Origin of the sequence: Peptoniphilus sp. DNF00840 (assembly GCF_001553125.1) — a bacterium.
Taxonomy (GTDB): domain Bacteria; phylum Bacillota; class Clostridia; order Tissierellales; family Peptoniphilaceae; genus Peptoniphilus_A; species Peptoniphilus_A vaginalis.
Map to the genome: position 1 here is coordinate 9,702 of NZ_KQ960238.1, position 46,861 is coordinate 56,562.

47 protein-coding genes, 2 tRNA genes, 1 riboswitch and 1 other annotated feature are annotated in these 46,861 nt (G+C 34.5%); of the genes, 12 read left to right on the forward strand and 37 right to left on the reverse strand.

The window, feature by feature from the left end:
* Positions 1 to 240: 240 nt before the first annotated feature.
* The 9 genes from HMPREF1864_RS08430 to HMPREF1864_RS06515 form a co-directional block, all read right to left on the reverse strand.
* A complete protein-coding gene (locus HMPREF1864_RS08430) occupies positions 241 to 390 on the reverse strand; it encodes a YvrJ family protein (protein ID WP_082718927.1) in 150 nt (49 codons plus the stop codon).
* Positions 391 to 421: 31 nt separating this feature from the next.
* The gene (locus HMPREF1864_RS06480) at positions 422 to 643 is read right to left on the reverse strand and encodes a DUF2922 domain-containing protein (protein WP_062572002.1); all 222 of its coding nucleotides are present in this window, start codon (positions 641 to 643) and stop codon (positions 422 to 424) included.
* A gap of 74 nt (positions 644 to 717) precedes the next feature.
* Entirely contained in the window at positions 718 to 939 is a 222-nt protein-coding gene (locus tag HMPREF1864_RS06485) for a DUF1659 domain-containing protein (protein WP_062572003.1), read from the reverse strand.
* A gap of 82 nt (positions 940 to 1,021) precedes the next feature.
* Positions 1,022 to 1,498 (reverse strand): peptidoglycan recognition protein family protein, encoded by a 477-nt coding sequence (locus HMPREF1864_RS06490; RefSeq protein WP_062572004.1) that lies wholly within the window; start codon positions 1,496 to 1,498, stop codon positions 1,022 to 1,024.
* A gap of 13 nt (positions 1,499 to 1,511) precedes the next feature.
* Positions 1,512 to 2,252 carry a sigma-70 family RNA polymerase sigma factor gene (locus tag HMPREF1864_RS06495; RefSeq protein ID WP_062572005.1) on the reverse strand — a complete coding sequence of 247 codons (741 nt, stop codon included), beginning with the start codon at positions 2,250 to 2,252 and terminating at the stop codon, positions 1,512 to 1,514.
* A 1,297-nt stretch (positions 2,253 to 3,549) separates the two neighbouring features.
* Positions 3,550 to 4,293: a hypothetical protein gene (locus tag HMPREF1864_RS06500; protein ID WP_156435958.1), complete on the reverse strand. Its 744-nt coding sequence runs from the start codon at positions 4,291 to 4,293 to the stop codon at positions 3,550 to 3,552.
* 293 nt (positions 4,294 to 4,586) lie between these two features.
* Positions 4,587 to 7,061: an S-layer homology domain-containing protein gene (locus HMPREF1864_RS06505; protein ID WP_082718928.1), complete on the reverse strand. Its 2,475-nt coding sequence runs from the start codon at positions 7,059 to 7,061 to the stop codon at positions 4,587 to 4,589.
* 576 nt (positions 7,062 to 7,637) lie between these two features.
* Positions 7,638 to 8,357: a Fic family protein gene (locus HMPREF1864_RS06510; RefSeq protein WP_062572007.1), complete on the reverse strand. Its 720-nt coding sequence runs from the start codon at positions 8,355 to 8,357 to the stop codon at positions 7,638 to 7,640.
* Positions 8,358 to 8,561: 204 nt separating this feature from the next.
* The gene (locus HMPREF1864_RS06515) at positions 8,562 to 8,873 is read right to left on the reverse strand and encodes a type II toxin-antitoxin system Phd/YefM family antitoxin (RefSeq protein ID WP_062572008.1); all 312 of its coding nucleotides are present in this window, start codon (positions 8,871 to 8,873) and stop codon (positions 8,562 to 8,564) included.
* 219 nt (positions 8,874 to 9,092) lie between these two features.
* Here HMPREF1864_RS06515 and HMPREF1864_RS06520 point away from each other — a divergent pair, with 219 nt between their 5' ends.
* Both HMPREF1864_RS06520 and HMPREF1864_RS06525 read left to right on the forward strand, forming a co-directional pair.
* A complete protein-coding gene (locus tag HMPREF1864_RS06520) occupies positions 9,093 to 9,437 on the forward strand; it encodes a type II toxin-antitoxin system RelE/ParE family toxin (protein WP_062572009.1) in 345 nt (114 codons plus the stop codon).
* Positions 9,434 to 9,709: a helix-turn-helix domain-containing protein gene (locus tag HMPREF1864_RS06525; protein ID WP_197415080.1), complete on the forward strand. Its 276-nt coding sequence runs from the start codon at positions 9,434 to 9,436 to the stop codon at positions 9,707 to 9,709. The genes HMPREF1864_RS06520 and HMPREF1864_RS06525 overlap by 4 nt, the downstream gene beginning before the upstream one ends.
* Before the next feature lie 91 nt (positions 9,710 to 9,800).
* On the opposite strand, the gene HMPREF1864_RS06530 is transcribed toward HMPREF1864_RS06525, so the two are convergent.
* The 9 genes from HMPREF1864_RS06530 to HMPREF1864_RS06570 form a co-directional block, all read right to left on the reverse strand.
* Positions 9,801 to 10,631: a KilA-N domain-containing protein gene (locus HMPREF1864_RS06530; protein ID WP_062572011.1), complete on the reverse strand. Its 831-nt coding sequence runs from the start codon at positions 10,629 to 10,631 to the stop codon at positions 9,801 to 9,803.
* A gap of 32 nt (positions 10,632 to 10,663) precedes the next feature.
* Positions 10,664 to 11,788 (reverse strand): pyridoxal-phosphate-dependent aminotransferase family protein, encoded by a 1,125-nt coding sequence (locus tag HMPREF1864_RS06535; protein ID WP_062572012.1) that lies wholly within the window; start codon positions 11,786 to 11,788, stop codon positions 10,664 to 10,666.
* 136 nt (positions 11,789 to 11,924) lie between these two features.
* A complete protein-coding gene (locus tag HMPREF1864_RS06540; RefSeq protein WP_062572013.1) occupies positions 11,925 to 12,530 on the reverse strand; it encodes an ECF transporter S component in 606 nt (201 codons plus the stop codon).
* Positions 12,531 to 12,582: 52 nt separating this feature from the next.
* Positions 12,583 to 12,695: riboswitch (FMN riboswitch) on the reverse strand.
* 114 nt (positions 12,696 to 12,809) lie between these two features.
* Positions 12,810 to 14,252 carry a L,D-transpeptidase family protein gene (locus tag HMPREF1864_RS06545; RefSeq protein ID WP_062572014.1) on the reverse strand — a complete coding sequence of 481 codons (1,443 nt, stop codon included), beginning with the start codon at positions 14,250 to 14,252 and terminating at the stop codon, positions 12,810 to 12,812.
* Between the two features lie 269 nt (positions 14,253 to 14,521).
* A complete protein-coding gene (locus HMPREF1864_RS06550; protein ID WP_062572015.1) occupies positions 14,522 to 14,953 on the reverse strand; it encodes a protein-export chaperone SecB in 432 nt (143 codons plus the stop codon).
* 1 nt (position 14,954) lies between these two features.
* Positions 14,955 to 15,272, reverse strand: coding sequence for a hypothetical protein (locus HMPREF1864_RS06555; protein WP_062572016.1), 318 nt, complete (start codon positions 15,270 to 15,272; stop codon positions 14,955 to 14,957).
* On the reverse strand, positions 15,272 to 15,781 hold the full coding sequence (locus HMPREF1864_RS06560) for a hypothetical protein (protein WP_062572017.1): 510 nt from the start codon (positions 15,779 to 15,781) through the stop codon (positions 15,272 to 15,274). The genes HMPREF1864_RS06555 and HMPREF1864_RS06560 overlap by 1 nt, the downstream gene beginning before the upstream one ends.
* A 153-nt stretch (positions 15,782 to 15,934) precedes the next feature.
* Positions 15,935 to 16,018, reverse strand: a tRNA-Leu gene (locus tag HMPREF1864_RS06565).
* Positions 16,019 to 16,346: 328 nt separating this feature from the next.
* A complete protein-coding gene (locus HMPREF1864_RS06570) occupies positions 16,347 to 17,300 on the reverse strand; it encodes an Abi family protein (protein WP_062572018.1) in 954 nt (317 codons plus the stop codon).
* Between the two features lie 381 nt (positions 17,301 to 17,681).
* Between HMPREF1864_RS06570 and HMPREF1864_RS06575 the strand changes: the two genes are divergently transcribed.
* The gene (locus HMPREF1864_RS06575) at positions 17,682 to 18,611 is read left to right on the forward strand and encodes an L-lactate dehydrogenase (RefSeq protein WP_062572019.1); all 930 of its coding nucleotides are present in this window, start codon (positions 17,682 to 17,684) and stop codon (positions 18,609 to 18,611) included.
* 28 nt (positions 18,612 to 18,639) lie between these two features.
* Positions 18,640 to 19,041 (forward strand): zinc ribbon domain-containing protein, encoded by a 402-nt coding sequence (locus tag HMPREF1864_RS06580; protein WP_062572020.1) that lies wholly within the window; start codon positions 18,640 to 18,642, stop codon positions 19,039 to 19,041.
* Positions 19,042 to 19,116: 75 nt separating this feature from the next.
* On the opposite strand, the gene HMPREF1864_RS06585 is transcribed toward HMPREF1864_RS06580, so the two are convergent.
* Positions 19,117 to 20,280 (reverse strand): M20 family metallopeptidase, encoded by a 1,164-nt coding sequence (locus HMPREF1864_RS06585; protein ID WP_062572021.1) that lies wholly within the window; start codon positions 20,278 to 20,280, stop codon positions 19,117 to 19,119.
* 19 nt (positions 20,281 to 20,299) lie between these two features.
* Positions 20,300 to 21,688 (reverse strand): YfcC family protein, encoded by a 1,389-nt coding sequence (locus HMPREF1864_RS06590; protein ID WP_062572022.1) that lies wholly within the window; start codon positions 21,686 to 21,688, stop codon positions 20,300 to 20,302.
* A gap of 173 nt (positions 21,689 to 21,861) precedes the next feature.
* Between HMPREF1864_RS06590 and HMPREF1864_RS06595 the strand changes: the two genes are divergently transcribed.
* Positions 21,862 to 22,749 (forward strand): LysR family transcriptional regulator, encoded by an 888-nt coding sequence (locus HMPREF1864_RS06595; RefSeq protein ID WP_062572023.1) that lies wholly within the window; start codon positions 21,862 to 21,864, stop codon positions 22,747 to 22,749.
* Positions 22,750 to 22,994: 245 nt separating this feature from the next.
* Positions 22,995 to 24,125 carry a hypothetical protein gene (locus HMPREF1864_RS06600; protein WP_062572024.1) on the forward strand — a complete coding sequence of 377 codons (1,131 nt, stop codon included), beginning with the start codon at positions 22,995 to 22,997 and terminating at the stop codon, positions 24,123 to 24,125.
* A 68-nt stretch (positions 24,126 to 24,193) separates the two neighbouring features.
* Here HMPREF1864_RS06600 and HMPREF1864_RS06605 read toward each other — a convergent pair whose 3' ends face one another.
* The 7 genes from HMPREF1864_RS06605 to HMPREF1864_RS06635 all read right to left on the reverse strand — a co-directional run bounded on the left by HMPREF1864_RS06605 (position 24,194) and on the right by HMPREF1864_RS06635 (position 32,395).
* Positions 24,194 to 25,492 (reverse strand): bifunctional folylpolyglutamate synthase/dihydrofolate synthase, encoded by a 1,299-nt coding sequence (locus HMPREF1864_RS06605; protein ID WP_062572025.1) that lies wholly within the window; start codon positions 25,490 to 25,492, stop codon positions 24,194 to 24,196.
* Positions 25,489 to 28,140 (reverse strand): valine--tRNA ligase, encoded by a 2,652-nt coding sequence (locus HMPREF1864_RS06610; RefSeq protein WP_062572026.1) that lies wholly within the window; start codon positions 28,138 to 28,140, stop codon positions 25,489 to 25,491. The genes HMPREF1864_RS06605 and HMPREF1864_RS06610 overlap by 4 nt, the downstream gene beginning before the upstream one ends.
* A gap of 77 nt (positions 28,141 to 28,217) precedes the next feature.
* Positions 28,218 to 28,419, reverse strand: a binding site (T-box leader).
* A complete protein-coding gene (locus tag HMPREF1864_RS06615) occupies positions 28,414 to 28,980 on the reverse strand; it encodes a hypothetical protein (protein WP_062572027.1) in 567 nt (188 codons plus the stop codon). It overlaps the preceding feature by 6 nt.
* Positions 28,970 to 29,194, reverse strand: a complete 225-nt coding sequence (locus HMPREF1864_RS06620) for a hypothetical protein (RefSeq protein WP_062572028.1) — start codon at positions 29,192 to 29,194, stop codon at positions 28,970 to 28,972. The genes HMPREF1864_RS06615 and HMPREF1864_RS06620 overlap by 11 nt, the downstream gene beginning before the upstream one ends.
* A gap of 63 nt (positions 29,195 to 29,257) precedes the next feature.
* Positions 29,258 to 30,250 (reverse strand): tryptophan--tRNA ligase, encoded by a 993-nt coding sequence (gene trpS / locus HMPREF1864_RS06625; protein ID WP_062572029.1) that lies wholly within the window; start codon positions 30,248 to 30,250, stop codon positions 29,258 to 29,260.
* Complete coding sequence (locus tag HMPREF1864_RS06630) at positions 30,243 to 31,100, reverse strand: CPBP family intramembrane glutamic endopeptidase (RefSeq protein ID WP_062572030.1); 858 nt, start codon at positions 31,098 to 31,100, stop codon at positions 30,243 to 30,245. Before HMPREF1864_RS06630 ends, trpS begins: the two co-directional genes overlap by 8 nt.
* 11 nt (positions 31,101 to 31,111) lie before the next feature.
* Positions 31,112 to 32,395 carry an amidohydrolase gene (locus HMPREF1864_RS06635; protein WP_062572031.1) on the reverse strand — a complete coding sequence of 428 codons (1,284 nt, stop codon included), beginning with the start codon at positions 32,393 to 32,395 and terminating at the stop codon, positions 31,112 to 31,114.
* Positions 32,396 to 32,498: 103 nt separating this feature from the next.
* Between HMPREF1864_RS06635 and HMPREF1864_RS06640 the strand changes: the two genes are divergently transcribed.
* From HMPREF1864_RS06640 to HMPREF1864_RS06660, 5 genes are all read left to right on the forward strand, one after another.
* Entirely contained in the window at positions 32,499 to 33,146 is a 648-nt protein-coding gene (locus HMPREF1864_RS06640; protein WP_062572032.1) for a trimeric intracellular cation channel family protein, read from the forward strand.
* A 10-nt stretch (positions 33,147 to 33,156) separates the two neighbouring features.
* Complete coding sequence (locus HMPREF1864_RS06645; RefSeq protein WP_062572033.1) at positions 33,157 to 33,468, forward strand: MTH1187 family thiamine-binding protein; 312 nt, start codon at positions 33,157 to 33,159, stop codon at positions 33,466 to 33,468.
* A gap of 167 nt (positions 33,469 to 33,635) precedes the next feature.
* The gene (locus tag HMPREF1864_RS06650; protein WP_062572034.1) at positions 33,636 to 34,598 is read left to right on the forward strand and encodes a P1 family peptidase; all 963 of its coding nucleotides are present in this window, start codon (positions 33,636 to 33,638) and stop codon (positions 34,596 to 34,598) included.
* 49 nt (positions 34,599 to 34,647) lie between these two features.
* Complete coding sequence (locus HMPREF1864_RS06655; protein WP_062572035.1) at positions 34,648 to 35,397, forward strand: ECF transporter S component; 750 nt, start codon at positions 34,648 to 34,650, stop codon at positions 35,395 to 35,397.
* A gap of 1 nt (position 35,398) precedes the next feature.
* Positions 35,399 to 36,181, forward strand: coding sequence for a type III pantothenate kinase (locus HMPREF1864_RS06660; protein ID WP_062572036.1), 783 nt, complete (start codon positions 35,399 to 35,401; stop codon positions 36,179 to 36,181).
* A 22-nt stretch (positions 36,182 to 36,203) separates the two neighbouring features.
* On the opposite strand, the gene murI is transcribed toward HMPREF1864_RS06660, so the two are convergent.
* From murI to HMPREF1864_RS06675, 3 genes are all read right to left on the reverse strand, one after another.
* Positions 36,204 to 37,034: a glutamate racemase gene (gene murI / locus HMPREF1864_RS06665; RefSeq protein ID WP_062572037.1), complete on the reverse strand. Its 831-nt coding sequence runs from the start codon at positions 37,032 to 37,034 to the stop codon at positions 36,204 to 36,206.
* Positions 37,035 to 37,206: 172 nt separating this feature from the next.
* Positions 37,207 to 37,282, reverse strand: a tRNA-Lys gene (locus HMPREF1864_RS06670).
* Between the two features lie 83 nt (positions 37,283 to 37,365).
* A complete protein-coding gene (locus tag HMPREF1864_RS06675; protein WP_062572038.1) occupies positions 37,366 to 38,034 on the reverse strand; it encodes a GntR family transcriptional regulator in 669 nt (222 codons plus the stop codon).
* Positions 38,035 to 38,229: 195 nt separating this feature from the next.
* Between HMPREF1864_RS06675 and HMPREF1864_RS06680 the strand changes: the two genes are divergently transcribed.
* Positions 38,230 to 38,853, forward strand: a complete 624-nt coding sequence (locus tag HMPREF1864_RS06680) for a PepSY domain-containing protein (protein WP_062572039.1) — start codon at positions 38,230 to 38,232, stop codon at positions 38,851 to 38,853.
* A 232-nt stretch (positions 38,854 to 39,085) separates the two neighbouring features.
* Here the strand turns inward: HMPREF1864_RS06680 and HMPREF1864_RS06685 are convergent, their stop codons facing one another.
* The 7 genes from HMPREF1864_RS06685 to HMPREF1864_RS06715 all read right to left on the reverse strand — a co-directional run bounded on the left by HMPREF1864_RS06685 (position 39,086) and on the right by HMPREF1864_RS06715 (position 46,809).
* Positions 39,086 to 39,388, reverse strand: coding sequence for a DUF3870 domain-containing protein (locus HMPREF1864_RS06685; protein WP_062572040.1), 303 nt, complete (start codon positions 39,386 to 39,388; stop codon positions 39,086 to 39,088).
* 1 nt (position 39,389) lies between these two features.
* Entirely contained in the window at positions 39,390 to 40,178 is a 789-nt protein-coding gene (locus HMPREF1864_RS06690; RefSeq protein ID WP_062572041.1) for a serine hydrolase, read from the reverse strand.
* 25 nt (positions 40,179 to 40,203) lie between these two features.
* Positions 40,204 to 41,385: a DUF819 family protein gene (locus tag HMPREF1864_RS06695; RefSeq protein ID WP_062572042.1), complete on the reverse strand. Its 1,182-nt coding sequence runs from the start codon at positions 41,383 to 41,385 to the stop codon at positions 40,204 to 40,206.
* A 50-nt stretch (positions 41,386 to 41,435) separates the two neighbouring features.
* Positions 41,436 to 42,530, reverse strand: a complete 1,095-nt coding sequence (locus HMPREF1864_RS06700; protein ID WP_062572043.1) for a dipeptide epimerase — start codon at positions 42,528 to 42,530, stop codon at positions 41,436 to 41,438.
* A 331-nt stretch (positions 42,531 to 42,861) separates the two neighbouring features.
* Positions 42,862 to 44,571, reverse strand: coding sequence for a gamma-glutamyltransferase (gene ggt / locus HMPREF1864_RS06705; protein ID WP_062572044.1), 1,710 nt, complete (start codon positions 44,569 to 44,571; stop codon positions 42,862 to 42,864).
* Positions 44,564 to 45,949: a sodium:solute symporter family protein gene (locus HMPREF1864_RS06710; RefSeq protein ID WP_062572045.1), complete on the reverse strand. Its 1,386-nt coding sequence runs from the start codon at positions 45,947 to 45,949 to the stop codon at positions 44,564 to 44,566. The genes ggt and HMPREF1864_RS06710 overlap by 8 nt, the downstream gene beginning before the upstream one ends.
* A gap of 140 nt (positions 45,950 to 46,089) precedes the next feature.
* Positions 46,090 to 46,809 (reverse strand): GntR family transcriptional regulator, encoded by a 720-nt coding sequence (locus tag HMPREF1864_RS06715; RefSeq protein ID WP_197415081.1) that lies wholly within the window; start codon positions 46,807 to 46,809, stop codon positions 46,090 to 46,092.
* Positions 46,810 to 46,861: the final 52 nt, after the last annotated feature.

Below are 46,861 nucleotides of genomic sequence, written 5' to 3' on the forward strand. Positions count from 1 at the left end.
CAATCGAAAGGTCCTAACCCCCTCCGGAAAGAAATTTAAAACCTTTGGTTTTACGCAACAGATTCAAAGACAAAGTCTTTATGTAATTAAAAAAATACTGCATATCGATGAAACTATTGTAATTAGTAAGTAAGTCAATATATATAAATAATAAACTTAAAATCAAAGCTTTTACCCTATTTTTGGGCAAAAAAATAAAGAACCCATAAAGATTCTTTCCAGAGTTTTAACAATAAAACTCTACCTCTCCCCCATATTCTCCAGAGCCTTAGAAAGCTCAACAATAACTTCCTTTAACTCCTCCATCTTCTTCTCCAACCTCACCAAGAGGTAACAAGAGATGGCAATGGGAAAACCAATATTTGAAATGTTAGCCAATAAATCTTCCATAATACACGACCTTACTCGTTCTTACTCAAGCTTACTCAATAGGTTTTTCTTCCCTAGTCACGATAACAGCTCCATTGAAAGTCTTGACAAAGCCAACCTTGCCTTCCACAAGCTGGTTATTAATAATATTGTCAGAAACATTCTTGACCTCGTTAATAGCAACATTGTCCTTAGGGTTAGAGATAGTAAGAGTCCAAGGCTTACCACCCTCATCAAAAAAATTCATCCTTAATGTTTTAGTATTCTTATCCATAAAAATCTCCTTTCATAACAAGTGAAATCTCAAAATTTCACGCCAACAACTTACAAAGCAAAAGATTAAAAACCTTAAGCATTCTTAGACAAAACTTCCTCAGTAATTAAAGAAGAAGAAGCGAACTCGCCAACAATTAAAGGGCTAAGACCATTAGAAAGATCATATAAATTGTCCTTAGAAGCCTTAGAATTAATGCCCTTAATAGTAACTGTTCTTCTCTTCATCACGCCAGAAGAATTATCAGCAAAAACTGACTTAAGCATTAGCTTAGTTTCTTTAACTTGAACTGCCATTATTTTCACCTCCTACTATATACATAGAATAAAATGACAAAAGTTACTAGGCTTAAATAAAAAAATTTTAAAAAATTAGAAACTACAGAGAAGCCCTAAAGGCCCACCACTTTTTCCAATTATTCTCAGACATAGAGCGAGGGCAAATCTTGTGCGAAGCATCAAAATGCCTAACCACCCTCTCACGAGGAATATTATAAAGACCCATAAGATACCTAATAATCATCCTAGCATTCTCAAGAGCAGCCTCATAATTGCCATCCCTGTTGACACAAATCTCAACCCCAATAGAATTAGAATTAGTGATCCCATACCTGCCATGACCATCGCCACAATGCCAAGAAGCATTAGCAGTCTCAACAGTTTCCACAATCCTCTTATCATCCACAAAATAATGAGCAGAAGCCTGCCTGTTGCCACCATTAAAATACCTAAAGTGAGCAAGGGCATCAGCACCAGGACTTTGATTGCCAGTATCATGAACCACAATAAACCTAGGAGTCACATTTCCCGCCCTCTTCATAAAGTTATAACGAATAAGTTGCTTATCAATTACCATAAAATCACCTCCCTTAAAAATTATTATTAAGAATAAACTTACGCAAGTTCACAATGGCATTGACCTTTAAATTGACCACAGTCCTCTTAGAGATACCGAGAAAATCAGCAATCTCACTAAGACCAAGACGCTCATAATAAAAGAGCCTAACCACCATCCCCTGCCTTGGCGTGAGAGAATCAATCGCCTCCTTCAAGATACCCAGCCTCTCAGCCTCCACAAAGTCCGACTCAATATCCACCCCAGCATCAATAGAGTCAAAAATAGACATCCCATCCTCATCAAGATCCTCATCCCTAAGATCCTTCTCCACCTTAGTGAGGTACTTATAATTATCAAGATAAGTGAACTTCAAATAATCCTTCACATACTTCAAAAAAGACCTCTTCCCATCAAAATTCTCCAGACAAAAAAGCACCATATAACGACCATCAGAATAAAGATCATCAAACTCAGAATAAACAGGACAATACCTCTTAATAGAAGACCTAATAAGAGGATCCAACATAGAAAGGATCTTAGCCCTTGCCCTCTCCTCACCTACAAGAGCAGACCTCAGGACCCTGTCAAAATCTTCATAAGAATACTTCTTAAAGTCCCTAGGACCCTTAGAAGACAAAGAAGCACAAGACCCAGTCCCCAGCTCACCCTCCCTAGGATCAATCACATCAAAAAAGTCACTATGACTTGCGTCATTACACATATCATTACCTCCATTCATAACATCCTCCGACCTCTCATCAAAATTTTCCATTAAGCTTACCTCCTTTTGTAAATTATTCTTAAAGATATTATAGAACTTCTGTTTTAATATGTCAATCATTTGTTTAAACTTATTTTCTTTTTAAGAAAGTAAGGGAAAGAAGGCTTTCAAAATTGTTGGAAAAGCCTAAGGGTTTTTTAGAATTAAAAATGTTGGATAAAGATTTTGTCTTTAAAAAGTTTACTAAAAGCTGACGCTTTTATAATTCTTTCTAAGGAGGGGGTGCAAGGGGCGGGCGAAAGTTTAGTAGAAAGACTTTGTCTTTAATAAATTTTTTTCTAAAACCTAAGGTTTTAATTATCTTTCCGGAGGGGGTTTAGGACCTTTCGATTGGTCCTGCCCCCTCCGGACCTCCCCCAACACCTTCAACGACCTGGCAGGGGCCTTTGCTTACAACCCCGAGCGGCAGCCAGCCTAAAATTCAAAACTCGTTAAGCTCAAGCTTTTAAAATTTAAAAACTTATCAATCAATAAAGATTGGATCTTGATTAATCATGAAGTCAATCGCTTAACTCAAACAGTTGAATTTTTTAACGGCTGTCTTGCCTTACGGGGTTTCTCAACCTTTAGTTCACGGTTTTACCTCTACACATTTTCAAACTTATGTAGAGTCACTTAAGCAAGCCTGACAAAAAGATTAAATCTTTGCATTAAAAAAAGCTTAACCAGTAACGATTAAGCTTTAGCTTGTTATGAGTTTCTATTTAATTATGAGCTTGTAAATTTTCATGACTATATAAGGAAGGATAACTTCCTACTCTGTTACGAGGTCATAAGATGTCATGACTTTATAAAAAACTATAACTTCGTACTTAACAGTGAGCTAATCGAGTGCCCCAGCTTGTTGAAGTGTGATGAAGTTGTAAGGTATGCCAATAAATCGCAAGCTAATAAAGCAGTAAGCAAAAAGTTCGAAGACGTTAAAAAAATTTCACTGTTCGAGCGAGCGAAGTGAAACGTAGCGAGTGAGTTGACATGACCTAACCCAATTTGCGAAAGCAAATTGATGGTAGGTCAGTTCGCAAATTGGAGCTTGCGACAATTTGTGTTCCTCTATTTAATAGTCGGAGAGCTTTTTGCGTATTAATGGGGCGGGCCCCTGCCAGGGCGATGGGGTCAGGGGGGAGGTTTAAGGAGGGGGTCAGGGGCCTCGCCCGCCCCTGGCTCCCCCTCCTTATAAAAATTTAAAGCCTCTGGCTTTAGAAAAAGATTTTAAAGACAAAGTCTTTACACTAGATTTAAAAAACTTCTTTTTAACCTTTCTTTAAAGAAAAAAAAACGCAGACCCTCAATCTGCTTCTCTCTTTATATCCCCCCAAGTTTCGTTAAATATTTTTGTAAATTCTTCTGAAAGATCTTTCTTTAACAAGGCAAGTTCTTTTTCAAACTCTTTTCCTTCATCAAAATTTTCATTTTCTTTGCCTATTTTTATTTTTTCTAATTTGCCTGATGAAATTAGATCTTTTAACTTATCTAACTCACTCTTATCCTTTATTTTAAGTAAGAGTTCATCTTCCTCGCCCTTATCTAGGACTAATTCTAGTTTGACTTCTTCCTTTAAGGCTAAGTTGACTTTAATCTTGTCTGCCTTACCATTTCTAGCAAAATGATAATTGTTAAGAGCCTTTAGAGCATCTGCATCCTTATTATGATTAATATTAAAACTAAGTTCATAATAAAGTCTATTAACAGTCACATTATCTTCAACTGAAGCTTTTGCTTTTTCATTTGGATCTGATGTTGCTCCATCTGAATTTGATTTTGCTATAGTTGCTGAAGTCGGCTCTAAATAGTTAGCAAGTCTCTCTTGCATCTTGTGTAGCCACTCTATCCTCTCCCTAGTCACAATCTCCTTGTAAGTTTGCTTCTTATTAAAATAAAAACCAGCAAATACACCAGAAACTGTTATAAGTGTTGAGAATATTACATCATAGGATTCTACAATCTTATCTCTAATCACATCAATTTTATCATAAAGAACAATACAGTTGAAAAACCAAAATAATGTAAGAGTTAATACAATATAAAACAAAATATTACTCTTTTCTTCGATATAACTTATAAATTTTTCCTTTAATTTCAATTCGCTATGGATCTTTCCTATCTTTATATAATATTTTAAAAAAGATAGTAATAATAAAAATGTAAAAAAAATAAATGTTGGCAAAGCATAGGATATCTTCGAAAGATAAATAAATAATTTACACATCTACAACTCAACTCCTTCTGCCCTAATTCTACCAGAAAAAAGATATATGTACAAAAAGAAAAACCCGAGAGTTTCCTCTCAGGTTTTATCTTTAAAGTTAATTAGATAACCAATTATTATTTAAGTTTAATAGTAATTTCTTTATCTAATTTAGCATCTTTCATGCCAGCTTTTTTAGATGTTAAAGTAACTTTTACCTTAAGTTCATCATTAGCTTTAAAGTCTTTATCTTTTTTAGGTTCAAGAATTTCTACTTCTACATCAGTGTGTGTAGCTTTAGTTTTTACTTGAGCTACGATATTACCTTTAACTGTTGCTACAAGTCCATCGGCAGCTTGAACATTTAGTTCTTCGCCTTTAACAGCATCAAGATCAGTTTTTACAGTAGTTTCTCTTTCCTTGTGGTTTGCTAATAGTAGACCGCTCTTTTCATTTTTGATGTCAGTAGCCATTAATCTACCTTCTTCTTTTTGACCAGTTACTTTGTAAGCAATTGCTTCACCAGAAGCTTTGTATTCATTTAATAGATTATACATGTCACCATCTTTTTCACCATAAGTTACATAGTGAGCAAAGTGGTACATCTTGTTTCCATTAGTTAAAGAATTTTCTTCTTTTACTGAGAATGCTAGATATTGTCCAAGCATTCCAACTTCTGTTACAACACCCTTTTGTTGTCCTAATTGGATAACTGGGCAAACACCTACTAGAGAACCTTCTAATCTAACATCTTTTGTTCCTAGAAGTGAAACAAGGTCAGCTACGTTAGAATCTTTGTTTTCAACTCTGAATTGGATAAAGTTATCTTTTTCAAGTTTTCCATATCTTTGAGCAGAGAAAACATCAGCATCTCTAATATCAAGAACTGTTCTTACACCAGCTTCATCAATAACTTCAATAGTTTTTCCATTGTTAGTTACATCAGTAATTCTAACAACTGGGAAATCTTTCTTATTGCTATGATCAAGTTCTGTCGTAATATTTTGTCCAATTACGCTTACAATGTCAAGTTTATCGCCATAAGATAGTGGGAATCTTGTGATGTTAGCTAATTGGTTTACATCCATTAATTTACCATCAGTGTTTTCAAGAGTTAGGTCACCCTTTGAAGAAGTAGATTCAACAACTCTGAATTTATCGCCTTCAAAAGCTTTGTTTACAAAGTTAAATACAACTACTTTTGCAGTGTGTCTATCATTAGTATCAAATTTAATAGCACCGTAGTTAGTTTTAGCTGCGTCAGTATCAAATCCTGCATATACTCCTGCTAGTTTGTATTCTTTGTAGTTTTGGTAACCAATTAGAGAAAGTGCTTCATTGATGTTAGCAACTTTCTTCATAATGTTGTTAGCTGGGTTAGCTACATAGAATTCAGTCTTGTCAGTAAGTTTTAGTGGAAGTTCTTCTTTCTTATTATCTTTACCTTCTACATTGTGGAATACAATGCTATTAGCTTTAATCTTGTTATCGTTAAAGTTAATTGTTGCATAGCAATCGTCTTTTCCAATTTCTTTTTGAGCTTGGTCAGCAGTTCTTTTTGTGTTAGGATTTACTGTTTCAACAGTTTTATCTGCAACGTCTCTCCAAACTGTGTTTACTACAGCTTTTCCTGCTTTAGCATACTCTGGATTAGCTAGGAATTCTGGGTTACCAAGTTCGATAATGTGAGTTACTTCGTTCTTATCGTTAGTAAGGATTCTTACTAATGAACCTAGGTAGTATGATTTAGCTGTAAGGTTAAGTTCACCAATTTTTCTTACTTGTTGGTAAGCATTGTTTGTACCTGTTACAAATACTGTATCAGCGTTAACCTTGTATTCCATTTTAGAATCTTGGTTAAGTTGTAGTGTATTTTTAGAGAAGCTTGAGATAATACCTCTAGTTTCGTTAGCTGGTACTCTCTTGAATTCTTTCATTGTGTAAAGTGCATTGTAAATCATTGTGAATGCATCTGCTCTGTTAGCTGCCTTGTCAGAATCGTTAACAGTTACATCGTTAAGAATTCCTAATTGAGCTGCCCAAGTCATCCAATCAGATGCCCATTTAGCGTTTTTAACCATGTCTGCTGTAAGGTCTTTTTTAGCAAGAACTACTAGCATTTTAGATAATTCAGCGTAAGTTACATCTTTTTCTGGCTTGAATGATCCATCAGGATATCCTGCTAGCATAGCGATTCCGTTAGCATCAGATGGAACTGTAGTTCCTACTGTGATAACTCCGTTTGCCCAGTGCTTAGCATCAACATCAGAGTAGATCTTCATTGATCCTTGTAGTTGTTTTGATAATTCTTCATTACCATTAGCAAGTACAAGAAGTCTTGTGATTTCGGATCTCTTGATGTTTTTGTCAAGTCCGTAAGTTCCATCTTCGTAGCCTTCAACAAGTTTTTTGTCGATTACGTATTGGATTTTATTATCTTTTCCAACTACTTTTTCAACTTTTTCTCCAGCTTCAGCTTTTTTAGTTTCAGTCTTTTTAACTTCTTCTTTTTTAGCTTCTGCTTTCTTTGTTGGTTCAGCCGCGAAGACACTTGTGAATGTTCCTAGTACCATAACTAGTGCTAGTACTAGAGAAATAATTTTCTTGTTCATTTGTCTTTCGACCTCCTTAAAAATTTTGTAGATTCTACAAAAGTCTCAAACTTTTGTCGCCGAGACTGAACTATCTCGGCTAAGAGGTCGACAAATAAATATCGCCTTTTGGTTTTATTTAATTGTCATGTTCCTCTTGTGTTTCTATTATACACTAGAATTTTGCTTTGTAAAATTACAATTACATTACATAAAGGAATTATGCGAAATTCTTTTGCAACATTGCCTCCACATAGGTCCTTGTATTTTATTTGGCACTTTCTCGTGTTAATAGGACCGGTCTTTTAAGACCGTGTTTAAAATTATAACAAAAGGGTTAAAGGATTGCAATTTTTTATTTTTTCTTTTCTAATTAGATAAAGAAAGAAATTGGAAAGAAAAGAAGAGATGGTTTCGTTCTTCTATAAGATATAAAAGGAATAAGAAGTTGTTTGTAAAGCATGGTATTAATTCTTATTTATATTATGAAGATTTCTTCTTTAAAACTATTTTAAAAGCTTACACTTTTAATAAATTTTTAAAGCCAAAGTCTTTACTCAAGAAATTTTTAAAGAAAATTTCTTTAACCCCTCTCCCTTACTTTAAATAATCCTTTATTGTTTTAAGCTCCAACTCCCTCACCATGTCTAGGAAGAGTCCTATGTCTCCTTTTCTCCCATAATTATCCAAGGCTTGGTAGTAGGCTGGTCTATTTTTTGCTTCTATTACTATTGGAAGATATCCCCTCTTCATAAGTATAAAATTTAGAAGGAGCCTTGCACTTCTTCCGTTGCCATCTTGGAAGGGGTGGATTCTTATAAATTCTGCGTGGACCCAGGCTGCTAGTTCTACTGGGTGAGTCTTTTCTTTTTTCGCCTTGTAGTCCTCTATAAAGTTTTTCATATCTTGCCTTACCGCTTCCCAGGATGGTGGTGAGAATGATGCTCCTGTTATTCTCACGTTACCACTTCGATAGATGCCACCAGGGAAGATGTTATCCATTAGGATTTGGTGAAGGTCTTTTATTATTTCTTCGTCTAGGTCCTCCTTAAGATGACTTTTTATATAGTCAAAGGCTTTTTTGTGGTTAACAACTTCGTAGATTTCTCTCAGGTCCTTGCCGCCTATTGATGTCTTGTCTACTAGTAGGGTCTTGACCTCGTAGATGGTAAGAGTGTTGCCTTCAATCTTTGTGGACTCGTGAGAAAATCTTAGGTCTATGTCTTCTTCAATCTTCTCAAGGATAGATGGAGAGATTTTTTTTATATCTATTTTTAATTTATCAAGAGCAAGATCAATATCCTTAAAACTTTCCAAGCTTGTCACCTTCCTTCACTTTTTTTTATTTTTTTATTTATTATATTCTATTTGTTGGGAACTTGGCAATCAAACTCAAGTTACAATTTACAGCAAAATTATTTTAAAACCGTATCGATTTGCACACGGTTGAAATTTGAATTATTAAAACCTTGGGTTTTACAAAATTTTTTTATTTAATAGAATAACCTGAACCCATTCAATCTAATCTTCACTTAGTGGTTCAATGTCATCAAAATCAATTTTGAATCTTGCTTCGAATTCTTCTTTTGATATAGTTTCGTCTTTAGTAGACTCTATTCTTGACCTGGCAAGCATTAAGTCTCTTGCATCTTCAAGTTCATCCATTAGTCTTGAATACTCATCTGGTGATAGAAGAACGCATTCAGGAGAATTATTCTTTAGCACAACTTTAGATCCAGTGGACTTTACATCATCAAAAATTCTACCTGCAAGACCTCTATTAAAGTCAGAGATAGAAACTGTTCTATTAGAAATTTGTTTTATAAAATTCATACAATCACCTCAATTTCATTATAGCACAAGGACTTTTAAGTCAATATATTTATCGATAAAATTGTTGTTAATAATTCTAACATTCATAAAAAATAAAGCCTAATCGAATTTGATTAAGCCTTATCTTTTTATAACTGTGTATTTAATTGTAAAGTTATAATTTTCTCTTGACAATATGTTGTATACACCATATTATACTTGCATAAGAGGTATACCGGTATGTATGAAATTATATTTTATGATAAGGAAGATGGCAAAGTTCCTGTTGAAGAATTTTTAGATTCTTTAAGCCCTAAATTATTGGCGAAAACTTTAAAAGATATCGATCTATTGGAAAAGTTTGGGAATAATCTTAGAGAACCTTTTTCAAAGAAGTTAAATGATGGTATTTTTGAATTAAGAACAAAACAATCTAGTGACATAACTAGGATCTTTTATTTTTTTATATTTGATAAAAGAATAGTTTTAACCAATGGTTTTGTTAAAAAGAGTAATAAAACTCCAAGATCTGAAATTGAACTTGCTATTAAATATAAAAAAGATTTTGAAAGGAGATTTTTATGAGAACTTACAATGATTACAAAAAGGAAATTTTAAAAAATGATGAAATTAAGTCTGAATATGATGCACTTGCTCCGGAATACGACATTATAGAAGCCATGATTATAGCTCGTAATAATCTTAATCTAACACAAAAGGACTTGTCCGAAAAAACTGGGATTAATCAAGCAGACATCAGTAGAATTGAAAATGGTACAAGAAATCCAAGTCTAAAAATGTTAAAAAAACTAGCAAGTGGACTTGGAATGCAATTGAAACTTGAATTTAAAGGTTAATTTTTATTTTAAATTTTTATATTATATCAAAAAAGCTACGCTTTTGTTTTCATTTGCGAAAACAGCGTAGCTTTTTTTATTTACTAAAAATCTACTCTTCTATTTCTAGCTTATTTAAGTTCTCCAATGATATTAATTGGTTTATCGCTAATTTTCTCAATTCAATCATTCTATCTTTTTGTTCCATTCCCTGTTCGATTAGTATGGCGTTGTATGATTCCATGTTAGCAAGAACTAGCAATTCATTTAAGCTTGCATAATCTCTCATATTTCCTTTTAGCTTAGGGTTTTCTTCCCTCCACTGTTTTGCTCTCTTGCCAAATAAGGCAACATTTAAGATATCAGCTTCACTTGCATACTTATAATACAATTGTTCTTCTGTTAGGTCTTTTAATAGATGTTCTTTTATTGCGTCTGTATGGATTTTGTAGTTGATTTTTGATATTTCTCTATGCAGATTCCAAGTTAAAGATAGTTTTGAATTTTCATCTTCTTTTAGTCTTTTATAGTCTTGAATAATATATAACTTAAATTCTGGGGAAATCCAAGATGCAAACTCCATTGCTATATCATAATGAGCATAAGTTCCACCACCTCGCCCTGATTTGGATATAATTCCAATTGCATTTGTAGAGCTTATCCATCTTTGTGGAGATAAAGTAAAAGCATTTAAACCAGCTTCTTTTTTAAAGGAGTCGAATTCGACCCCTTTAAAATTTGGGTTATGAATTGTTTCCCATAAGCCTAGAAATTCTATAGTATCTCTTACTCTCATCCAGTTTTTTACCACATCTTTTGGCTCATTTTTGTTTTTATACCTTGCTATATCTGTAAGACTTATATAATCATTTTTAAAATCTTCAGTATAAACTTGGATTGATATTCCTTTTGCAGAAATGTTATCTTTTTTTATTTTTGACATTTTCTATCTCCTATATAGAAAAAATAAAAATTCTATTTTTGCATTAATTTTTGAAACTCTTCTTTTAAAGACACCTTTGTCTCGATCCCTAGTTCCCCAAAGACCTCATCTAACTTTTCATAGAGTTCTAAGAAATTTTCATAGGATATGTTGTTGCCCATGTGTCCTATTCTAAATACTTTTTCGAAGATGTCTCCTGCTCCTTTGGAGATTAGGATTCCTTTTTTTCTCAAGGCTCCGATGATGTCTTCTGCTATGAAGCCTTCTGGCACTATGACTGCTGTTAGGGTGTTGGACCTGGAGTCTTTTGCGTAGAGTTCGAAGCCTGCTCTTTCAAATATTTCTCTTGTGACTTCTGCGTATTTTTTGTGTAGGGCTAGGGAGTCTTTTTCAAATAATAAGTCTAGGGCTAAGTCTAGGGCGTAGGTTAGGTTTTCGTTCATTGTGTAGGGGAAGGCGAAGCCGTCGGAGTAGGCGTAGTAGTTTTCGAAGTTCATATAATATGATGGTACTGGTTTTTTCCTTTCTCTTATTGCCTTCTTGGCTCTCTCTGATATGGTCACTAGGGTTAGGCCTGTTGGTGCTGAGATACATTTTTGGCTTCCTCCTAGGGCGATGTCTACTTTGTAGTTGTCGAAGTCAAATTCTTCTCCCCCCATGCCTGATACTGTGTCGACTACTGTTAGGATTCCGTAGGAGTTTAGGAGCTTGCAGATGGTCTTGACGTCGTTGGTGATGCCTGATGGTGTTTCGCAGTGGACCATGGTTGCTACTTTGAAGTTGTGATTTTTTTCTAGGAAGTTTTTAAGTTTTTCTATGTCGAATCCTCTTCTGAAATCGTCCTCGTATATGTAGGGCTCTCCTCCGTAGTATTTTACAAAGTCGGCAAAGCCTGCTCCAAAGACTCCGTTGTTAAGGACTAGGACTTTGTCGCCTTCTTCTACTAAGTTTATGATGGCGCCTTCTAGTCCTATCATTCCTTCGCCTAGCATGATGAAGGATGTTGCTTCTGTCTTTAGGAGTTTGGAAATTTTCTTTTCTACTTGTCTGTGTTTCTTTTCGTATTCTGGATCTATGTCTGGGTTAGTTAGGGACTTGCCCATTACTTCCATTACTCTTGGGTCGATTGATGTTGGACCTGCGCATAGTATTTTCATTTTTTACCTCTCTTTGTGATTTTGTGATTTTGTAATTTTAAAATTTTTCTTTGCGACTTTTATTATATCAAATAAAAAAGCAAGCTGCCCTAGGACAACTTGCTTTTGTTTTATTTTATCTTTGATCTTTTCTTTTTTAGTTTTTAAAGAGTGGTGAGACTCTTTTGTAGACTAACATCATCACTGCTGATGTTGTGAAGCCTTTTATTAGGTTAAAGGGTAGGACTGAGTAGATCATCATTGTGAATAGGCCTGTGATCTTTGGTGTGATTGCTGTTCCCATTCCTATGATTGCATCCATTGGCATTACTTTGCCGTATAGTGGGAATACTACGAAGTAGTTGGAGATCATTGCGAGTGTTGTCATGGCAAGGACTCCTAGTGTCATTGATACTATTGCTCCCTTGTATGTCTTGTGTCTTCTATAGAAGTAGGCTGACACGAAGGCAAAGGTTGATGAAATGATGAAGTTGGATAGTTCGCCAACTCCTGCTGTCATTGTGCCCTTAAAGATTATGTGCATTATGTTTTTTAGGGCTGCTATTATGATGCCATAGGCTGGTCCCATTGTGAAGGCCCCCATAAGGACTGGTAGGTCTGAGATGTCTAGCTTCATAAAGGGTGGTGCTACAAAGGTAAGTGGTAGTTGAAAATACATTAGTATAAAACCAATTACTGATAGCATTCCAATTTTCGTCATGTCTTTTGTTCTTATCATAGAACTTGAATTTACTTTATTCATTTTTCCTCCTGTTGGGGCATAAAAAAACCCCGAACCTTCGGGGCATGAAAGTTTAAATCATTCTCTCATCCAGACTTTACTGTCGGTATTGGAATTGCACCAATTCGGCTTGCGCTCGCGGACTTTACCGCCGGTTGGGATTTGCACCCTTCCCTGAAGATTTAAAATATTATTTATTTGATGTTTTTATTATATCACTTGTTAAATTTTTTTCAAGCTTTATGTGGAGTTAATTTATATTATTTTATCAATTTGTTTTTGTAATTAATTTTATTGTCCTTAGTTAGTTTGTGCTTGTTGAGTTTGTGCTTGTGGTTGACCAACTATTACTTGTCCGCCAGCATTATTTACCCTTTGGGTTGCTGAGTTGTAAACTATAACCGGCATACCCGTAAAGGTTTGTGGATATAGGTTTTTCATTACTGGGACTGGAATGTTTATGCAACCATGAGAGCCACCTGACTTATAAATATTTCCTCCAAAGGTTGATCTCCATGATGCATCGTGAAGGCCCACTCCCGACCAGTTTATTGGTGCCCAGTAGGAAACTTTTGAACGGTAGGTTTCTCCTGTTAGGTACCTATCTCTTTCACGGGACCAAATCCTGTCGGTGCCTGTTGGTGTTCCGTTACCCTTGGTTGGGTTTCCTGTTACAACATTGGTTTCAAGTTGTAAGACTCCGTCTTTGTAGTACCAAAGTTTTTGCCTTGCAAGGTCTACTTCGATGTAGGTCTTGCCAACATCGTCAAGCTTTCTTGATACTGCGTCTTGTCTGTAGGATGGTTTAATTGTAACTGGTTCATCTTTCGCAAGGGCTTCTTTTATTTTTTCTCTTGTAGCCTTCCTATCTGTTAGCCAACCATAGATGCCTCCGTCAACTTTCATTAGGCCAAGTCCTGTTGAGTTAAAAATCCTGCTTGTCCTGTAGGTGTCATACTTGGCTGCAAGTCTTTCCACAAAGTGTCTTAGTTTGTCCTCGTCAAGGGCAAGGGTCCCGTCATTGGACTTGGAATACATGGCAATTATCCCTTGACCTGTCACCTCTTCCTTCCTATCGTCAAAGTCAAAAATTATTTTTTTCTTGTAGATGTCTTTATAGGATGCAAGTTGATTTTTTAGATATTCTGAGTCCTTAGTTACCTTTGGCTCTTGGTAGAGATTTTCATCTGCAAGGTTAAGTTTTTCCTTCTTATCTCCAAAGTAACCTAAGATGGTATTTCTAAATTCGTCCATCTTTATGAAGTTGCCGTGAACTTCATCTTGGATTTTAAATTCTCCATTTTTGAAGATGACTTTTGCATCTTCTGAGTGGTCCTTTTGACCCAAGACTGGCTTAAGTTTATTTATTTTTTTGTCTAGGGCTTCTCCATCGTAGGTAAGGTCAGTGTCTACTTGGTAGTGTTTTGGCACAAGAGATGCTACTGGCCAATAGAAGGCTGTCTGGTCTATGGAGTCACTTCCAAGAGAGTCAATGTAACCAAAGTCCTTGGCAGAAATCTTGTCGTTTAATTTTTTGTCCTTGGCGATGATTTCAAGCTCAAAGTTTCTCGAAAGGTCCTCGTAGGTCTTTTGCAGTTCAGATTTTTTTACAAGTCCAAAGTCCTTTCCATTTATGTAGGTCCTTGGCATGTACCTATTAGTGAAGAAGAAAAGTCCTCCTATATATATTGAAATTATTAAAATTAGTATTAGTCCGAAAATTATTTTAAATGTTTTTTTCATAAGTCCTCCCTCACATATTATACTAGATAAAAAATTTTTTTATGTAGGATTTTGTAAATGTAAAATATTTGTAAATATTTTTTGCTTTGTCTTTAATCTTCTATATATTTTTAGTGAAGTCTTTAATTTATTATTTAAATTTTTATCAAATATCTAAAGGAATTTAAGGGAATAAAAAAACCACAACAAAAAGTTGTGGAATAAAAATCTTTTATAATTTTATCAAAAATAAATATATTGGATATATCTATTAATTCAAGCAATTTTTATTATTTATTAGTTTTATTACTTTCAGCGTCTATTAAATACTGTTGAATATTAATTGTTGGAAGTGTAAAAGGTGGAATGTTTGCCAATGAAGTATAAGATGAAACAATAGCTCTAATATAAGGAAATAAAATCGATAAGGCATTGGCTAAAAATTTTTCGCCATCAACCTCTCCTTCAAAAGAAAAAATTCCTTCAACATCTACCTTCATTTCAAAGGGGTAACCATTGCTCTCTGAATTTTCAAATATATTTACTCCCATTTGAACATTCATTCCCTTTTCATAAATTTGATAATCGTGACCTATTTCAAAGGACATTATTATAGGTTCGTCAGAATCAAACTCTCTATTAAGTTTATAATTTATTTCTAAGACTCTATATTCTTCAAAAGATATTTTGCCTTTTATTTCATTTGTTTTTTTATTGTTCATTTTATGCCGCCTCTGTTAATAAAACGTCAATTTTTAAATTCTTGTTATTAATATACGACCTAGATTTATTGATATAAAGAGTCTTAGGATCACTATTATAATAAATAGTATCAGATTCACTTATTTTATAACTCGAATCATTATATTTATTGCAATTAATTTTATTACTTACTTCTTCATAAAAAATACTATCGTCATATTTTATAGAATTTTCCGCAAAAAAATCTTGAACTTCATAAGTCGGTTGTATATTCATATCCTTACAAACTTCATCCAATATTTCTTCACTATATATACTGTCACCTTTTTTATAAAACATCACACAACCTCCTCCACATTCTTTATTATAGAATCTTTAAATTTCTCACTTACACAATATTGTTTTCGATTTACATCGAAAATTTTATTGTGCCCTCCTGCTGAAAAAGTTCTAGTAATTAGTGCTACATCGTATAATCTTTTATAATAATTCAAATAGAAACACCATAGTTTTTTTCTGTTTCTAACTGGAATATATTTTTTCCTTTTTATTAGTTCTCCCTTTAAAATATCACAAAATTCTTCAAAATTTTTATGTTGATCTTCTTCATCTAGATTTAAGATATATGCTTTATCTACTTCTAAATAAGCCTTTAGCACCATAATATCTTTTTTATTAATTTTTCTTGCCTTTGGCCAAAAATCATTGGCAGTATATAGATTGTCCCAGAAGTATACTCCCTTTCCCAACCATTCACTTTCTCCATCACTACATTTAAAACTTTTAGTTCTCAGAATGTTTTTCCCAAATGTCTTATAAGTAGTGTGATAAACCTCATATTTTTGCACTTAAATCACTTTTCTCTCATACTTTTTTCTCTTATTCTTAGGTATAAGTAATATTATATTATCACACAAAAAATCATTTATCCATAAAATTTATACTTTGCATCTTAAAAATGGACACAAAAAAACACACGACTTAAATCGTGTGCTTGATGTTGGTGCGGGAAAGAGGACTTGAACCCCCACTCCATTGGAACTAGATCCTAAGTCTAGCGCGTCTGCCAATTCCGCCATTCCCGCATGAAGTTTTAACAACAAAACTTATTATACGCACCTTTTAATATCTTGTCAAGACTTTTTAAAAAGTTTTTAAAATATTTTTGAGAAATTTTTCTCCCTCTCTAAAGTGCTTCTTTATTATAACAGTTGGTTTTGAAAAAAGCTACAAGATTTTATGATTTTCTACTTTTATTTTTCTTCTAAAGACCTAGTAATTTTACTTTTTTATATGTTCTTTATATATTAGACTATTATTTTATTTGTGAATTTTCGTATAAATAACAAATAAGACGGTGTTCCCACCATCTCTTGCTCAAATTATTTTAAATTATTTCTGAATTGCCCCATCTCATAACAATTTCTGTAAATCAGGCATTTCAATTCCCATTAGTTTTAAAACATCATAGAATGACACTGTATTAAATTCATTTTTATATCTTTCAAAAATTTTATTCAATTCTAAGTAAAGTTTTTGAAAGTATCTTTTATCTAACAAAATCTTTAGATAAAGAATTGCAACTATCATTCTTCTATTATCATAGCAAATACAATCGAAATATTTAGCAATATTTACCACTCTGACATTTCCAAAATTAGAATTATATAACCTTTCATCATGAGCACACTTATTTCTAACTAAATTTATAATTTTTAAAGCGGAACTCAAATCTTCACTTGTGAATTTAAGCCCTGTTTCTGTCTTATACTGCTTATTGAATTTATCAGAATAATATTTTGCTATTATATTTTTATCAGGTTTTTTTAAAATGGTATATAAATAAGCTAAATTGCCAACTGTTAGATAATTAACTAGTACCCATAAGGGAACTGAACCATGATCTTCTATGTAATGCTTTATCGCACCATTCTTATCTACTTTGTCATGAATTGTCTTGGTTAAAATAGAAATCTGTTGTAATACTTTCTTAGGATTATCATTAACATAATTTTTTATATCCAAGTATGAATTTGCCTTGGGGTATTTTCTTGAAAATTCATGTGACAATACTGTTTTAAAAGAGTTTTCGAAAATCAAGATATACTTCAAAAATAATATTCTTAGCTCTCTATCAAATAAAAACAATGCTTTTAATTCATTAAAGTGAGTACCTTGCAGATACTTTTCAGGTTCTAAAGGATTGTCATTAATGTCTTTTTGTAAAAACAAGTCTTTATATCCATTTATTACATTGTAATAATTTTCTTGTTCTAAAAATCTTTTTGGTCTCCCATCCTTTGGAACTATAAGCCCTCTTTTCCTTAGTATTCCTAATTGTTGGTTAAAAGTCTTGTATTCTTTCATAAATATCTCCATAAAAAAATGGCCAGGGCACCGTATGCTTCCTGACCTAATCTTATAATCAAATTATATATTTCAAATAACCAATTGTCAAGCAAGGTAGGTCATTTTTTTATTGCTAATATATTTTTCTTTGATTAAATTATATCATACATTGGATCTTTATTACACAAAGAAAAATTCAATTATATTTATTAAGTTATATTTTATTTCTCTCTTATAAAAAATTAATTTTAAATTCTTTTATACATATTTTTATAATAAAAGCTTATGTCTAAATTTTTATTTTCTTTTAATTTTTACTGTACTATAATATGGTATTAATAAGAAGATTTTTGACTTCTTATTAAATTTGTCCCTTGAGGACGTTAAGGAGGAATAAGGATGAAATTAGGTATTATTGGCGCAGGAGCTGTTGGCGAAATCGTTGCATACACTTCTGCTATGAGAGGTATTGCAAGTGATGTTATTATTAATGATGTAGTTAAGGAGAAAGCTATCTCTCAAGCTATCGACTTAAATGACGGTAGACTTTTCTATCCTAAGGATGTTAAGTTCAGAGCTGGCGAGTACGAAGACATGGGCGACCGTGATGTTATTGTAATTTGCTCTGGCAAGATCCCTGAAGAGGATAGACTTAATGAGCTTGAACTAAACAAGAAAGAAGTTGCAAGCTACGTAAGAAAAATTGTTGACGCTGGCTTCAAGGGAATTTTTGTCGTTGTTACAAACCCTGTAGACATTATTACTTATGAAGTTTATAAAGTTTCTGGTTTTGATGACTCAAGAGTTATTGGCTCAGGAACATTCTTGGACTCTGCAAGACTCCAAGTTGTAATTGCAAATAAGCTTGGCATCTCTCCAAAGTCTGTTAACGCTACTGTACTTGGTGAACATGGTGAAAGTCAATTTGTGCCTTGGTCACAAGTTATGATTGGCTCTATGACTCTTGAAAAATATAAGGAAACTCACCCAGAACTATTCAAGGACTTTGACAAGGACCAAGTTGAAGATGACACTCGTCGTCGTGGCTGGGACATCTTCAAGGGCAAGGGCTCAACTCAATATGGTATTGGCAACACTGTTAACAATATCATCCAAGCCATCGCTAATGACGAAAAAATTATTCTAAAGGCTTCTTGTTTAATGGAAGGACATTATGGTCTTAATGACTTATACATCTCAACTCCAATAAGAGTTGGTAAAGATGGTATAGAAGAAAAGTTTGAGCTTGACTTAACTGATGAAGAATTAGTTAGACTTAAAAAGACTGCTGGTGTAATCAAAGATCACATTGCAATGCTAGACCTATAAGATTATAAAATAAGAAAGAGTTGATTCTTTGAATATCAAAGAAAAATTTAGACAGTTTATGGTTGGCAGGTATGGACAAGATCAATTGGGGAGGTTTATCACCTTCCTTGCTCTTGTCATCTTGCTAGTAAACCTCTTCTTCAAGAGGGCAAGCCTACCAAGTCTTGCCTTGGTGCTTATAATTTATTCCTATTACAGGATCTTCTCTCGTGACATCAATGCAAGGTACAGAGAAAATCAAAAATTCTTAGACGCTGTTGGGCCACTGAGAAGGACGATCTTCACTTCCAAGACCAGGTACAATAATAGGAAGACCTATAAGTACATCAAGTGCCCTACATGTAAGTTGAAGATGAAGGTCCCAAGAGGAAAAGGCAAGATAAGAGTCACTTGCAAGTCATGTGGCAACAAGTTCATAATTAATTCTTAAAAGTTCCCTTAGGGGGACTTTTTTACATTAAAAATTCCCTCCCTACTGGCTCGTCCAGTAAAGAGGGAAATTTTTTTACATCTTTGATTTGTATTCCTTAAAATCTTCTATAGATTTTTCAATTAAGCTAGGATCTTTTATTAAATCATAAACTGTTGTGGCAATTATTTTTGCACCGTACTCTACGCAGTCGTGTGCTTCTTTTTTCTTACCTAAGTCTAAAAATTCTTGAGAGTGGGATGCTGTTCCTTCTGGAACAAAGGCTATCCTTGCACAGGCTCCTGGCATTATATAAGTTACATTTCCAAAATCTGTTGAACCTGTCTTTTCTCTTGCTCCTTTTATTCTTGGAGCTCCAAGTTCTTCAGCATTTTTCATTATTAAATCATTTAAGATATAGGCAGGTATTTTTGATTCAAGTCTTCTGTCTTCTCTTATTTCATAAGTCGTTCCTGTCATTAGGGCTGCACCCTTTACAATATTATCAAATCTTTCTACAACTTCATCTAAATACTTTGAGTTGTAGGACCTAAGTGAGAAGTGACCTTCCGCTTCACTTGGCACAACATTTGCTGGTCCTGGAAGAGTTGAAACTGTGTAGTGCATCCTCGTATCTTCTTTAACGTGCTCTCTTAAAAATTCTACGCCTTGGAAGGTTAGAAGAAGGGCATCAAAAGCTGATCTACCTGCTTCTGGTTTAAGAGCTGCGTGAGATGACTTGCCAAAAAATTTTACAAATCTTGATGACAGTGCCATAGACTTAACATCAACTTGAGTTGCTGGTCCGCCATGCATCATAAGGGCTATGTCAATATCTTTTAAGTAACCCTCTTTAAGCATAATCATCTTTCCCCCACCGCCTTCTTCAGCAGGTGTTCCATAAATAATTAGGTTAAAGGGAAGGTCTTTCACTGCATTTTTTACTGCTATGGCGGCTCCTATTATTGATGGGCCTTGCATTTGATGACCACAACCATGTCCCATAGGAAGTGCATCGTATTCGCACAAGAGTCCTATGTTGTACTTGGCATTTCCATTAGAATACTTAGCTCTAAAGGCAGTGTCTAAGCTCCCTAAACCTCTTTCAACTTCAAAGCCATTTTCTTCAAGATAGTCTTCTAAGACTTTGCTTGCAAAGTGTTCTTTAAAGCAAGTTTCTGGGTGGTCAAAGATGTCGTCTGACATTTCAAATAATTTATTTTTTATTTTATCAATTTCCTTTATAATTAGGTCTTTCATTTTTCTCCTTTACTATTTTTTAAAAGTTAATAACTTGTGCCCCAATCATCATAATTGAACCAACTATGATCCAAATTCCAAATAGTTTACCCATAAATATCATCCATTTGTCATAAGGTATGTCTGTTGCTCCCAAGATTCCCATTAGGGCTGTTGAAGTTGGTAGGATATAGTTACAGAATCCATCTCCAAAGTTAAAAGCTAAAACTGCAGTTTGTCTTGTAAGTCCAATAGTATCTGCTAGAGGAGCAAATATTGGCATAATTGCAGCTGCTTGTCCACTACCAGAAGTTATAAACATATTAACTATTATGTTTACAATAAACATTACAGGTCCCTTTAAAATTTGAGGGAAGAAGTTAAGCCAACTTGACATAGCGTGGATACTTGTGTCCATTATCTTTCCAGCATCTAGTACTCCGGAAACAGTTCTTGCAAGTCCAATGATTAGGGCTGCCCCTATCATTTTTTTTGCACCTTCAACAAAGTATTTTGCAATTTGTGATGGTGTAAATCCAGCGGCAAATCCTGCCACTATTGACAACCAAATAAATACGACTGCTGTTTCTTCCAATTTCCATTTTAATTTTACTCCACCATAAACTATAATTCCTAGTGCAGCAAATAATGAAATTATAACTGCCCATTTTCTTGCATCCATTGGAGCGTTAAACTCATCGTGAGAGTCTACGTCCTTAACTCTAAGTTTATCAAGTTCATACATAGGACTTAGCTCAGGCTTCTTTTTAATCTTTAGGGCATATTTAACTAAGTACAAGTTTGTAACAATATAGAATACTATAAAGCAAACAACTCTGTATGAAAGTCCAGAGTAGGGTGCTAGTCCTGCAATTTCTTGAGCAACTATTGTTGTATTTACATTTAGAGTTCCTGTTGAGAATCCTACCGCTCCACCAAGCAATATAATTGAAGCACCTATTATTGAGTCGAATCCCATTGCTAAGGCAATCATAACCATAATTGGAGCAAATCCGATGAAGGTATTTACACCTTGAGTTGTACATATAAGTCCAAATATAAGAGTTAGTATTGGAATAAAAAGATATTCCTTGCTCTTTGTCTTTTTAGAGACAGCTCCTATTAGTGATTGCAAAGCTCCACTCATCGTAATTACATTGAAGGAAGCTCCTGAAAATAAAATTACAAATATTAAAGTTGCTGTATCCTTAAAGCCTTCTAAACTAATGTTAAATATTTTCAAAGGATTTACTGGACTCTTTTCAATATATTGAAAACTTTCTGGATCAATTACCTTTACACCCTTTGCGTTTTCAATTCTTTCATAAGCTCCAGCTGGTATAATCCAAGTTAGAACAACTGCACATAAAATAATAATCATAAGAATTACTAAAGTATGTGGAACCTTTTTCTTTTTTACTTTTTCCATAAAGCACCTCTCTTTTTTTAATTACACAATCTTCTATTATTGTTGATTGAAAAGCTTATAAGTAAACATTTTCATATCACGCTTAAATATTAACACCCTGAACTTTACTACAGCAAATACTTAAATTACTATATATCCTATATGATTTGTGATATAATGCTTCTGGTGATATAGTGCTAGATTATAAAAATGTTAAAATTTTAAAAACAATAAAAGAGTGTGAAAGTATAAGCAGGGCTTCAAAAAAACTTTTTACTGCTCAACCAAACCTAAGTAGATCTTTAAAAAGAATTGAAGATAATATTGGCTTTGTAATTTTTGACAGATCAAAATCTCCCCTAGCTTTGACACAAGAAGGTCGAATACTTTTTGATTACATAGATAAGTTTCAAGACTTAGAGAAGGAAATGTTCAAAAAAATTAATGAGTCCAAAAGTTCAAATAATTCATACGTTAGGATAGGTTCCTTGACTTTTATGTCCCAATACATTATTCCAAACATTGTACCTAGGTTAATAGAAGTTTATCCAAACTTGGAGCTGAGTCTTACTAAGTATGATTCCTCTTCCTTTGAAGATGCCTTATTAAGAGATGAAATTGATTTATTTATAACTAACAGAAAAATAACTAACAAGGCCCTACAATCTGTCCACGTTTTAAACGACAAAATTTATTTAATGGTTCCCAAGTCTATTTATAAAGATGATAAAAATTCTTTAGAGGACTACTCAAAGGAAACCTTCTTCTTGTTAAACCGTGAAAAAAATTTAAGAAAGTCTGTTGAAGATATATTTAAGGCAAAGAACTTCTATCCTGAGAATATTAAAATTATATGCACTATAATGAATTCTGTCAGCTTAGTTAGGGCTAATAAGGGAGTGACTTTTATTTATGAGTCAGCTCTTAAGATGATCAACTCAACCTCTTATTGTGACTTTATAGAAATTGATGGAGACTACTCTGCAATTACTGTTGTTTACAAAAATCCTAAGATGGAAGAATTTGCCCAAAAGCTTTCACCAATTATCAAGGAGTATGTGTCAAAAAAATTTATTTTTTAATTGCACAAGAAAAATTCATAATTAATTCTTAAAAGTTCCCTTAGGGGGACTTTTTTCTTTTCTATAATTCACAATCTGATCTTGATGTAAATGCAAGTGGTGGTTTCGTTTACGCTTATTCCAACAATTAATGTTACAGAATTATTAAAATTTTTAAATTGATTCTCTATTTTACTCACTTTAATTGATTTATCAATTAATTTATGTATAATAAGGTTAACTTATATTTTAGGAGGAAAATTATAATGAACAAGAAATTAACATCACTATCACTAGCAGGAGTAATGCTATTATCTAGTGCTAGCCCAGTATTTGCTGCAACTAAAGAAGCTATTAAAGAAACTAAAGCACCATCTAAGATGGAACAATTAGTTAAAGAAGGCGAAAAGAAACTTGAAGAAGTTAAAAAAGACGGCAAAGAAGTAAAAGAAAAAGCTGAAGAAAAAATAACTGAAGCTAAAGAAAAAGTTGAAGAAAAAGCTAAAAAAGTAGAAGAAAAGGCTGAAGAAAAATCTAAAGAAGTTAAGAAAGAAGTAAAAGAAGTTAAAACTGTTGACGTTAAGGCTACTACTCAAAAGGTTAAACTTGACGGTAAAGACGTTGTTATCTATGGATACAACATTGATGGTTACAACTACTTCAAACTAAGAGACCTAGCTGCAGTTCTTAAAGACTCTAAGGCTAAATTCGGTGTTGAATACAAGGATGCTCTTGTTACTTTAACTAAGGGTGCTAACTACAAAGTAGCTGAATCTGACCAAAAAGAAGTTAAGGCTATGTCTAAGGGTATGCTTACTAACGATAAGGTAATGGTTGGCGACAAGGCTCTTACAGCTACTGCTTACAAGGTTGACAACAGCAATTACTACAAGCTTAGAGATCTTGGAAAAGAACTTGGCTTTGGTGTTGGATATGACGAAGCTACTAAGTCTGTTCTTTTAACTTCTGGAAAAGAAGTTAAGGAAGAAAAAGTTGCTCCTAAACTTGAAGAACTTAAAGAAGCTGTTAAAAAAGAACTTGTTAACGAAAAAGAAGTTCGTGAATCTGAAGCTTACAAGAAGGCTGACGACAAAGTAAAATCTAACTTTGAAAATGCTATTGCAGCTGCAAAATCTCTACTAGCTGATGAAAAAGCTACTGCTGAACAATTCACAAATGAACTTAAGGCACTTGTTGAAGCTAAAGAAAAACTTGGTTTCAAGGCTGACGCTAAGGTAGAAGAAAAGAAAGATGCTAAGGCAGAAGAAAAGAAAGATGCTAAAGTAGTAGAAAAGAAAGACGCTAAGACAGAAGAAAAGAAAGAAACTAAAGAAGTTAAAGAAGAAAAGAAAGACGATAAAAAAGAAGTTAAAGAAACTGCTAAAGAAGCAAAATAATTTAACTTAAATTAAAAGACCATGGAAACAAAAATCCATGGTCTTATTTTTTTTGATTTTTTATTTTATTAAATGCTGTAATCGTAGTTTAAAATTTTTGATCTTGCTTCGCTTACAAAGTAAAGTGAGCCTGTGATTAAAATCAAGTCTCCCTCTTCATAAGACTTTTTGTAGTAAGCTAGGGCCTCTTCAAAGGTCATTACTTGACCCCTTAGTCCATACTCACTTGCCTCACGGCTAAGTTCTTCTGGACTTGTTCCCCTCTTGTAGTCAAGATTTACGAAGACAACTTCGTCAGTGTAAGGTGCAATTTCTTCTAACATCTTCTTGTGTTCCTTGTCTGCAAGGATTGACATAATGAGATGGAGTTTTTTGAATTTAAAATTGTCTAAGGACTCGACTAGTCTCTTGATCCCATCAAAGTTGTGGGCTCCGTCAAGAATTATGAGTGGATCTCTTGAAACAATCTCCATCCTTCCCTTCCAAGTTGAAGTTTTTATTCTCTCCTTGATGTCTTCAAGAGAAATTTTTAAAATTCCCCTCTTGTTTAAGAGGTAGAGGGCGTAAATTGCTCCAAGAGCATTTTCAACTTGGTAGTCGCCAATTTGTGATAGATGAAATTCTTCTTCAACACCATCTAATTTCACTTTGAAGTCTATTCCCTTGAGGTCAGATTTTTCTATCTCACTTGTAAGGTCTTTGGTGTAGAAGACTTCTGCAGATTTTTCTTTGGCTTCTCTTTCTATTACTCCAAGAATTTTTGGGTCCCTATTTGTTGTTACCACAAGTCCATCCTCTTGGATGATGCCAGCCTTAGCATCTGCAATTTCTTCTATGGTGTCGCCAAGGTATTCCATGTGGTCCATAGAAATTGATGTTATAAGGGAAATTAATTTTTCACGACTTGTGAAGATGTTTGTGGAGTCTGCTCGTCCACCCATACCAACTTCAAGTATAGCAAGGTCTACACCTTCTCTTTCAAAGTAGATTATCGCCATAATTGTCAAAAACTCAAAGAGGTTGAGGTCGCCATATTCTTCTAGGATGTCCTTTTCTCTTTCAATTATAAGCTCACCGATTTCTGCAAAGTCAGCTTGAGAAATTTCTTCGTCGCCAATTTTTATCCTGTCGCAGTAAGTTATGAGGTGGGGAGAAACAAAGGACCCCACCTTGTAGTCTTCCTTTAAGATATCTTTTATAAAGTTAACTGTGGATCCCTTGCCGTTAGTCCCAGCAATGTGGATGACCTTCAAGTTCTTGTGGGGTGACCCAAGCTTTTCTAAAAACTTTTTGATCCTAATATTGCCCTTGGACTTGAACTTGCCAATCCTGGTTTCAATATTTTTTACAACTTCTTGGTATGTCATAGGTTTTTTTCTACCTTTGCAATTTGTACTTCAATTGTCTTTAGGATTTCTTCGTACTTAGTAACTTTTTCTTTTTCTTCTTCAATAAGTTTTTCTGGTGCCTTAGAAACAAAGCCTTCATTAGCAAGTTTGCCCTTGGCTCTCTTTAGTTCTCCTTCAGCTTCCTTCTTATCCTTTTGAAGTCTCTTTAGTTCCTTTTCAAAGTCCACAAGTTCCTTTAGTGGAAGTTGGATCTCTGCCTTGTCGAGAACTATAGAAATATTTTCTGAATTCTTTTTAGCTTCGTCATCTGTAACTTCTACAGAGTTTGAGTAACCAAGATTTAGAAGAAGTCCCTTCATTTCTTCAAAGATTTCCTTAGCTTCTTCGTCCTTTGTGTAAACAAGAGTGTTGGACTTCTTTGAGTTTTCTATATTCATTTCGCTTCTTGCATTTCTGATTTCACGAATGGCATTTTCAATATATTCTGTTGCCCTTTCTTCCTTTTCAAATACAAGGTCTTCCCTGTATTCTGGCCAAGCTGCAACAATAAGTGCTTCCTTCCTATTAGGTAGGGCTTGCCAAATTTCTTCTGTGATGTATGGCATAAATGGATGAAGAAGTTTTAAAATATTTTCTAATACATAAAGTAGAACCTTTACTGTGTTAGTTTTTTCTTCAGCGTCATCAGAATATAAAACTGGTTTTACAATTTCAATGTACCAGTCGCAGAAGTCGGACCAGATGAAGTAGTAGATGTCATCTGCTGCAAGACCGATGTCGTACTTGTCAATTTTTTCTGTAATTGATTTCATAACTTTTTGTAGTTTTGAGATTATCCACTTGTCTTGGTAGTGAAGCTTATTTTCATCAAAGTTGGAGTCTTCGATTTCGTCAGACATATTCATCATTAAAAATCTTGTTGCATTCCAAAGTTTGTTGGCGAAGTTTCTATTTGCTTCAACCCTCTTAATGTAAAATCTCATGTCGTTGCCTGGAGTGTTACCTGTTACAAGGGTAAATCTAAGGGCATCAGCACCGTAGTCTCTTATGATGTCAAGTGGGTCAATACCATTGCCAAGTGACTTGGACATCTTTCTTCCTTGGTCATCTCTTACAAGTCCATTTAGGAATACATCTTTAAATGGAAGCTTGCCAGTTTGTTCTAGGGCAGAGAATACCATTCTAATTACCCAGAAGAAGATGATGTCATAGCCTGTTACAAGTACGTTTGTTGGATAGAAGTAGTCATACTCTGGAGTTTTTTCTGGCCAACCAAGAGTTGAGAAAGGCCAAAGAGCTGATGAGAACCAAGTGTCAAGTGTGTCTTGGTCTTGTGTGTAAGTCTTGCCTTCGTGTCCTTCTGTGTTTGATGGGTCCTCTCTTGAAATTACAATTTCATCATCAGAGTCTGAGTACCAAACTGGAAGTCTGTGACCCCACCACAATTGTCTTGAGATGTTCCAGTCACGAATATTTTCTAGCCAGTTTTCATAAATCTTTCCAAATCTTTCTGGAATAATGTTTAAGTTGCCCTTCCTGTATTCTTCAAGAGCTGGCTTAGCAAGTGGTGCCATCTTAACGAACCATTGCTTAGAGATTAGTGGTTCAATAACTGTGTGACATCTTTCGCAATGACCAACAGCGTTGTGGTGGTCCTTCTTGCCAATGTAGAAACCAAGTTTTTCAAAGTCTTCAATGATTTTCTTTCTAGCTTCATATCTTTCCATGCCTGCGTAGGCACCAGCATTTTCATTTAAGTAGCCCTTGCCGTCCATAATTATATTTTGACCAAGGTCGTGACGAGCTCCAACTTCAAAGTCGTTAGGGTCGTGGGATGGAGTAATCTTTACTGCACCAGAACCGAAGTCCATTTCAACATATTCGTCAGCAATAATTGGAATTTTTTTGTTGCCCATTACTGGAATCATTACATATTCGCCAACAAGGTCCTTGTATCTTTCATCATCAGGGTTTACTGCAATGGCAAGGTCTCCTGGGATTGTTTCAGGTCTTGTTGTTGCAATTTCAATTCCACCTTCCCTGTCTGCAAAAGGATACTTGAAGTACCAAATGTTGCCATCACTTTCTTCGTGTTCAACTTCTGCATCAGAGATTGAAGTTTGGCAAGATGGACACCAGTTGATGATCCTGTTGCCACGATAGATTAGTCCCTTTTCATAAAGTTCTATAAAAACTTCTTCAACTGCGTGGGAAAGATTGTCGTCAAGGGTGAAGCTTTGTCTTGACCAGTCGCAAGAAATTCCCAGCTTCTTAAGTTGGTTTACAATGTTGCCACCGTATTCGCGAGTCCATTCCCAAGCGTGTTCTAAGAATTTTTCTCTTCCAATGTCTTCCTTGTTTATTCCTTCATACCTAAGCTTTTCTACAACTTTTGCCTCTGTGGAAATTGATGCGTGGTCAGTTCCTGGTAGCCAAAGTGCAGAGTAGCCTTGCATCCTCTTTGTCCTAATGAGAACATCTTGGATAGTGTTGTTAAGGGCATGACCCATATGAAGGTTGCCTGTTACGTTTGGAGGTGGCATTACAATTGAGTAAGGTTTTTTGTTTTCATCAACCTCTGCCCTAAAGTAATTATTTTCCATCCAATAGTCATAGATTTTCTCTTCAAAATCCTTTGGATCATAAGTTTTGTTTAACTCTTTCATTTTTCCTCCTCATAATTTATAATTTTTGAATTTTTGCAATTTTATAAAATTAAAAAAATAAAAAAGCGTCCTCCATCCCTAAGGACGAAAGACGCGGTACCACCTTAATTTTTATTTTTCAATAAACACTCTATAATCTTTAACGAGATAAGTCGTCTCTGGCTACTTGATTCACCAAAGAAGCAAAAAAGCTACAATTGTAAAGTTTATAAAGACCTCTCACCATCTAGTCTCTCTCTAAATATAAATTTTTACAATCCTCTTTTTTATTGCTCATTTTTCTATTTTTAAATAACCTGTAGACACTAGACCTACTTCATAGCCATCTATTAGACGAATGAAATTTTCTTCAATAGAAATTATAAGTTCATCATAATTAGAAAATCCAAATACCTTTTCTGTTTTCTTAAAATGATCTGTAGCTTCATCTGATGAATTAATTATTTCTAGCCTTTTAATAACTTCTTTGTCTTTTGTAGCAATTAAAATTGTATAGTCAGATTTTAACATTATTTTTGAGCTTACATAAGTATCTATTTTAATTTCTAAGCTAGAATTCTCCCAATTTATTAAAGTTACAAGTGTTTTTGCAATACTCGGATTATAAATTGGTGTCTTTTTTATAAAATAATCCTCATCATCACATATAGCGTAAGCTGTTGCTGCATTGTCAGATTCTTTATTAATTTCAGCTTTTATGTTTTCATCTTCAAAATACAAGTATCCAGAATCAACTAATTTTTGAAAATCATTTCTATCATCGCCAATTGCATTATTTTTCGTCGAATCTACACCAATTAATCCAATGGGCATTGATTGATATAAGTTTCTATTTTCCATTAGATTTCACGTAGATTTGTGTTGGACCGTCTGCCCCACCAATTATTTCTACACCTTCATCTTTGTCAGTCTTTTTATTTTTTGTAGTAAAAGTAGCTGTTGGTCCGTCTGCTCCGCGAATTATTCCAATAGATGCAGCTTCTTTAGAATTATGTCTATATAATACTCCTGCCCCTATTAAGACAATGGCTATTACAATTATTATTTTCTTCATAATCCACCTCCAACTTAATATAAAAGATACCACAAAAAATATTCGAAATCAATAAATTGTTGATTACCTAGGGATAAAACCAACTTTTTTATAAACCTTCCTTAGAGTTTTATTTGCAAGATAGGATGCCTTTTCTGCTCCTTCCTTGTAAACTGATTCAAGATAAGCCTTGTCATCTCTAATTTCTTTAAATCTTTCACGAAGTGGTCTTAGTCCTTCAACTACAACTTCGCCCAAGTCTTCTTTGAATTCGCCGTAGCCAAGGTTTTCGTACTTCTTGACAATTTCTTCTGGGCTCATGCCAGAGAAGGAAGCGTGAATGTTGATTAAGTTCTTTAGTCCAGCTTGGTCATCTGAATATCTAAACTCGCCTGATGAATCCGTTACAGCTCTTTTTATTTTCTTTCTTGTGTCATCTTCTGAGTCAAGAATTAAAATAAAAGAGTCTTTGTTTGAGTCGGACTTAGACATCTTTGATGATGGGTCTTTCAAAGACATAATTCTTGCTCCGACCTTTGGTGTCAAAATTTCTGGGATTGTAAATGTTTCAGAATATCTTGAGTTAAATCTTTGTGCTAAGTCTCTTGTGATTTCTATGTGTTGCTTTTGGTCTTCCCCAACTGGAACGTAGGATGTGTTGTAAAGCAAAATATCTGCTGCCATTAAGACTGGATAGTTAAGTAGTCCTGCTTGCACGTCAGTGTACTTCTTTGCCTTGTCCTTAAATTGCGTCATCCTTTGAAGTTGTCCAAGACCTGTCATTGTGTTTAGGACCCAACCAAGTTCAGCGTGGGCCGGCACATGAGATTGGATGTAAATGATTGACTTCTTTGGGTCAAGACCTGCTGCAAGGTAAAGGGCAAGGACATCAAGTGTATTCTTCCTAAGGTCCTTTGGCTCTTGTGCAACAGTAATTGCGTGCATATCAACTATGCAGTAGAGGCAGTTGTATTCGTCTTGAAGACCAATAAAGTTCTTTAGGGCTCCAATATAATTTCCAATAGTGAGGGAACCGGAAGGTTGGATCCCTGAGTAAACTATTTTTTTATCATCCATTTTTTACTTCCTTTCTTTTTTCCAAATAAAATATAATAAAAATACTAATTATTTCAATGAAGGTCACGAGGATACTTCCCTCTGGCCCATAAGTTTTGTCGTACAAGTTGTAATTTAAAATTTTAAAATTAAGTAGGCTGTCAAAGCCACTAAAGCCACTAACATTTAATCCATAGATCATTGCCATAGAAAAGTTCCAGCCTGCGTGGACCCCTGAGGTCAACATTATGTTGTCTGAGTAGAATAATAATTTTGCAAAAAATATTCCCACTAATATTGTGTTGAGGGTGGATAAAATTGTCGCTCCCTCGTTGCCCAGGTGCAAAAGTCCAAAGAAAATTGATGGTAGTAAGATTGCGACCTTCCTTCCATATTTATCAAATAGGGCTCTTGTTAGGATTCCTCTTACTAGGACTTCTTCAGATGTTGATTGGATAAAAAATCCTATAAAGTAGGCAAGGAAAATTAAATTTAGATTGCCTAGGTTAATCTTCTCGTATCCAAGGACTCCCCTTCCCATGTCTAACAAGACATAAAGAGAAATTTGCAAAAAGCCAAGGAAGAGTCCTATGCCAATGTTCTTGGCAAGGCCTTCTCTCTTGAAGAAGATGTAGTCAAACTTCTTCTTTAAAATAAATTTTACAAAAAAGATGGCTGCCAATAGTTGTCCCGTAGTTCCCGCTAGCATCACTAGGTTTGCATTTTTATAGTCGCTCTTAAAGTAGGTCTGCCCGTAAAAAATTAGGGACAGGGCAAGCATGATGCCACCACTGAAGATGGTAATAGTAATTAATAAAATAGCTACCTTTAGAATAACTTTAAAAAAATTATTTGTCTTTTTCTCTTCCATAGTCTTATGTCTTATCTCCTCTTAATGCCTTCCCATCTTTCATTAACTACTTGTCTAACTCTTTTCTCATCTAGCTTTACTATCTCCCTATTCTTCATGATGAAGTCGCCGTCGCAAATAACTGCTTCAACATCAGATGAGTTGGCTGAGTAAACTAGGGCTGAGATCAAATTATTTCTCGGTGTGAAAGAATTTGAATCTAAATCAAAAATTGTAAGGTCTGCAAGGTAGCCTTCTTTAATAAGACCAAGATTTTCAAAGCCAAGGGCCCTTGCTCCATTTACAGTTGCCATTTTTAAAATTTCTATAGCTGGCACAGCCTTTTCATTCATTGTAACAGCCTTGTTGACTATGCCACCAATGTGCATCTCCTCAACAAAGTCTTGGTTGTTGTTTGATGAGTCGCCATCAGTTCCAAGTGCCATAGTAATATTATTTTTCAAAAGTTTATCAACTGGTGTGAAGCCACTGGCAAGCTTTAGGTTTGATGATGGGTTATAAACTGGGAAGAATTTTTTATCCTTCACAAGTTCAATTTCTTCATCAGTAATGTGCACGCAGTGGGCTGCAATTATTTGGCTATCAAGAAGTCCCAGTGAGTTCACGTATTCAATTGGTGTCATCCCATATTCTTTTTTAGAATTTTCCACTTCTGTTAAAGTTTCTGACAAGTGAATGTGAATTAGGCTGTCGTACCTTTCCAGGGACCTCTTAGAAATTTCTCTTAAGAAGTCAGTGGAACAAGTGTAAATTGCATGAGGTGCAGGTACAACTTTAATCCTTCCATTAGCTTTGTTTTGATAGTTTTTGTAAAGGTCATCAAACTCCTTAAGCTTTGCTTCCCCTTTACCATCCACATCTGTCATGCCACGAGTTAGGACTCCACGAATTCCAGCTTCAATTGCAGCATCCCCAACCTTGTCCATCTCGTAATACATATCGCAGAAGGATGTAACCCCCGACTTTATGTTTTCAATAATAGAAAGCAAAGAAGACCAATAGATGTCCTCGGCATTTAGCTTTGCTTCAATGGGCCAGATTTCATTTTCAAGCCAGTCCATCAGTGCCAAGTCGTCGGCATAGTTCCTAAAGTAGGACATACCAAGATGAGTGTGGGCATTTACAAAGCCTGGTGCAAGTAGTTTGTTCTCTCCGTCAAAAATTTCATCTGCTTGGACAGCTAAGTCCCTTCCAATTTTTTTTATTTTATTCTCTTCGATAAAGACGTCTGCCTTATCAATTATTTTTTCCTGCTCTATATCTAAATAAGAAATATTTTTTATAAGTAAGCTCATAGTCCCTCCAATACTATTAACATTATAGCAAAATTTAAAAAAATTTTTTCGATTTATTGAAATTTCCGCCTCCCACAAATTTAAACTTTGGTATAATGCCCTTATGATTGGAAATTATTTAGAGTTCAATGTATTTTTTGACATAATCGGTACAATTGCCTTTGCAATTTCCGGTGCCATACTTGGTTGCAAGAAGAAGATGGACATACTTGGTGTTACCGTCTTGGGTCTTGTCACAGCTCTTGGGGGAGGCTTCGTTCGTGACTTGGTCCTTGGTATCAATCCACCAAAGATGTTTCAAAATTCTACTAACGCAAGCATATCCGCTGCCTTTTCAATTTTAGTTTTTATGTTTTTCTATTTCAGAAAAAATATTCAATCAAGACAGATCATAAATTTTATGAACGAGCTTATGATTATTAGTGACACAATCGGTCTTGCTTCCTTTACTATTACCGGAATGGCAACTGCTCTTTCACTAGGACTTGACAAGAGCTTTTTGCTTATCTTTGTCGGTTCCATAACAGGAGTTGGCGGTGGAATGATTCGTGACGTCTTGGCAGGCACTATCCCCTTCATCTTTAAGGAACAAATTTATGCCGGCGCCTGCATCTTGGGCTCTATAGTTTTTCTTATCACAAGAAATTTTTTAGGCGACCAGGTTTCCATGATAATTTGTTTTTTTACAGTTTTAGTATTTAGACTCTTGGCAGTGAAAAGGAATTGGAATCTGCCAAGGATTAGTGACTAGGAGGAATATAATGGCAGTAGCAGAATTAACACTTATACCTATAGGAACAAAGACAACATCTGTTAGCAAATATATTGCAGGTGCCCTTGACTCTATTGGCGAAGTTGACGGACTAACTTATGAACTTAATGCCATGGGCACAACAATTGCCCATAAGGATTTAAAAGTTTTATACGATGTAATAAGAAGGATGCAAGAATCTGTTTTTGAATCTGGAGCAGACAGGGTCTACTCTGTTGTTAAGGTTGACGACAGACGTGACAAGAATTACACTTTTAAGGACAAAGTCACATCTGTTAATGAAAAGAGAAAAAATAAATAAATTTTTTAACCTCATCGACTTTGATGGGGTTTTTTGTTATTTTGTAAGTGATTAAGTTTTATGACTTTGTAAATTTTTACGACTTAATAAATTTTTGTGACTTGATAAATTTTTGTTAGTTAGAATTTTTTTATGACTTGAAAACTTTTTATAAATTAGGAGGAAATATGTACGAGGGATTTTTGACAGATGTTAAGGGAATAAGGCTTGGCCACGCAGAAGATGAAGTTGCCCTAACTGGGACAAGTGCCATTCTTTGCCGAGAAGGCTTTACTGCAGGAGTTGACGTTCGTGGTGCAGGACCTGGCACTCGTGAAACTGACCTCTTGCGTGCAGAGAACTTGGTTCAAAAGGTTCACGGAGTTTTTTTAACTGGTGGCTCTGCCTATGGACTTGATGCTGGTGGTGGACTTATGAAGTTCTTGGAAGAAGAGGGGGCTGGCTTCGACGTGGGCGTTGGCCTAGTCCCTATAGTTCCCGGTGCAGTTCTCTTTGACTTAGCAGTAGGCGATGCAAAAGTCAGACCAGATTTTAAGATGGGTTATGAGGCTGCAAAGAAGGCAAGAGAAGATGACAAGACTCAGGGCAATTATGGAGCAGGTTGTGGTGCCAGCGTTGGAAAAATCTTAGGCAATGACTTTGCCATGAAGTCAGGCATAGGTCAATCATCAATAAAGCTTGGTGACTTAGTAGTTTCTTCTATTGTTGCCTTAAATGCCTTGGGAGATATTTTCGATTACGAAGAAGGAAAAAGAATTGCAGGAGTTTACGACAGAAAAAATAAAATATTTTTAGACACTTGTGCCCTTTACGAAAAGCAACTTAAAGATTATAATCAATTTAGCCCTGCCAACACTACAATTTCTCTTGTGGCAACAAATGCAAGGCTCACTAAGGCAAACTGTAATAAGATCTCACAAATGGCTCATGATGGATATGCAAGGTCAATTAATCCAGTCCATACCATGAACGATGGAGATACAATTTTTACACTTGCATCTTGCCAAGTAGAAGCAGATATTAATTTAGTTGGAATTCTTGCTGCGAAGACCATCTCAAGGTCTATTGCCAATGCAATTTATTCAGCAGAGGATTCTGGAGGGCTTGTAAGTTATAAAAGCATCAAATGAATTGATGCAAATAAGAAGGGTATCCTTGTGAACCCTATCGGAGGTAAAAATGAATAGAAACACTAAACGTAACAGAAGGCTAGTGATAGCTGCCATGCTTGGTGCCATCACAGTTGTTCTTAGTCTCACTCCCCTTGGACTAATTCCACTAGGAGTCATCAATGCAACTACTATGCACATACCAGTAATTATTGGTGCCATAGCAGAGGGACCTTTTGTAGGAGCTATGGTTGGACTTATCTTTGGAGTGTCATCACTCTTAAATGCAATTTTAAGAAACGCAAGTCCCGTTGCCTTTGTCTTTTACAATCCACTAATCTCTGTCTTGCCAAGAGTTTTAATTGGGATAACTTCCTACTACTCTTTCGCAGCCATGAAGAAGTTAGAGGACAAGAACTTGAGAAACTTAACTAAGGGACTTTGGGGACTAATTTCAATTTTCTTAGCTTACTTACTCTACAAGAATATAACAAGCGGTGGTTCAACACTAAATATTACTTTTGTAGTAATACTACTTGTCCTTTGCCTAGGCTTCTTAGTTTATTCTTTCAAGTCAAGCGAGAAGGACTTCCCTATTGCCATTGGTGCCTTTGTGGGATCAATGACTAACACAATCCTAGTCCTTGGTGGAATTTATGTAATCTATGCCAAGAGATATGTTGAGGCTCTTAACATACCACTAGAAAATGCAAAATCAGCAATCCTTGGTGTGTCAGTTACATCAGGAATACCTGAAGCTATCCTATCTGTTATTATTACTACAGCAGTTATAAAAGCTTTGAAATCAAGAAGGGGTTAATATGTTACTTGCAATTGATATAGATAATAGGACAACAGACTTTGGAGTCTTTGACCAAGAGGAGTTAGTTGATAAGTTTTCCATTACAACTGACAAGAACAGGTCTGTTGTAGAAATTAAATTAATGATTAAACTCATCTTAATGGATAAGAATATAAAACTTTCTGACATCCAAGAAATTATAATTTCAAATGTTGTGCCAGAGCTATCATCTTCCTATGAGATGATTGGAAGAGAACTCATTGGCAAGAAACCAATTTTTATTTCTGCTGGAGTTAAGACTGGTTTAAATATAAAGTGCGAGAGCCCAAGAGAAGTTGGATCAGACAGAATTATAAGGGCAGTTGCCGCCACAAGAAAATACAAAGGCAACATAATAATAGTTTCTGCATCATCAATTACAACAGTTGACTATATCAATGCAAAAAAAGAATTCCTGGGAGGACTAATCCTGCCAGGAATCAACTTGCTTCAAGATTCACTTGTAAGAGGTAGCGCCAAGCTCCCCCATGTAGAATTAAAAAGGCCTGATGACATAGTTGGAAAAAATACTGAAAAGGCAATTCAGGCTGGACTCTTCTTCGCCTACAAGAAGGCTGTCCTTGGAATAATTGATGAGATAGTAGAAGGCTATTCACTTAATAAAGAAGACACAAATATTTTAATCACCGGACCCTATGCCCATCTCTTAGACCTATCTAAGTACGACTTAATAAGAGATGACGACCTGGGCATCTATGGACTTAAAATTATTTACGACTTAAATACAAAAAAGGCTTCATGATTTGTTGTGAAGCCTTTTTTCGTTATCTATATTTTTCTAAATCTTTAATGTCTACTTGATGGAAGCTTACCTCATAGTCAGAAAGGTCTACTATCTTTTCCATGGTAGAACGAAACATATCTATGTCACCAGTTATATAAAAATCAATAATCCTCTTAGGAAGCTCTTGGTTTTCCTTTTCTATTTTTAAAATATTCATAGCATCGAGGACAGTCTTGTAAGCGGGATCCACCATCAAGACCTTCTTACCTTGCTTCTTCAAGATCCTTTTAAAAGAATCTTCAGCAAGAGGATAGTGGGTGCAGCCGAGAATCATTGTGTCAAAATCGTAGTCCTCAAAGTAGTCTAAGTATTTTTTTACAATTCCGTCCATGTGTTCTTCATCAAACTCTCCTCTTTCAATAGCAAGAGTTAAGTCAGGACAATAAACTGATTTCAATTCAATAGATGGGTCCATAGACTTTAAGACCTTGTCATAGAATTTACTTTCAACGCAGGACTTAGTAGCAACGAGGGCAAGCCTCTTAGTCTTAGTTCTCTCAAGGGCATTTTCACTGCCTGGTTCAACAACCCCAATTATTGGGTACTTGTATTTTTCACGAGATGCCTTTAGACCATGACTTGTTGCAGTGTTGCAAGCAATAATTGAAAGGTCAACATCAAGGTCCTTGAAGAAACCCATGACTTCCATTGTATAATTTTTTATTTCTTCGTTAGTCCTAGCACCATAGGGCATCCTAAGAGTGTCCCCAAAGAAAAGGAAGTTTTTATTTTTTATTTTATTTAAAGCGACTTTTAAAACAGAAAGTCCTCCGACTCCGCTATCATAAAAGCCAATTAAATTATTTCCCATTAAATCACCAACTCTTTAATAGAATACTATAAATTGTTAAAAACAAAAAGAAGAATATAAATTCATTGTAATTATTGTATTGATAAAAATTTCTTCTTTCATAATAGATATTGTATGTAAAATCAAAATATTATTGTAAAAAAAACCTGCCAACATAGTCAGCAGGATTAAATGGTGCACCTTTACGGACTCGAACCGTAGGCCCACTGATTAAGAGTCAGTTGCTCTACCAACTGAGCTAAAGGTGCATAAATATTAATTTGTTTGTACCATCAGTACAACAAAAATAATTATAATTAAAAAAAACACTCCTGTCAAGTGTTTTTTTTAATTATTTTCTAAACATTCTATAATCAGCTTGCTCCTCAAACATCTCGTAAATTATCTCTATTGTTCTCTCGCTAGCCTTCCTAGCTTCCTTAGGTTTTTTCTCTTCGATTAATTTATAAATTTTTTGCAAGTTATCATAGTGTCTCTTGTAATTTTTCTTGTCTCTGAATATAAAGTTACCAAACCTATAAAGTCTCTTGTTGACCATAGTCATTATTTCAATGAGAATTTCATTGTTAAGTGACTTTACAAGAGCCATATTCCATTCAATAATTAAATTTTGGGAAAGTTCTTCTTCGCCATTTTCAATTGCAATCCTAAGATCTTCGTTGACCTCCTCGAAGTATTGGGTCTTATCTGTTAAACCCTTCTCTGCCAAAAGTTCAACACAAAGAGGTTCTAAGGATTTTCTAACGATATAAAGATTCTTGGCTTCTTTGACAGAAATCTTTGAAACAATAAAAGACTTTCTTGGAAAGCTAGTAACAAGACCATCCTTCTCCAGCTTTTTAAGGGCTTCTCTCACTGGTGTCCTAGAAACATCGAGTTTAGAAGCGATTTCCATCTCAATAAGCTTGTCTCCTGGAAGTAATATGTTCTTCAAGATTTTTTCTTTTAAATCCCAATATACCATATTGCTAAGAGACTTTTTATTAGCTTTTACACCCAAAAATCTCACCTCCTAATTGGTAAAAATGTTTTCCCTTAGTCTAGGAAATTTTCTTTTTTTTCATTATACCATAAAGTTGTTAGTTTGCTATACGTTTATTTACAATATTTCATGCTTTTACAATTGCTTATAAGACCCCTTTTCGGGTAGAATAAGTGTAGGCAAAATTAAATACACTTTAATCGGAGGAATATAATGAACAAAAAAATTTTAATGGCAACACTTGGACTAGGACTTGCACTAACACTTACTGCCTGTGGTCCAAAGAATGAAAAGGCAGATGCTCCTAATGCAAAAAATAATGCAGCAGTTGAAGCAAGTGCAAATAAAAATGCAAGCAAGAACAAGGCTGATGCACAAACTAAGGAAGAGACTGCTATAAATAAGGGTGCTGTTGCAAACTTAGATAGGGGAATAGCCTTTGACGGCTTTAAAAAAATTCACCCTGACGCTAAGGTTGAATCCTTCCAACTTGAAGTTGAAGATGGTAAGGCCTACTACAAGGTTGAAGGTTATGATGCAAAAAATGAATACGAAATTACAGTAGACGCAGTGACAGGTGAAATTGTTAAAAACGAATCCAAGGCAGAAAAGACATCAGACAAGACAGCCGACATTCAACTTGCAATGCTTGAATCAATTGACAAGTTCATGGAAGAAGCTTTAAAGGACGCAGGTCAAGGCTATGAAGCTGGCGAATACGAAGTTGAACTTGATAACGGCAAGTATGTGGTTAATGTTGAAGTTGTAAAGGGAAAGAAAGATATAACTTATAAGTACGACTTGGAGTCAGGCAAGCTTATAGAAAAAGATAAGTAAGATAAAATTTAATTTTTAAAGAGGGCTAGTCCCTCTTTTTTTTATGAAGTTTTTAAACTAATTATTAGTAAGTGGACTTGTATAAGTTTTTAAAATTTATTTTTTAAGTTTAATGAGTTTGTCTTTTGAGAGTTAATTTATAATTCCTTTGTGAGTTAAAATTTTTTATTATTCCATAGATCAAAAAAGTAAGCATAAAAACTACCCTCTCTAGCGAAAGGGTAGTTAGGTCTTATTTTAAATTTTTATATCTCTGCAAGGCATCCTTGTAGGCAGTGATTATTGCCTTGGTAGAAGAAGCCTTGTATCTTCTTTGTATTTCACTTGTGATTGCTTCCTGGTCTTTTATGTTTTTGTCAGCAAAAATATCCTTTATAAACTTGCGAGTTAGTTCAAGGGTTGCATTGCTATCTGAATCAATAATTTTTCCATCTTCATCCACTTCAAAGGCCAAGTAAAATACTCCATAAATTTTTGTGATGGCATTGTCTGAACCTGTCCTAGCTTCTCCTGTGAGATATAAAGTATTCTTCATCTTATTCTCCAATTTCCTTATAGATTTTTAGAGAAATCTCGCCTATGATTTCTTTGGCAAGGACATTGGACTCTGCTTGATTTACTAAAACAACGAGGATGTAATTTTTATTTTTTGTAAAAAATATTCCACCGTCATTTTCCAAATTATCCAAGTCGCCACTTTTGTTTGCAATTTTTAAATCTTCAGGAAGGTATCTTTGAAGCCTATCTCTTTCCTGCTGTCTCAATAGAATATCAAGAGCAAGCTGAGAGTAGTCTTCATTAATAAAGTCCTTCTCATAAATCATTTTTAAAATTTTTAAAATCTCATCAGAAGAAGTAAAATTATCAAGGCCCTTTTCCTTTGCAAGAGAGTCCATCATCTTCCTCTGAAGAATTGTCTTCTCAAGTCCAAGTTCATGACCAATTTTATTTATTTCATCTCTTCCAAGAAGGTCTATTAAAATATTTGTGGCTGTGTTGTCACTTACAATTATCATAAGAGTCAAGAGCTCTCTTATAGAAAATTTGTGGTCCCTATAAAGTTCCTTTAATATCCCTGATCCCTCAACTCTTTCATAGTCATCAAGACTTATGGTGTCTTCAAGATTGAGTTTTCCCTTATCGCTTTCGTAGAAGGCCTTTAACAAAATCAAAAGCTTTATCATACTTGCTGAGGGGACTTGTTTATCTCCATCTATGGAAAATCCTTCTCCAAAGTCCAAGTCGTAAAAAGACACAGAAATATTTGCAGAACTTTCTTCAACTATATTTTCTATTTTATTTTGTAATAAGCTATAGTTTATCATACGAATACTTTCTTTTCTATAAGTTCTAGCTCAATAGCTTTAGGATTTGCCCCATTCCAATACCAAAGAAATTACCAACTGCTGCTCCTAATACTCCCATTAATACTCCTATACCTGCATAGGATGCGTCATAGGCACTGGCTACTATTGGAGCTGATGCTGATCCACCTATGTTTGCAAGGGATGCTGTCGATACCATACAAAGGTCCCAGTGGAAGATTTTTGATAATAGGTACATTAATACTACGTGAACTACTAGGATAAATACTCCATATACAACCCACATTGGCGCAGAGATTAAATCTACTACTGATGCAGTTGATGCTAGTAGGGACACTACTGCGTATAGGTATACGTTGGATAGTTCTTCTACTGCTGGAAGTTTGCCAATTTTTGTTAAGGCACAGATTAGTCCAAGCACTGTAACGAATAGGGTTGTTATTGTTCCCTTATCAAATACTGCTAAGCCTGCGTTTGTTAAAGTTTCTGATAGTTTTGCTCCGACAAATTGTGATAGTGCTGATACTATTAGTGATAAACCAATTAAGAAAATCCAATCTGATGAGTCTGCACTCCTTTTTTCCTTTGCAACTTCTGCTGCTGCCGCATCTGCTACTGCTTGAAGCTTTGATGTGTCAGCTTTTGTTGCCTTGTTCCACTTTGGTGCGTACCTAACTGCTAATAATAGTAATGCTATCCATAGAGAGTAACAAACTGTATCAAGTGCTAGGGCACATGAGTAGGCTCCTGCATCTACTGGTAGAGCTGCTTGCATCGCTGCCATATTTGCTGATCCTCCAACCCATGATGCGAATAGAGCTGCTACTGCTGCCCATGTATCAGCTCCTAGGGCATGTTTGAATAATGGATAACCAACTACAAATCCTATGAATAGTGTTAATGAACATCCTAGGAAGATTGCTACCATTCTTCCTCCTAGTTTTGCAAGTTTTTTAAAGTCACAACGTAATAACATTACAAAGATCATTGCGTATAGTAGGTTATTCTTTAGTGCTGAATATGTGTCTGAGCAAGCATCTGATGCGTATAAACCCATAGTACAGAAGACCATATTTAATACATATATGAATACTAGTGGTGGTACAAGGTTAAAAACTTTCCATTTTGTATATTTTTCTAGGGCAAGTAGTGCTCCTGCTATAAACATTAAGAATGCTATATAAGTAAATCCATTTGTGATAACCATAATTTACTCCTTTATTTTATTTTTAATTATTATTTTTTATAATTTCTATTTTATAAGTCTAGGTATTTTATTCCTCTAACTGATTTAATTCCTAGCCCATAGTCGTCTGTTACTGTTACTTCCTTTTCATTGAATACTGCTCCACCTTCTATTGGGTCTTCGGAACATAGGACTGGCCCATCTAGGTCTATTTTTGTGATGACTTGTTTTGCACAAGCTAGGTGGACTGCTGCGTTTACTGATATTTTTGCTTCAAGCATACAGCCAATCATACATTCAACTCCACAAAGCTCTGCCATGCTTGTAATCTTTAAAGCATTGTAAAGACCACCGCATTTCATTAATTTTATATTGATTAGGTCTGCTGCCTTCATATTTAAAATTGTCATAGCATCTTCTGCAGAGAATACACTTTCGTCTGCAAGGACTGGTACTACTGAGTGGTCTGTTACATATTTTAGACCTTCATAGTCATGAGCTTTTACAGGTTGTTCCACTAATTCTATATCCAGTAGTTTTTCTTGCATAGAGTCAAGTATCCTTACTGCTTCCTTTGGCCTCCAAGCTTGGTTGGCATCAATCCTAATCCTAACATCTGGTCCAACTGCCTTTCTTATAGCATCTAGTCTTGCTACGTCAAGGCTTGGATCAATTCCAACTTTTACTTTTAAGGTGTCATACTTTCTCTTTACAGCATCAATGGCATCTCTTGCCATTTCTTCTGGATCATTAACAGATATTGTTATGTCTGTAGTTATGTTCTTTCTTGATCCTCCCATTAATTTGTAGACAGGAATTTTATGAAGTTGTCCATAAAGGTCCCATAGGGCCATGTCACAAGCAGCCTTTGCACTTGTGTTTTTAACTATGCATGAGTTTAGCGCCATCATTAGGTTTTCAAAATCGTCCACATCTCTACCAACAATTGTTTTTATTATGTGGTCTTTGAAGGCTCCTATGATGGAGTATTGTGTCTCCCCTGTCACTGCTCCAGTTGGTGGTGCTTCACCATAACCAATATGACCTGTGTCGGTGTGGATTTCCACTATTATGTCTCCTACGCTGTCAACGGACCTCAAGGCTGTCTTGAAGGGCACCCTCAAGGGAACAGATAAAACTCCTAATTTTACATCTGTAATTTTCATTTTTTACCTCCTTCTCCTAACTTCAAATAACAAAACTAAAAAACAATATAAAAAAACCCAGCAAAATAAAACTTGTTTATTTACTGGGTCTCATAAAGCTTTTTGATCTACTGTAATAGCTCATGCAAAATGAAGCAGTTGATATATATTTGTGAAAATATTTTATTATTTTTCTTAAATTTTGTCAATATATTAAAGTGTTGAAGTTTAAAAAATTCAGTCAAAAACAAAATGGATGCAACCTACAAAATATAGGTTAGCATCCACTAATAATTAATTGAATATTGTGTCCAGTTTTATGGGTACACATCACTCTACCAGAGTTTTCTAACTAATTATGACTTATTCCTTCATAGATAATTGATCCATTTTCACATAGACATCCACCGCAACCGTCAACTCTCTTAGTGGATGCACTATAATAGACATCATCTTTAACCATTACACTATTTAACATTGAGCTCATCAAATTTTTAACCGAAACAGATTTTATTTCATGACCTTTTTCTACTAGCCTATTAATTGTGTCTCTTGAAATTCCATACTCAAGTTCTAGTCCTTGTTCCTCACTTAGGCAAGTTATGAAAGGAAAACTTACAAGTTGCTCTGGGTTCATATCGTACTCTATAGCATTTACTATACCCTGAACTATCCCTGTTATTATTCTAGGCCCACCAGCGGCACCTATAACCAAAAATGGATTTTCATTTTTAAAAACAATTACTGGTGACATACTAGATATTGGAGTCTTAAATGGTTCAACAGCATTAGCTTCACCATATTCTAGCCCTTGGCTTGTTTTTTCTCCAACACTTGCAGAAAAATCACTCATATTATTATTTAAAGTAAATCCATAATCTTTAACAATAATTCCACTCCCATACCAATCTCTTATTGTTTGAGTTTGTGAAACACAATTCCCACATTTGTCAATTATGGAGAAATGAGATGTATTTCCATTATGATCTTCTGTATAATTATCCGCTAAATTCTTTGTAAAATTCTGTGAATGTTCTTTTATTGATTTAGCCAACATCTTTGCATATTCAGGATCTATCAATTTTTTTACATCTGTCTTGAAGAAATCAGGATCTGCCATAAGAGTGGATCTATCAGAAAATCCAAGCTTCATAGCTTCTGCTATATGGTGGATGCTTTCACTTGAATTATGACCCATAGATTTTAAATCAAAATTGTCTAAAATATTTAGAATTTCAACTACAGTACTACCACTCGAAGGTAACCCAAACGATTTAACTTCGTATCCTTTATAATTAGTAGCTACAACATCTCTTATCTTTACATCATAATTGGATAAATCTTCTTTTATAAAACAGCCTTCTCTTGAATTTATTGCCTCAACAATTTTATCTGCAATGTCTCCCTTATAAAATTCTTCGAATCCTTTTTCAGAAAGTATTTTTAAAAGCGTTGCAATTTTTTTGTTATATTGAACTTCACCAAACTCATATCCCTTATCTGCATCTTTCAGAAATAAATCTCTAAAATCTTTAGATAGTTCTATTTTTCTCTTAACTGATTCATCTTTAATTGTTATTGATTCAGTGAAGCTAGTTTTAAAACCATATTCTGCGTAATCATAAGCTGGTTTTATAAGATCTTTAATATCTAGGCTAGCAAAATTTTTATATACGTATGCAATAGATTTTATTAAACCTGGAACAGTAACAGATTTTCCACTATTATCTTTCCACTCATTCCAAACTTCTCCATTTTTAATAAATAGATCTTTTGTTGCTTTTTCTGGAGCTATTCCTCTAGCGTCTATAGCAAATAATTCATCATGTCCTTTTGAATAAAGTAAACTAAATGCTCCTCCACCGATTCCTGAATGATGTGGTTCTACTACCGCTAAAACTAAACTAACAGCAATTGAAGCATCAAAAGCATTTCCACCTTTTTTTAATATTTCAAGACCTGTCTTCGTAGCGTAATAACTGTTTGAACTTACTGCCCCATTATCACCCTTTGCATAAGGTCTCTCCCAATAAGTAGGCCATAAATAACTCTTTCTATTCATTTATATATTCAATCTCCTCTTTATATGTCAATTTAGAAACAATGAAACCAACTAAATATGTTGTTAGGAAAACTGGATAAATAGCTTCGACCTTATCAGTAAGTCCAAGAAGCATCCATGAAATTCCTACAATAATTCCTAGTAACATACTCCAAAATGCAGCTTGCTTTGTTGCCTTGTGCCATGTTAAACCAACTATAATTGAAAAACTTACAGGTGCCGCTGCGACGTGTTGTAAAGTCAAAAATAAATTTGTTAGTGAATCACTAGGTATTAAAAAAGCTGGTATTAAAGTTAGATAAGCGAATATAAAAGTTACTATCTTAGATGTTTTTAAAATTTTATCATCACTAGCATTTGGATTTATATCTGTTTTATATATATTCGTTATGATTGTGCCCGTTGCAAGCATCATTGTTGCCATAGTTGCCGAAATAATTAATGTTGTAAATGCAAATATAATACCTGCAAATAACGGTGAACTAAATAAATCAATAGAATATGCAAAAGCAGTGGATCCATCGCCTAAGCTAGCTCCAGAAGCTTTCGCCATCATTCCACAAAGTGCTGTAAAGAAACATATTGGCGCTGCTATAAAGTATCCTATTACAGATCCCTTTTGAGCCGCCTCAGGATTCTTTGCTGCTAATAATGGTTGTAATACAGATTGCATAACAGCTGTTGATATACATCCTCCAAAAATCCATGCTATAATTCTTTGTATAGGCATATTTGTCATACTGCTGTATTCAGATGGTAACTCGGTTAATAAACCTCCATATCCTTCAAATCTTTTTAAGTTTGTAAATACAAATATTATTAATAATATGTAAATTCCAATACAAACTATTCTTCCAACAGTATCTGCTCCCCTCATACCCGAAAAACTAGTGTATAATACAGCTAGTGTTAATCCAATAATCATTGCAATCGTTAGATTTACATTTGGTATTACTATTGAAATGATACTTGATACTGTTTTTAATTGAATTGGAATATAGAAAAATCCGTATATTATCCATGCAATTGAATATAATTTAGCGGTCTTTTTGTCAAATCTAGTTTGTAGATAAGAAGGAACTGATTCTCCTGGCATCTTAGTTCGTATAGTCTTTGCAAAAAACGCGAGTGCTATAAAATAAAATGAACCAGCAATAGAATACCAAGCTCCTGATATTCCTAAGTTATAACCATTTTGAGCTGCACCAACAATAGCCATTCCACCAATTTGCCATGCAGCAAAAATACATCCTATAGAAATAGCTCCCATAGACTTGTCCCCACCTGTCCATTGATTTGCTGATTTTATGGATTTCCCAGAATAAATACCTAAACCAACAACAATAGAGAATGTTATTATCCACGTTAAAATAATCATATTAACCTCCTATAATAAGAAATATATTACGTAATATATTTCTTATTATAGGTTTCCCCTCTTTATTTGTCAACACTTTATCACAAAAAACTCCCTACCGCTATTTTGTGGTAGAGAGTCCATCCTTATTCATTAAATCATTAATTTTTTTTATTAAATAATATGCTTTTTTCCCATATTTCCTTTAGAGTCCTATTGTATGACTTTATTAAGTGTGCTTCCATATTTTTACTTGCATTCTTTGAATCTCTATTAAATATTGCTTCAGCTATTAAACGATGTTCTTCAAAAACTTTTTTTCCATCAATTAGATTGTTATATACATTTTTATTTTCAAATCTTAAATAGTTATCTAAAATTAAACAAGTTTGTTTATAGAAAATCTTATTTTGTGTCGCCTTAGCTATAGATTTATGAAAAGCATGGTCTATTACATACAAATAGTTACTATCTTTTGATACAAGAAAATTTTCAAGGTCATCAAGACAGCTTTTTATCTCATTCTTGCTAGTTTCGTCTAATACAGATGCAGCAAAATATGCATTATTTACTTCTAATAATAATCTTGTTTCAATAATATCTTTTGCTCTTCCATGGTTAACTGGTACTATTTGTACTCCTTTACCCCTTAGTATTTTTACAAATCCTTCATTTTGTAACTGTAGCAAGGCTTCCCTGACAGGCGTTTTACTAATTTTTATTTCATCACAAATATCATCTTGCGAGTATATGCCTTCTACTCTAAACTTATTAAACATAATTGCATTTTTTATTAATACGTAGGCTTTTTCTTTGAAAGTCATTTCATCAAATTTTTCTGAATCTACTAAATACTTATTAATAGTACCACCTCTTTTCAATAATTATTATATGTATCTTATAATTAAAGTGACCTAAAATATTTTAGGTCAC

Excerpts from the sequence above, each read along its gene's own strand:
- HMPREF1864_RS08430 (WP_082718927.1), bottom strand. The coding sequence starts at position 390 with ATGGAAGATTTATTGGCTAACATTTCAAATATTGGTTTTCCCATTGCC.
- HMPREF1864_RS06480 (WP_062572002.1), bottom strand. The coding sequence starts at position 643 with ATGGATAAGAATACTAAAACATTAAGGATGAATTTTTTTGATGAGGGT.
- HMPREF1864_RS06485 (WP_062572003.1), bottom strand. The coding sequence starts at position 939 with ATGGCAGTTCAAGTTAAAGAAACTAAGCTAATGCTTAAGTCAGTTTTT.
- HMPREF1864_RS06490 (WP_062572004.1), bottom strand. The coding sequence starts at position 1,498 with ATGGTAATTGATAAGCAACTTATTCGTTATAACTTTATGAAGAGGGCG.
- HMPREF1864_RS06495 (WP_062572005.1), bottom strand. The coding sequence starts at position 2,252 with ATGGAAAATTTTGATGAGAGGTCGGAGGATGTTATGAATGGAGGTAAT.
- HMPREF1864_RS06505 (WP_082718928.1), bottom strand. The coding sequence starts at position 7,061 with ATGAACAAGAAAATTATTTCTCTAGTACTAGCACTAGTTATGGTACTA.
- HMPREF1864_RS06515 (WP_062572008.1), bottom strand. The coding sequence starts at position 8,873 with ATGAATTTTATAAAACAAATTTCTAATAGAACAGTTTCTATCTCTGAC.
- HMPREF1864_RS06520 (WP_062572009.1), top strand. The coding sequence starts at position 9,093 with ATGTATGAAATTATATTTTATGATAAGGAAGATGGCAAAGTTCCTGTT.
- HMPREF1864_RS06525 (WP_197415080.1), top strand. The coding sequence starts at position 9,434 with ATGAGAACTTACAATGATTACAAAAAGGAAATTTTAAAAAATGATGAA.
- HMPREF1864_RS06530 (WP_062572011.1), bottom strand. The coding sequence starts at position 10,631 with ATGTCAAAAATAAAAAAAGATAACATTTCTGCAAAAGGAATATCAATC.
- HMPREF1864_RS06535 (WP_062572012.1), bottom strand. The coding sequence starts at position 11,788 with ATGAAAATACTATGCGCAGGTCCAACATCAATCGACCCAAGAGTAATG.
- HMPREF1864_RS06540 (WP_062572013.1), bottom strand. The coding sequence starts at position 12,530 with ATGAATAAAGTAAATTCAAGTTCTATGATAAGAACAAAAGACATGACG.
- HMPREF1864_RS06545 (WP_062572014.1), bottom strand. The coding sequence starts at position 14,252 with ATGAAAAAAACATTTAAAATAATTTTCGGACTAATACTAATTTTAATA.
- HMPREF1864_RS06550 (WP_062572015.1), bottom strand. The coding sequence starts at position 14,953 with ATGAACAATAAAAAAACAAATGAAATAAAAGGCAAAATATCTTTTGAA.
- HMPREF1864_RS06555 (WP_062572016.1), bottom strand. The coding sequence starts at position 15,272 with ATGTTTTATAAAAAAGGTGACAGTATATATAGTGAAGAAATATTGGAT.
- HMPREF1864_RS06570 (WP_062572018.1), bottom strand. The coding sequence starts at position 17,300 with ATGAAAGAATACAAGACTTTTAACCAACAATTAGGAATACTAAGGAAA.
- HMPREF1864_RS06575 (WP_062572019.1), top strand. The coding sequence starts at position 17,682 with ATGAAATTAGGTATTATTGGCGCAGGAGCTGTTGGCGAAATCGTTGCA.
- HMPREF1864_RS06585 (WP_062572021.1), bottom strand. The coding sequence starts at position 20,280 with ATGAAAGACCTAATTATAAAGGAAATTGATAAAATAAAAAATAAATTA.
- HMPREF1864_RS06590 (WP_062572022.1), bottom strand. The coding sequence starts at position 21,688 with ATGGAAAAAGTAAAAAAGAAAAAGGTTCCACATACTTTAGTAATTCTT.
- HMPREF1864_RS06600 (WP_062572024.1), top strand. The coding sequence starts at position 22,995 with ATGAACAAGAAATTAACATCACTATCACTAGCAGGAGTAATGCTATTA.
- HMPREF1864_RS06605 (WP_062572025.1), bottom strand. The coding sequence starts at position 25,492 with ATGACATACCAAGAAGTTGTAAAAAATATTGAAACCAGGATTGGCAAG.
- HMPREF1864_RS06610 (WP_062572026.1), bottom strand. The coding sequence starts at position 28,140 with ATGAAAGAGTTAAACAAAACTTATGATCCAAAGGATTTTGAAGAGAAA.
- HMPREF1864_RS06615 (WP_062572027.1), bottom strand. The coding sequence starts at position 28,980 with ATGGAAAATAGAAACTTATATCAATCAATGCCCATTGGATTAATTGGT.
- HMPREF1864_RS06620 (WP_062572028.1), bottom strand. The coding sequence starts at position 29,194 with ATGAAGAAAATAATAATTGTAATAGCCATTGTCTTAATAGGGGCAGGA.
- trpS (WP_062572029.1), bottom strand. The coding sequence starts at position 30,250 with ATGGATGATAAAAAAATAGTTTACTCAGGGATCCAACCTTCCGGTTCC.
- HMPREF1864_RS06630 (WP_062572030.1), bottom strand. The coding sequence starts at position 31,100 with ATGGAAGAGAAAAAGACAAATAATTTTTTTAAAGTTATTCTAAAGGTA.
- HMPREF1864_RS06635 (WP_062572031.1), bottom strand. The coding sequence starts at position 32,395 with ATGAGCTTACTTATAAAAAATATTTCTTATTTAGATATAGAGCAGGAA.
- HMPREF1864_RS06640 (WP_062572032.1), top strand. The coding sequence starts at position 32,499 with ATGATTGGAAATTATTTAGAGTTCAATGTATTTTTTGACATAATCGGT.
- HMPREF1864_RS06645 (WP_062572033.1), top strand. The coding sequence starts at position 33,157 with ATGGCAGTAGCAGAATTAACACTTATACCTATAGGAACAAAGACAACA.
- HMPREF1864_RS06650 (WP_062572034.1), top strand. The coding sequence starts at position 33,636 with ATGTACGAGGGATTTTTGACAGATGTTAAGGGAATAAGGCTTGGCCAC.
- HMPREF1864_RS06655 (WP_062572035.1), top strand. The coding sequence starts at position 34,648 with ATGAATAGAAACACTAAACGTAACAGAAGGCTAGTGATAGCTGCCATG.
- HMPREF1864_RS06660 (WP_062572036.1), top strand. The coding sequence starts at position 35,399 with ATGTTACTTGCAATTGATATAGATAATAGGACAACAGACTTTGGAGTC.
- murI (WP_062572037.1), bottom strand. The coding sequence starts at position 37,034 with ATGGGAAATAATTTAATTGGCTTTTATGATAGCGGAGTCGGAGGACTT.
- HMPREF1864_RS06680 (WP_062572039.1), top strand. The coding sequence starts at position 38,230 with ATGAACAAAAAAATTTTAATGGCAACACTTGGACTAGGACTTGCACTA.
- HMPREF1864_RS06685 (WP_062572040.1), bottom strand. The coding sequence starts at position 39,388 with ATGAAGAATACTTTATATCTCACAGGAGAAGCTAGGACAGGTTCAGAC.
- HMPREF1864_RS06690 (WP_062572041.1), bottom strand. The coding sequence starts at position 40,178 with ATGATAAACTATAGCTTATTACAAAATAAAATAGAAAATATAGTTGAA.
- HMPREF1864_RS06695 (WP_062572042.1), bottom strand. The coding sequence starts at position 41,385 with ATGGTTATCACAAATGGATTTACTTATATAGCATTCTTAATGTTTATA.
- HMPREF1864_RS06700 (WP_062572043.1), bottom strand. The coding sequence starts at position 42,530 with ATGAAAATTACAGATGTAAAATTAGGAGTTTTATCTGTTCCCTTGAGG.
- ggt (WP_062572044.1), bottom strand. The coding sequence starts at position 44,571 with ATGAATAGAAAGAGTTATTTATGGCCTACTTATTGGGAGAGACCTTAT.
- HMPREF1864_RS06710 (WP_062572045.1), bottom strand. The coding sequence starts at position 45,949 with ATGATTATTTTAACGTGGATAATAACATTCTCTATTGTTGTTGGTTTA.